Genomic DNA, 57,671 nt, shown 5'->3' on the forward strand with positions numbered 1-57,671 from the left:
TACGTCAGTCGATAAACCAGCCAGTGACTCGGGGTCACCATAGTCTGTTAGCAGATAGACTCGTCCTGCTAGTTGGGTGGCCACAACCAGTATCCATGGGAGCAACAGCGCAATAAAAGCGTGCTTAAATCTGTAAAACCACATAATCCTTTTCCTGTGAGTTTCCAAAGGCAACAACATTTCAAAGTCATCAGAAATACCTTCGGCCCTGTCGCGTTAAGTTCACGTCGACTATCCGAGCACAGGGTATCGGCAGGAGTGGGGGAAACATTAATAATTAAGGAAAAGCAAGGTGTTACGATATTTGTGTTACATAATCTGTTGTAACCAGGGATATGGAAAAACGTATCTGGCCTGTTAATTAATTGTATTGAATTGATCTGTTTTAGGTGAGTGGAGAAACCCGGTGACAAGCAGATTGGTGGGATAGTTAATGGTGAGATAGTTATTGGTGAGATAGTTAATGTGCTCGCGGGTATAAGTGATTTTGTAAACAGGTTAATACTCGGCAACACCATTTAGTATCAGCCCCACGACGACCAATATCATCAGCCCTACCTATAAAGAGGTATTTCATTGACTTTTATGTAAAAAATGATCGATAGGCACTTTTTATTTGAGCTGCTTCATAAAAGTGAATACCCATACAAAAATTGTTTGATCTAAAACAAGCATTCTCACTACTACAAATAATTTGCCGCAAAACCTCCTTAATATCGCCTTACCCCAGTGGGTGATATTGGCCATGGACTGTCTCTTGGCTGAGCATTTCTCATCCTATGTGGGCTTAAAAATAAAAATAACTATCTGGTGCGGGCAGTGATATCGCCCGGGATGGAAAAATACACTGGGGTACATATTGTGAGCAAATTGATAAGAGAGATGTCAGTAGGGATATTGGCTCTTTTGGCAATAGGGGGCGTGTTTTCTCTGTCGGCTGCCCCCACACCGCCGATTGAGGCCCGCAACGATAAATTCGCTGAGCAGCATGTAGATCAGTTCACCTCATGGCTAAAAACCAAAGAGAGTGGGCCGCGTGAAGATGCACTGGCGGATGATCCTAATTTGGTCATTCTCTGGGCGGGCTATCCCTTCGCGAAAGATTATAACAAACCCCGTGGGCACTATTATGCCGTGACCGATGTGCGGGAAACATTGCGCACCGCCGCGCCAAAAACCGCAGAAGATGGCCCACTACCGATGGCCTGTTGGAGTTGTAAGAGTCCGGATGTCGCCCGCTTGATCAATGAGCAGGGTGAAGAGGGCTACTTCAAGGGAACATGGGCCAGAGGCGGCCCAGAAGTGGTCAATCAGCTGGGGTGTGCCGATTGCCATGATACCGCCTCGGCCGATTTTGCCGCCGGCAAACCCGCATTGGTGCTCTCTCGCCCCTATACTGAACGCGCGCTGCAATCCATCAATCAGCCTTTCGCGCACGCCAGCCGTCTGGATCAACAATCCATGGTGTGCAGTCAATGCCACGTTGAGTATCACTTCGCGGGCAAAGATAAAACGGTAAAACTGCCATGGGATCAAGGCACCGATGTGGAGTCAATGGAGAGATATTATGATGAAATTGCGTTCTCTGATTGGGTTCATCCGCTGTCGAAAACCCCAATGCTCAAAGCGCAGCATCCTGAGTATGAAACCTGGCGTGCAGGGATCCATGGCAAGAATAATGTCAGCTGCATCGATTGCCATATGCCGAAAATCCAGAATGCGGCGGGCAAAGTGTACACCGATCATCAGATCCGCAATCCCTTCGATAGCTTTGAAAGCACCTGTGTTAACTGCCATACCCAAGACAAAAAAACCTTGCAAGATATTGTTGCTGAACGCAAAGCCAGCATTCAGGAACTGAAATTGAATGTTGAGAAGCAGCTGGTTCATGCCCATTACGAGGCGAAAGCCGCGTGGGATGCGGGGGCGACTGAGCAAGAGATGAAGCCTATTTTGCAAGATATCCGTCATGCCCAGTGGCGTTGGGATTATGCCATCGCCTCCCACGGCATTCATATGCATGCCCCGGATATTGGCCTGAAAGTGCTGGGCGGCGCGTTGAATAAAGCCGCCGATGCCCGCACTAAGCTGGCGCGTCTGCTGGCGACTAAAGGGATTAGCCACGAAATTGTGCTGCCGGATATCTCGACCAAACTCAATGCGCAAAAAGCACTGGGGATGGATATGGATAAGCTGAACCGGGAGAAGCAGGAGTTTCTGCAACAAGTGGTGCCAGCCTGGGATGATCAAGCCAGAAAAGCGGGCCGTTTGAGCCAGTAAGCGGCGTTCCGGTGGGCGAAACCCGCTCACCGGCTCTCTTCCAGGGACCAACTGACCCCAGTTTGGGGTCATAGCAAAGGTGGAATCACTATGCGCGTTTTACGTTCATTCTGTTCAGCAGCGCTGCTGGCCGTATTGACTCTGTGCACGCTGCCCACTCACGCCACGACACAGACCGCGCCGCCGAAAACAGCTGCCTCGCGTCATGTGGTGGAGCCGCAGCGGGATCCAGATGCAGCTTGTGTCCAATGCCATAAAGAGCAAAAAGATGAGTTGCACGGCAAACATGCGGGTGCAGTTAATCCGAATACCCAATTGGCGGTCACCTGTACCAACTGTCACGGCAAGGCGTCGGTATTGCATCGTAACGGCGTCAAAGATGTGATGCGTTTCAACAGTGAGATGTTGAATGCCGATAAGGCGATGTACAGCGTCACGCAGCAAAATAGTGTCTGTATGAGTTGCCATCAGCCGGAAAAATTACGCGAAGCTTTCTGGCCGCATGATGTGCATATGTTGAAGCTCTCTTGTGTCAGTTGTCATCAGTTGCACCCTAAAACTGATCCGATGCAGGGTCTGGATGATAAAGGGCGGGTCAAAATCTGTGTTGATTGCCACCGCCGCCAGCAGGAGCTGATTGCGAAGGAGAGGCCATGAATAGCCATCGTCGTCACTTTCTTATCAGTATGGGGGCGCTGATCTTTATCACCGGCTCCACCAGAGGTTCGCTGGCATTTAGCGGCACTATCGACGGCGTTCGCTACGGGATGCTACATGATGAGACTCGCTGTATCGGCTGTACCGCCTGTATGGATGCTTGCCGCGCAGTGAATCAGGTTCCGGCTGGGGTTTCGCGGCTCACTATCATTCGCAGCCAGCCCATCGGGGAGTTTCCGGCGGTGAAATATCAGTTTTATCGTCACTCCTGCCAACATTGTGATAAAGCCCCTTGCGTGGATGTTTGCCCGACCGGCGCATCCTATCGCGATAAGGCGACCGGCATTGTCGATGTCAATCCTGACCTCTGTGTCGGTTGCCAGTACTGCATCGCCGCGTGCCCCTACCGGGTGCGCTTTATTCATCCGGTCACAAAAACTGCGGACAAGTGCGATTTTTGCCGCAAGACCAATCTAAAGCAGGGGAAGCAGCCGGCCTGTGTGCTGTCATGCCCCACCAAAGCACTGGTATTTGGCAATCTGGACGACGCCAATAGTGAGCTGGTGAAGCTACTGCATCAGCGCACGGTGTATCGCGCCAAACTACATCTGGGGACACAGCCGAAGCTGTACCGTGTGCCTTTTCAGTATGGGGAGATTACCGGATGAGCCATAAACCGAATACGCCGTTTCACTTTGAGTCGTTAGTGTGGGATTGGCCGATAGCCATCTATCTGTTTTTGATTGGCGTCTCTGCGGGGATGGTGGTGGTGAGTCTGCTGGTTAAGCGGCGAGTGCTAAGGGAGGATGCGGCGCAGAGCGGGCTGCTCAAATCCACGGCAATTATTGCGCCACTGGCGGTTATCTTCGGCTTACTCATCTTAATCCTGCATCTCACGCGGCCATGGACCTTCTGGAAGCTGATGTTTTTCTACAGCACCAGTTCTGTGATGTCACTGGGGGTGATGCTCTTTCAGATCTACATGGTGGTGCTGTTGCTCTGGCTGGCGGTGATATTCCGCCACTGGCTAACCGCCCAGCTACAGCCCTATCCAAAACTGAGCTGGCTGGGCACGATACTCAATAAAATAGCGCCGATTGAGCGCCAGCTTGAGCCATTTATGCTGTTACTGGCCGTGGCTTTGGGGGCCTATACCGGTTTTCTATTGTCCGCGCTGAAGAGCTATCCGCTGCTGAATAACCCCGTGTTACCGGTGCTGTTCCTATTCTCAGGTCTCTCTTCGGGGATCGCGGCAATGGTGCTATGTGCGGTGACATTGTTTAATGAGCCGGTAGATAGCCCAGCACTGGCGTATCTCCATCGGCTGGAAAAACCGGTGGTCTGGCTGGAGCTTTTTCTGCTGCTGGCATTCTTTACCGGGCTATGGTTTGGCGGCGGTCAGAAAGCGGTGGCGGTGACGGTCGCATTAGGCGGCGGCTTCTGGGCCACTATGTTCTGGTTTGGGGTGATTGGTTGCGGCATGGTGCTGCCATTGATCTTAAACCGCTACTGCAGACCTAACCTGCGCCACCGGCTCTCTTTTTTGCTCACAGTATCGGGCCTGAGTCTGTTTGGCGTCTTCGTTTTACGTTTTTTCATTCTTTATGCTGGCCAGATGACGGTGGTGTGATGAGCGAGCGGATATGATTGGTGAATTAGGGCTGTTGTCACTGCTGGCGGCGGCGTCACTGGCGCTATTGCTCGGCTGTGTGCCCTTTATCGCGCTACAGGGGCGGCGGTTGCCACTGCTCTATTGGCTACCGTCGCTCAGTTATGGCGTGACACTCTTTATTTCACTGGCGCTGTTTTTACTGGGCGGCGGTTTTGTGACTGACGATTTCTCGCTGCTCTATGTGGCACAGCACGCGAATACTCAGCTGCCGCTGTTTTACAAAATTGCGGCCATCTGGGGTGGGCATGAAGGCTCTATGCTGTTCCTGCTCTTGGCATTGAGTCTCTGGAGTGCCGCGCTGACCTTTTTTCGTCGCCATTTTCCGTTGCGTTTTTTTGCCCGCGCGCTTGGTGTGATGGGTTGGCTACTGCTGATTTTCACTCTATTTATCCTCTTTTTCTCCAATCCTTTTGAGCACTTATTCCCCACCCTGGCACAGGGGCGTGATTTAAATCCGATGCTGCAAGACTTGGCGCTGATCTTCCATCCTCCGCTGCTGTATCTGGGTTATAGCGGTTTTGCCATCAGTTTCGCTTTCGCCGTCGCGGCGCTGCTGGAGGGGCAAAGTGGTCAATCTATGGCGCGCTATAGCCGCCCGTGGGTATTGGCGGCCTGGAGCTTGCTGACCATCGGGATCTTGCTGGGCGCCTGGTGGGCGTACAGTGAATTGGGGTGGGGCGGCTGGTGGTTTTGGGACCCGGTTGAGAATGCGTCATTGCTGCCCTGGCTCACCGCAACCGCGCTACTGCATGTGCTGGCTATCAGCCAGCGGCGTGGCTTATATCCTCACTGGGGCACTCTGCTGGCGCTGGTCACCTTCCAGCTTTGCTTGCTCGGCACCTTTATCGTGCGCTCCGGCGTGTTGACCTCGGTACACGCTTTTGCCGTGGATACCGCCCGGGGCGAAGCTCTACTGCTGCTGTTTGGTGTCGTCACCTTAGCCTCACTGACGCTGTTTGCACTGCGGGTGAGGGGGGGCAGTCGCGCTGCTGATTTCAACCTGTTCTCGCGGGAAACCTTGCTGCTGGCGGCATTGGTACTGTTGAGTGTCGCGGCGGTGACGGTGTTGATTGGCACTTTATACCCCTTGATTTTCAGCTCGTTAGGCTTGGGATCTCTCTCTGTTGGCGCCCCCTATTTTAATCAGACGCTCACCCCCTTTGTGCTGTTACTGCTGCTGTTGATGGGATTAATGCCCTTTGCTCAGTGGCAGCGAAGCGCCAAAACTGCCCTCTGGCGGCTGGCGCTCCCCGCCTTACTCGCCATCTTTGCTGCATTACTCACGGCCGGGCTGGGCGCATCACCGTGGCAAGCCGGGATGGTGCCGGGTGTTACGCTTGCCCTGTGGGCCTTGCTGGCCCCCCTATTTGCACCAAAAATAGCGTGGCGTTCCTGGCTGCTACATGGCGGTGTTGCCGTCAGCTTACTGGGGATGCTGTTTGCGTCGTATCACTCGGTGGAGCTGGGTAGCCGAATGTCTCCCGGCCAGCAGATCACGTTGGCGGGCTATCAGTTTACCTATCAGCAAACCGAGCTGCGGGTTGGCCCGAACTACACCAGCGAACGGGCGCACATCCTGGTTAGCCAACAGGGGCAACCGATAACCACACTATTACCAGAACGGCGGCGCTATAGCGTGCGTGAGGTATTGATGATTGAACCGGCGATCGCCAGTGGCCCACTGGCCGATTTTTATGCCGTGTTGGGGGATAACCTGGGGGCCGGGGAGTATAGCGTGCGTTTGTATCATAAGCCGCTGGTGAGCTGGATCTGGGGCGGCGCGCTGATGATGGTATTGGGCGGATTGCTGGCACTTAGGCACCGAATTCAGCATTTCAATGACACGGCGGAGGATGAATGAGACAACGTTGGCCCTGGCTGATGGTTCCCTTGCTGGCTTTACTCTTAGGTGTGCTGCTTTACAGTGGCTTAAAGCGCGATCCCCATCGCATTGAATTAGCGGCAAAAGATCTGCCTTTTCCGGCGTTTTCACTCTCTGAATTGCAGCAGCCCACACAACTCATCACGCGGGATCAACTGCTGGGTAAGGTCACGGTGATTAATGTCTGGGCCAGTTGGTGCGCCAGCTGCAAGCAGGAGATGGCGGTGCTCGGGCAGATCGCCAGTAGCATGCCAGGGGTACAGTTCTATGGGCTGAATTACCGCGATGAGCGCCAGTCGGCATTGAATACCCTCCAGCGCTATGGCAACCCTTACCAAAAGAGCCTGTTTGACCCGCAGGGCACCTTAGCACTGGCGATGGGGGTCTATGGCACACCTGAGACCTGGCTAATTGATGCCAATGGGATTATTCGTCAGCGCTATGCAGGAGAAATGACAGCAGCAGTATGGCAGCAGCAATTTATGCCGCTATTGGCGCAATGGGCAAACGCGGAGAGATCATGAAAATCATTTTGCTGATGCTATCACTGCTCATCACCCCTTGGGTGTTAGCCGATCTGGTCGACACTTACACCTTTAGTTCGCCGCAACGTCAGCAACAGGCATTGGCGCTGGCAAAAGAGCTGCGCTGCCCACAGTGTCAAAATCAGAACTTATTGGAGTCGACATCGCCCATTGCGCAACAGTTGCGGTTAGAGGTCTACCGCCAGGTCGAAGCCGGGCATAGCTCGCAGCAGATAAAGACCTCAATGACCGAGCGCTATGGGGATTTTATTCTCTATCAGCCGCCGCTGCGCAGTACCACACTGCTGCTCTGGTTTGGGCCTGGAGTGCTACTGATAAGCTTGTTGGGCGGGTTGATATTCAAAATACGCAGGCGGGCCGTCTCATCGACAAGAGGGGAGCGCTGATGGTGCTGGCAATCGGACTGGCGGCACTGCTGCTGCTGATCCTCATCGCGATATGGGGGCCATGGTTCGCGCAATATGGCCGCATTAGCTGGCGCTGGCCGGTGAGTTTTACACTGCTGGTGCTGGCCCTGACTCTTTTAGGCTATCAACAACTGGGTGGCTATACCCTGGTGCAGCAGGAGGGGCTGCGACAGCAAGAGGCCAGACGATTAAATAATATGCTGGATAAGCAGAGCAGTGACCCCACGTTATATCGCTTACAACAGCGCATCCGCCAATCCCCTGATAATGGTGCTGGCTGGTTTAGTTTGGCTCAACACTATTTATATCGTAATGAGTTTGACGATGCGCTGATCGCGTTGCAGCAGGCGGAGCATCTACAGGGGGCTAATGCCGCACTGGATGCGGCTCGCGCCACCATCTTGTATTACCAGTCGGATAAAAACATGACCGCTGATGTGGCTTATTGGATACAGCAGTCATTGGCGAAAGATCCGTTGCAATACACGGCGCTAATGTTACAAGCATCTGATAAATATAGAAATTCAAATTATGCTGACGCCATCACTATTTGGCAGCGGCTGCTGGATAGCGATAATCCTGAGGTCGATCGTGCGGTGATTATTCAAGCGCTAACATTAGCTCGGATGCTGCAAAAGGCCGCTTAAAACCTGCGCCTGGCCTAAATTGTGGGCAAAAAAAACCCTTACCAATCTCATTTGGTAAGGGATGCCAATTCGGCCAACACCAGGGAAACATTATAACCGTTGATTTATCATACGATTAATTTCGGTTACGGACATGACTTAAGTCAAGTTTATCAAAATTACATAAATAAGTTTAATGTTTATATGCGTAAAAAGAGAATTTATCCATTGTAATAGGTGAGTATCAGCCAGGAGAGTGTGCTATTTGTTTGATTTTTAAACGATATGGCGAGGGTGTGATCTTTAGCACATCATGCAGCAACATTATGTTTGCACTTACAGTACTGGGCATTTTGTCAAATAAGGTTAATAAATCAGCTATTGTCACTGTGTGATGGGGGGGTAGCGCAGGTTAGAGATTACAGCCATCTGAATGTAAAGACATCCAGATGGCGGGGTAAAACGGTACTATTGGACTTAAAAAGTCCCCTGGTATTGGCGAAATTATATTCTTTTCAGACTAACTTTCTTGGCATCTGTGCGCTAAGATATTAGTTCAATTATATTCAAAGCTAATTGTTTAAAGCAAAAACAGTTTAATTAACATGGGGCTATAATAATAGCTAACCTTAGGTCTAGCTTGCAAAACTATCCTTTAGTCTAGGTTTTTTATTTTTATCAGGCGGACTCGCCCCATTTAAGGAATATCTGCAACCCTATTTATACACTGATTTCTATTGAAAACAATGTGATAAAATTGTATTGTTGCGCAATGTATATAGTGAGTTTGGTTTGTTATGATAATTGATTATTTTGATAATGAAAGCATTAATGAAGACATAAAGAACTATATTCAAAGAAGAATAAAAGCTTATGGTGATCTTCGTTACTCTTATCTGGTCATGAATAAGAAAACACCATTGCACCCGGCTATTATTTCTAACTATCCATTGGATTGGATAAAGGAATATAAGAAGAATAGTTATCACCTTATCGATCCTGTTATTTTGACGGCAAAAGATAAAGTTGCCCCCTTTGCTTGGGACGACAATTCAGTTATCAATAAAAAATCAACTGATTCAGCGGTGTTTAATTTAGCGAGAGAGTATAATATTATTAATGGTTATACCTTTGTTCTGCATGATAATAACCATAATATGGCAACACTGAATATTTCCAATGGAAATGATGATAGTATTTATTTTGATGAAAGTATCGAAATAAATAAAGAAAAAATCCAAATGTTGCTGATTTTGACCCATGATAAAATGCTGGGGCTGTATCAAAAAAATAATAATGAAAACAAAGAGCTAGGAAGATCTGTTGCTGAAAGGGAGATATTCTCTCCACGAGAAAACGAGATTCTATATTGGGCTAGTGTCGGTAAAACCTATTCAGAAATCGCTATCATTCTGGGAATAAAAAGAAGTACGGTTAAATTCCACATCGGCAATGTAGTTAGAAAGCTAGGTGTTTTGAATGCCAAGCACGCAATTAGACTTGGCATCGAGTTAAAGTTAATCAAGCCTATTTAATGATATCAGGTACAGCTAATGGCCAGCTTTTCAGGATATCAGGCTCGACTTGATGTTTTCTGGATATTTTATTTATGAGTTTTTGTTGGCTATCAATATCAACACCCAGACTTAGAAGGTAAATAATTTCGTTCTTCTCTGATTCACCTTGATTTAATACAGTAATATTCCATCCAGAACGCTTCAGCAAGATATACATGCCTCGGCTTACAACGGTCAATATACCTTTATATCCACGACTTCTGGCATAATTAACCATCGCCAAAAACAGTATCGTGCTAAGTGAACTGTCATTACCGACCATATCTCGGACTAATGCTTTTTCAACAAAAAAACGGCTAGACTCGATAAAACCATCAATAGGTAAGTCAACATCGCTAAAGTAAGGCGAGAATGGCCCCGCAATCATCGTCGGGTATTTCATTTCAATAAATCGGACACTACATACAATCGTATCCTCTATTGTGCCTAATATATAATTGGTATTCTCATCATCATATTGATCACTTTCTCTGCCATCAATACAGGTTACTTTCCAATCTAACCGATCTTTAAAAGTTATTTTTCTCAGTGTGAAGATCTCGTCTAACTTTCTTTCAGGCATACTGTTAAAGTTTACGTTAAATAGTTTTAACATAATGAAAACCAAAGTTATTTAATTAAACCAGCATCGTACACGATCTTTGTTGGTCAGTGCAAACATTGAACGAGATTAGCTACTGTATGAATAACCAATTAATGTCATATTCACGGTACAATAATTCTACCAATCAGAAGGCTGCATACAATTCATTTTCAGTCAGTATGTTCTATTAGTGCGAAACCTCGGGGCAATTGAGCTGTTTTTAAGCGAAAAGTGACATCAGGCAAGACTTTTCGGCAGGGAATAGTTATAACGAAACATTATTCCATTTTTTTTGTTCGAAAAGGATGTTCGCGTGGACCGCAGTTCTCCGCTTTTTACCAATAAAAAATTTGTTTTCCTCGTGGCGAGCTTCTGTTGCCTCCTTTGGGGGAGTGCATATCCCGCGATAAAAAATGGCTATGTGCTGTTTCATATTGCGCCTGATGATATTCCGAGCAAGATGGTATTTGCCGGTTATCGCTTTTTGTTGGCAGGATTGGTATTGCTGATGGTGGCGATGGCTAGCGGTAAGGCCATCGGCCGCCTCCAAAAGAGACAATATAGGCAGATAGTTATTCTGGGGCTAACACAGACCACACTACAGTATATCTTTTTCTATATTGGCCTGGCCTACACCACCGGGGTAAAAGGCTCCATCATGAATGCGACCGGGACATTTTTCAGTGTGCTGTTGGCGCACTACATTTATCAAAATGACCGGTTAACCTTCAATAAAGTTATTGGCTGCGCATTGGGTTTTGCTGGGGTAATGGTGGTGAACTTTGGTTCAGATTTAATGGATTTCCATTTTTCACTCATCGGTGAGGGATCGGTGGTGCTGGCTGCTTTCATTCTTTCCGCTGCCACTATTTATGGGAAGCGTATTTCGCAGACCATGGATACCACGATAATGACGGGCTATCAGCTGGCTATCGGCGGCTTGGTACTGACGGTCGGGGGCTATCTGTTTGGCGGTAATCTGGCTGACTTTGGCTGGCGCGCTTTGTTATTACTGGGGTATCTGGTGCTGTTGTCGTCAGCAGCGTTTGCGCTGTGGAGCTTATTACTGAAATATAATCGGGTGGGGATGGTAGCCCCATTTAATTTCCTCATCCCGGTATCTGGCGCTGTTCTCTCCGCCATCTTCCTCAATGAGAGTATTTTAGAATGGAAGTACGCCGTTGCACTGCTCTTGGTCTGTGTGGGGATCGTTTTGGTGAATAGAATTAAGCAGAGCAGAGTCTAGCGGCTATTACGATGGAGGTGAGTGCTAACCGGAATTTTATGAAAATAATTTCGGTTAGCATGGCTCAGTAGCTAGCAAAAATAATCAGGCTTTATCGGTAACGATTTTCACCCCAACCCGGATGACGCGATCAGACTCCATTTCGGCAATGGTCCAGGTCAGACCATCCCACTCAATCTGATCGCCGATAACCGGTTCGCCACCAAACAGATAGAGGACGAATTGACCCAACGTTTGTTGCTTGTCGATACCCGGTTCCAGATTGAGGCCATAGATCTGCGAAATATCGTCGAGTTTTGCATCGGCATCCAAAATAAAATCACCAAAGAAACGCTCATCTAACTGGATACTTGGGGACTGACTAAAGAGTTTCCCCAGTGCAGGTAAGTGATGTTCCTGACCAATGACGCACAGGATATCGCCCTCTTTTAGGCGGGTACTGCCGGTGGGGTGCAATAGATCTTTGCCACGGAACAGGGCGGCAATACGGGTTCCATGGGGCATCTCTAAATCGCGCAAGGCGGCACCGATACACCATTTGTCACAACTGAGCTGATAAATAAACTGTTCCCACTGATTATTCTTATCAATATCTAAGCCAATACGTGCCACGGGTGCCAGTGCGGGCGGCACCACCAATTTCGTTTTGCGTGCGGCAAATGAGAGACTGGTGCCTTGTAACAGTAGTGATACCAGCACCACAAAAAAGGCGACATTGAAGAATAAATTCGCATTGGGGATGCCCGCCATCATCGGGAATACCGCCAAAATAACCGGCACGGCACCGCGTAAACCCACCCATGAAATAAAGATCCGCTCGCGCAGATTAAAGCTTGGGAAGGGCAACAAGCCGATGAACACTGAGAGCGGACGGGCAAACAGAATCATCCACAATGAGAGGATCAAGGCTGGAATGGCAATCGGCAACAATTCGCTCGGGTTGAGCAGCAAGCCCAATACCAGAAACATACCAATCTGACTGAGCCATGCCAGCCCATCGAAGGTTTGCAATATGCCCGCGCGGTTGCGGATGGGGCGGTTACCGAGCAGCAGGCCGCAGAGATAGACCGCTAAGATACCGCTTCCGTTCATCGCGGTGGCAAGTGAGAAGACTAAAATCCCACCACTGACCGCCAGTAGTGGATACAGGCCATTCGCCAGCTCGATGCGGTTGATGAGCAGCAACAGTAATCCGCCCCCCCCCAGCCCGATCATAATTCCCAGGCCGAACTGCTGAATCAAGTGCACCAGGAACATCCAGCTCAGGCTGCTCTCGCCCGCTGAAATCATCGCAATCAAGGTGACGGTCAAAAATACCGCCATCGGGTCATTGCTGCCGGATTCAATCTCGAGTGTGGCACTGACACGCTCGTTGAGTCCTTTGCCGCCTAACAGTGAGAAAACCGCCGCCGCATCAGTCGAACCGATAATTGCGCCAATTAATAACCCTTGAATGATATCCAAATCGAATAACCAGGCGGCAGCCAAACCGGTTAGCCCGGCGGTAATTATCACGCCGACAGTGGCGAGAGAGAGAGCCGGCCAGAGGGCGACGCGGAAGGATGATGCACGGGTGCGCATACCGCCATCCAGCAGGATCACGGCTAATGCCAGGTTACTGACCAGATAGGCTGCGGGGTAGTTATCAAAGGCAATACCGCCAATCCCGTCGGTGCCAGCCAACATCCCAATAGCTAAAAAGATAACCAAAATAGGGATACCTAATCGCGATGAGAATGAGCTGAGTAAAATACTGGCTCCCACCAGCACCGCGCCGATCAAAAAGAGGCTATTAATAGTGATGGCGTCCAAAGTGGGAGTTCTCCTGATGTAATACGCAAACGAATGGGTGGCGAGTGAATGTTAATGAAAAATTATTATACACAGATTTTTCGGTTTCGATGGGAAGATATGACCTAATTCAATATGTTAAATCGCATTCCCCTGCGTCCTTGACGCCGCAGCGGTGTTGGCTGCACTCATGCGCCCGAATCACTTACCTGAGTAAGCTCATCGGGACTTATTCGCTTGCCGCCTTGCTGCAACGGCAATGACTTTGGGGATCTCCTGGGTTGACGCCGCAGCGGTGTTGGCGGTCACATAATAGTTTGGGGATCGAAAGATAGGGCGCATACAGAGGGGGGGGGGGGATTAAGGATCGCTCACCTTTAATCGCCCGACGGGGAATCAAGGGTGAGCGTTGGATGATAAAACTAGTCGCGTTTGAGTGTTGCCAGTACCCTTTTCAGCGCCTCAGTGGTCAGCGTTTTTTCTGGCTCAGGCAGACTATCGACAGAAAGTTGTGAAAGCTCATTGACCAAAACACTGCGATCTTTTCCAGTGATTGCACTGTCCAGTGCGCCGCTAAGACGACTCACCAGAGCGAGCAGGGTCGCAAACTCGGCAACTGCTGGCGTATCTGAGGTGGGATTACTCTCAATAGATTCTTGCTTATTCATCACAATTCCTCTTTTTGTTGTCACTGCAAGTGAAACAAATCCTGATAAGGAATCTACAGGATACTTGCTCTGAAAGCAGAGCGCACAGTGAGGCATTAGCCATCCCGCATCTACATGATGGTTGATCAGTGTAGCGGGTTTATCACAGTAGCGATATTCGGATATTAATATCGCTTAGCAATAACCTTATTCGTTTGAATAATAATTTGATTACGCTTTTTGCTGCGGCTTTCTGCCAGAAAACAAGAATTTAAGCACAGGAATGCGGCGATGAACCTCATACAGTGAAAATGAGATCAGGCAAACAAATACCATGCCTAAGAGAAATCCGAAGCCATTATTGTCAATCTGTGGCGTAATAAATGCGCCATAAATCAAGGTCAATGGGTGATGCACCAGATAAATGAAGAGTGATGCGTTCACCAGATAGGTGATGTGAGGGGAGGGGGAATTTAATAGCTTATACCCGAGAGAGTAGATCACATTGGTCATGGTCACCCCCATCAATGCTTTGATGATAAGATCCAATTCAAAGACAAAAAATTCAGCACTATTAGCATGTTGGTTCACAACGTAAGCAGCGAATAGTATTAATGAGGCCAACATCGCAGTGGGTGAAAACCGAAGAAATAGTTGTTTGAGTGGCGCATAGATAAAGCTGTAGGCACCAAGAAGAAAGAAAGGAAGATAAAACAGTGTCTCCATAACGGCGAAATTGAGGATGCTATTAAAGAGTATTTCAGGGTTAAGAAGATATATTACTCTGCGTATTACAGAATAAACTAATACAAATAGAAACACATATAGTGAGACTTTTCCTATGTTATTCATTCTCTTTATCAATATTGGGACTGTCGGTAGGCTATTCTTTATTCTTTTAAACAGATAAAAACAGATAATTGTCAGTAGAGCGAGTGTTAACAGAAACCACAAGTGCGAAACCAGCTCCCAAATAGCAATATTTATTTTTTGATAAATTGTAAATAAATTCCAATCTTGTAATTTGCTGGTGTAATTTTTGAGAAGGAAAAATTGTGGCAGCGTAATTAGCACCATGGCCGCCAGTAAAGGGATAACCACCCGCTCAAGGCGGACCTGTAGCCAGTGCTGGCGCTCATAGCGCTGATATAGCATGAACGAAAAATAGCCGGAAATAATAAAAAACACCTGCATACGAAAGGCGTGAATGAAGTCATTTAGCAGAGTAAATACCAGTGAGGGGTGGCTGCTGTTTACCGCCCAATGATGACTGGAGTATATAAGAGAAAGATGAAAAGGAATGCCGAGTAACATCAAATAGGCGCGAATAGCGTCTAGAAAGTACTCCCGCTGGTTAGTGTTTTTTTTCATACTTATTCGCAAGTTGTTATCGAAAATAGAATAACGTGTCGGTTTTTGACCAGCATATTTTTTATAGTAAGCACATCGCTGATAACGTTATACGTTATTAATGGATCAGTACGGCGAGAAACACTACTATAAGGGTTAATAATTTTCCATCGCGTATTTTAGCATGGCTCGTGGCTTAGCCACTGGTTTGCACAATAAGCTGGCAGTATAACTCCGGACATCACCGCTACCTGAGCTTATCTGCCTGACCTGTTGGATAAATCGTCAATAATTTGGCTGTTATGATTTAGGGGGAGATGTGCGAGTTAATATTTTTTCAAACGTGAATAAAATGTCAAAAGGGTCACGGCCAAACAGTGCCGGATGGTTAGGGCTGACTCTTTTGTTGTCGCTATTGGCCTCTCCGGCAATGGCTTTTTCGCTAGATGATGTGGCAAAACAGGCGCAGGCACTGGCGGGGAGAAGCTTCGAAGCACCGAAAAGTAACCTGCCATCGCAATTTCGCGAAATGAAATTTGCCGACTATCAGCAGATTCAGTTTAACCATGATAAGTCCTATTGGAGCAAACTGGATACGCCATTTAAGTTAGAGTTTTATCATCAGGGCATGTATTTCGACACGCCGGTGCAGATTAATGAAGTCACCGCGACCAGTGTTAAACCTATCAATTACAGCCCCGATTATTTCAACTTCGGTTCGGTGAAGCACGATCCTGATTCAGTTAAAAATCTCGGCTTTGCCGGTTTCAAAGTCCTTTATCCGATTAATAAAGCGGATAAAAAAGATGAAATCGTCAGTATGCTCGGTGCCAGCTATTTTCGCGTGATTGGTAAAGGTCAGGTTTATGGTCTTTCGGCGCGCGGGTTGGCGATTGATACCGCCCTGGCTTCCGGTGAGGAGTTCCCGCGCTTTCGTGAGTTCTGGATTGAGCGACCAAAACCCAATGATAAACATCTGGTTATCTATGCGTTGCTAGACTCCCCGCGTGCCACCGGCGCTTATAAGTTTGTTATCTATCCGGGCCGCGATACCACTATTGATGTGCAGGCCAAAGTTTTCCTGCGCGATAAAGTGGAGAAATTGGGCATTGCACCATTAACCAGTATGTTCCTGTTTGGCCCAAGCCAGCCGTCGGCGGTGTTGAATTATCGTCCGGCATTACATGATTCCAACGGCCTTTCTATTCATGCAGGTAATGGTGAATGGATTTGGCGGCCACTGAATAATCCAAAACATCTGTCGGTCAGCACCTATACGATTGAAAATCCGAAAGGGTTTGGCCTGCTGCAACGTGGCCGCGAATTCTCACAATATGAGGATTTAGATGACCGCTACGATCTGCGTCCAAGTGCCTGGGTTGAACCACGTGGCGATTGGGGCAAAGGTAAAATCGAGCTGGTGGAGATCCCAACGGCCGATGAAACCAACGATAATATCGTGGCGTTCTGGTCACCTGATCTGTTGCCGGATGCGAAAAAATCACTCGATCTCAACTATCGCCTGCACTTCACCCGCGATGAGGATAAGTTACATTCAGCTGATGTGGCCTATGTTAAACAGACTCTGCGCTCAACCGGTGATGTGAAGCAGTCGAATTTGATTCGTCAACCCGACGGCAGTGTGGCGTTCCTGATTGATTTTGTCGGCCCGTCGCTGAAAGCGCTGGATGAGAGTACGCCGTTGGCTTCGCAAGTCAGTATTGATGATAACGGTGAACTGATCGAGAACAGTGTGCGCTACAACCCGGTCACCAAAGGCTGGCGTTTGACACTGCGGCTGAAAGTTAAGGACGCTAAAAAGCCAATAGAGATGCGCGCGGCGCTGGCTAACGGTGATAAAACTCTGACTGAAACCTGGAGCTATCAGCTACCTGCCAATGAATAAGTCAACTCAATCTCCTGTACAGGACTATATCGCGGAGTTGCCCCTGACGGCGCAGCAACAAGAGGCACTGCGTGATGCTCTCCCAACAGATGTGCTACTCGATAGCACGCCTGATGCCATGTTGCGTTTGCATCAACAATTGGCGGCCAGCACCGCTGAAAGTGCCACTTTTAGTGCACAGGAGGGTGCATTGGCGTCAGTCAATGCCCGTCTGCAAGCCGCATGGCCGGACGCCGTAAAGGGCGATAATGTGTTGGGGCAAGACAGTGAAGGGCGCACGGTTATCCATGCCACGCCCCCCATCAAGCGCACCAGCATGGCACCGCAGGCCTGGCGAACCAATCCGGTCGGGCGTTTTTGGGATTCAATGTTGGGCCGCAATCCGGTGTCACGTGAGCAAACAGATGAGCAGGCCGCGGCGGAGAAAAAGTGGCGCAGTGTCGGCTCTCTGCGGCGCTATATATTGCTGATATTGATTGTGCTGCAAACTGCCATTGCTACCAGCTATATGAAGACCATCCTGCCTTATCAAGGCTGGGCGCTACTCGATCCTTTCGAGATCTGGCAGCAGAACTGGCAAGTTTCCGTGTTGCAACTGCTGCCCTATTTACTGCAAACCGGCATCCTGATCCTGTTTGCCATTCTGTTCTGCTGGGTGTCTGCGGGTTTCTGGACCGCGCTGATGGGCTTTTTGCAACTACTGATTGGCAAAGACAAATACAGCATCTCCTCCACCATCAAAGGGGATGAGGCGCTCAATCCGGCCCACCGGACGGCGCTGATTATGCCAATCTGTAATGAGGACGTGGCGCGGGTGTTTGCTGGTTTGCGCGCCACTTACGAGTCCGTCGCGGCGACCGGTCAGCTTGAGCACTTCGATATCTATGTGCTGAGTGACAGCTATGATCCCGATATCTGTGTCGCGGAGCAGAAAGCCTGGCTGGAGCTGTGCCGTGATGTTGAGGGCCATGGCCGCATCTTCTATCGCCGCCGTCGCCGCCGGGTGAAACGCAAAAGCGGCAATATTGATGATTTTTGCCGTCGTTGGGGCAGCCAGTACAGCTATATGGTGATTCTGGATGCCGATAGCGTGATGAGCGGTGAGTGCTTGACCGGGCTGGTGCGGTTGATGGAGGCCAATCCGAATGCCGGCATCATTCAGTCTGCGCCGAAAGCTTCCGGTATGGATACCCTCTACGCGCGCATTCAGCAGTTTGCGACGCGGGTTTATGGCCCCCTGTTCACCGCCGGTTTGCACTACTGGCAGTTGGGCGAATCCCATTACTGGGGCCATAACGCCATTATCAGGGTGAAACCTTTTATCGAGCACTGTGCTCTGGCCCCGCTGCCGGGGGAGGGGTCGTTCGCCGGCTCCATCCTGTCCCATGACTTTGTGGAGGCTGCATTAATGCGCCGCGCCGGCTGGGGGGTGTGGATAGCTTATGATCTGCCGGGCAGTTATGAAGAGTTGCCGCCTAACTTGCTGGATGAGCTAAAACGTGACCGCCGCTGGTGTCACGGTAACCTGATGAACTTCCGCCTGTTCTTGGTGAAGGGGATGCATCCGGTTCACCGCGCGGTGTTCCTCACCGGGGTGATGTCCTATCTCTCTGCGCCGCTGTGGTTTATGTTTTTGGTGCTCTGTACCGCGCTACAAGCGGTGCATACCCTGATGGAGCCGCAGTACTTCCTGCAACCGCGTCAGCTGTTCCCGGTCTGGCCGCAGTGGCGACCAGAGTTAGCCATTGGGCTGTTCTCCACCACCCTGGTGTTGCTGTTCCTGCCGAAGCTACTCAGCATCATTCTGATCTGGGCCAAAGGGGCGAAAGAGTATGGCGGGGCGATTCGGCTGCTGCTGTCGATGCTGGCGGAGATGCTGTTCTCGGTACTGCTGGCCCCAGTGCGGATGCTATTCCACACCGTATTTGTGGTCAGCGCCTTCCTCGGCTGGTCAGTGCAATGGAACTCGCCGCAGCGCGATGATGATGCCACGCCGTGGAGTGAAGCCATGGTGCGCCACGGCCCGCAACTGCTGCTGGGCTTGGTGTGGGCCGGCGGTGTTGCCTGGTTGGATCTGCGCTTCCTGTGGTGGCTATCGCCCATCGTCTTCTCGCTGATCCTCTCTCCGGTGGTTTCGGTGCTCTCCAGTCGCCGGACTCTGGGGCTGGCCAGTAAGCGCGCTAAATTGTTCCTGATCCCGGAGGAGTGCCATCCGCCGCAGGAGCTGCTGGCGACGGAAACCTATCTGAAGCTGAACCATCAACGGGCGCTGAGTCATGGCTTCCTGGCCGCGGTAATGGACCCATCCTATAACGCCCTCGCCAGTGCCATGGCCACCGCCCGTCACCAGCGCCGTGCAATTATCGAGCAGGTTCGCGCCGAGCGTGTGGCACAGGCACTGGTTGCCGGGCCGGATAAATTGGCTAAAAATCAGTGTTTAGTGCTGCTCAGTGATCCGGTATTGATCTCAGATCTGCACCAGAAAATCTGGCAGCAGCCGGAGCAGTATCAAGTCTGGAGCGGCTATTATCGCCAACGGGCGCATAATCAGCAGGCACTCCCCGCCGCGAAGTAACGGCAACAGAGTGATTGTCATGTGGACTAAAAACGGGCATACATTGGTATTGCCCGTTTTTTTGTTCTGCGAAGCTAAAAGAGTGATTACGTGAATCTCATCGTTAAACTGATACAACGCCCCAATATCATCCTCCGCACGCTCTTACTGGGGCTGGGGATTATCCTGCTGTCAGGGTGTGGCAGCATCATTAGCCGCATCGTGCCGGGGCAGGGCCATGGACACCAGTACTATCCCGGCGTGCAGTGGGATATGCGGGAGGGGGCGTGGAAATACATCACGGTGATTGACGTGCCGCTGTCAATGATTGTTGATACATTTATGCTGCCAATTGATGCCCAGCATGGGCCATATGAGTAGTGTCAGGTGCCGAGTTTAGGCACTGATTAGGTGATAAAAAGATGCCAGCAGAATCAATTAAATCGTCCGAAACTCATTCACCAGTGTTGCCGCCAACCTCAGTGATGCGGGTCGCCAGACCCACTGATAATCTTGATGCCATCAGTGAGATGTACTGCCGTGGTTTGGGCTTCAGTGAACTGGGTCGTTTTGCTGACCATCAGGGATTTGATGGTGTGATCCTCGGTCATCCACACCACGCTTATCATTTAGAGTTTACTCACCACCGTGGTGTTCAGGTGGGGCGAGCGCCAACACAAGATAATTTGTTGGTTTTTTATCTGCCGGACGAAGTGCTGTGGGGCCATCAGTGCCAGCAAATGCTCAGCGCCGGGTTTCGCGCGGTGGCGTCTTATAACCCTTATTGGGATGTTAGCGGCAAAACCTTCGAAGATAGCGATGGTTATCGGGTGGTATTGCAGCAACGGGCATGGGGGCAGTAAACCCGCCAATCAGGCGGGTTATTATCAATACAGAACACCATCACTATCAGGCGGCTTGCTGCCCTTGGGTGTTATTCATCATCCGACGAATCGGCACGATAAGCAGAATCAACACCGCGGCACAGATAACCAGGGCAATTGAGCAGCGGGCAAACAGAGTCGGCAGCATATCAAGCTGGTCAGCTTTAACATGACCGCCAATCAGACCCGCCGCCAGGTTACCCAGCGAGCTGGCGCAGAACCACAACCCCATCACCTGACCACGCATTCTGTCTGGTGCCAGTAAGGTCATGGTCGCCAGGCCAATCGGGCTGAGGCACAACTCGCCAAGGGTCAGCAGCAGGATACTCATCACTAGCCACAGCGGGGAAACCCCCTCGCCACCACTGTTAAGCACATGCTGCGCCGCATACATCATCACCGCGAAGCCGGCGGCGGCACATAAAATCCCAATAACGAATTTAGTGATGCTGCTTGGCTGGATCTTTCTCTTCGCCAGTGCCGGCCAGGCCCAACTGAATATCGGGGCTAAAATGATAATAAACAAGGCATTAATGGACTGGAACCAGACGGTTGGGATCTCAAAACCCATCAAATTACGATTGGTATAGTCATTGGCGAACAGGTTAAATGAGGTCGGTTTCTGTTCAAATGCTGACCAGAAGAAGGCGGCTGAAACCAGCAGAATAAAGCACACTAGCAGGCGGGCGCGATCTTTGCGGCTCAACTTGGCGAAGGCGAACAGATAGACGAAATAGAGTGTCACCGAGGCGGCAATAATATAGGCCAGCAAGCTGGCAACCAGCACCGGATTAATGGGGATAATCCCCTGTGAAATCAGGGTAATGATGGCCATAACTAACAGCAGAATAGCCGTAACCCACTTGCCCACCCCCTGGCGCTTATTGGTGGGTCTATTCCAGCTCGAATCTAAGCCGACTTCGGCATCATAGCGTTTCATTGATGGGATGGCGAAGTAACGGAAGATCAGTAATGCTACCAGCATCCCAATCCCGCCAATACCAAAGCCCCAATGCCAGCCGTGGGTCTTCAGCAGCCAGCCAGAGAGCAGCGGCGCAATAAATGACCCCATATTGATGCCCATATAGAACAGTGAGAAACCGCCGTCGCGGCGAGCATCACCGGGCTTATACAGTGTCCCTACCATTACCGAGATACAGGTCTTGAACAGGCCGGTGCCGAGCACGATAAACACTAAACCGATAAAGAACAGGTCATTGCCGAAGAAGGCGGATAGCGCGATCGACAGGTGGCCCAGTGCAATCAGAATCGAGCCATACCAGACTGCGCGTTGCTGGCCAAGCCAGTTATCCGCCAGCCAGCCGCCGGGCAGAGCTGCCAGATACATACTACCGGCAAAGATCCCAACGATAGCCGAGGCTTGCTCGCGCGGCAGCCCCATACCGCCGTCAAAAACCGTGGCGGCCATAAACAGAATTAACAGTGGGCGGATGCCGTAGAACGAAAAGCGCTCCCACATTTCGGAAAGAAACAGTCCGCTCAGCGGATAAGGGTGGCCAAAGAACGTGCGGCCACCTTCAGATTTAACAGAGGTTTGCATAAGGTCTTCCCATAAGAATTTAACGCAGTGATCACGTTATATTTTTGTTTTCACGCTGGGTTATATCGTATTTTTAGATGAAAAGTCGACACTCATAACAATTATCAACCAGTTAAAGCCGAATGTGACTATTTTTTCAGCTTTTTCTTGTGGGATCACAGTGATGGCGTTTGAAGCTGAAAAAAGTGGGAAAAAGAGGGTGTTAGCTTGATAAGTATGCGCTTTTGGGGCATTGACATCAATAAGATGAATGTTAGTTTTTATTAAAATGGAAAGCCAGTTTGAATCGTCGGAATATGCTTATTTATTTTGGTGATAAGTCTGAATTGACGGCTAACCCACTGTTATAAGCAGGGTCAATAACATAAAAAAAGCCACCCCCGAGATGCGCGGAGTGGCTCAATATCACCGCTGAAAGTTTAGCGGTAAGCTTCGTTTTTGGTCACCGAGTAACGACCGCTGCCCAGCAACATAATGGCAACGCCACCTAAGAAGTACATCGCTTCGTTTTCCAGACCCCATGCACCGACCTGAGTCAGGGTAAAGAATTTACCTGTGCCGACCATCAATACCGCCACCAGCAGGTTAACCGCATAAACAAAAGCCGCAGGGCGGGTGAATAGGCCAAGAATGATCAGCAGTGGGGTAATGATTTCGCCAATGTAAACGCCATAAGCCACAAAACCGGGAATGCCTTGCGCCTGTAAAGAGTCAGCGATCCAACTGGTGCCGTGCTGAATTTTTGCCACGCCGTGGAACAGCATTAGAATGCCGAACGTCAGGCGCAATAAGAGCTTACCGCCATCTTGATGATCAGTTAAGCGGGTGAACCAGAGATTGAGAGTTGCCAACATGAGTGTATCCTTATTAAGAAATAACCCTATAATAACTGCGATTAATTACTTTTAATTATCTGTCAGATAGATACTACATTTCTAGTGGATAAAACTGACAGATTATATCAAAAAAACTGATATAAAATAATTCTCATTATCATTTATGTTATTACTTTTCAGAATAAGTCGTGTTACTCATATAGCGAAGGTGCCCCCTCCGGGCGGGTCTTAAACCGCCGATGCAACCACATATATTGGTCAGTGGCTTGAGTAATCTCTTTTTCGATCACTTTATTCATAAAGGCCGCGGCCTCCACTTCACTATCCAGCGGGAAGTTTTCAACGGCAGGCTGCAAAATCAGTTGATAGCCCTTGCCACCCGGTAAGCGCCGTGGCGTGAATGGGATCACCGCCGGTTTGCCCATGCGCACCAACAGATAAGTCCCGGTGGTGGTGGCGGCTTGTTCGACGGCGAATAGCGGCACAAAGACACTGCTGCGCGGGCCATAATCGTGATCCGGCGCGTACCAGATAATTTCGCCCTGTTTTAGGCAGCGGATCATCCCCTTCAGGTCTTTGCGGTCTAGCATGGCCTTATTTGAGCGCATCCGGCCCCAGGTCTGCATCCAATCCATAGCTTTATTATCATGGGGGCGATAGACGCCAATCCCCGGATTGTAGATGCCAAAAATACGCGCGCCCAGCTCCAGAGTCAGAAAATGCAGGCCAATCAGCAACACCCCTTTGCCTTCATCGCGGGCTTGCTGGATATGCTCTAGCCCACTGACACTACACCAGCGCTCAATGCGCCAGTTGGGCCAAAACCATGCCATACCGGTCTCAAATAGCCCCATCCCCACCGATTCAAAATTCTTAACCAGTAGCTGATCGCGCTCCACTTGCGGCATCGACGGGAAGCACAACTCCAGATTGCGCTGTGTAATCTGCTTGCGCCGTTTGAGAAAGCGCATAGAGAAGCGGCCAAGGGAAGTGCCCATGGCATAGATAACCGGGTAGGGGAGCAGCACCAGCAGGTAGAGAGTAGCCAGGCCGAGCCAGGTCAGCCAATAGCGGGGGTGCAGCAGTGAACGATCAAAAGAGGGAACTTGCATATCTATTCTCAGCGTCATTGTAATTCATCGGGACAGTTAACAATTAGTCTTGATGGCGGAGATGTGGTGCATTAGTGAATCTCGATGGGCACTCCATGCCAACCTGTTTAGCTGTCTCATCAGTGGTTTAAGATAGACCATTGTGGCATTTTTAGTGGGCTACGGGAAAAAAGACCGCACCAAAAAGCCATTTTTATGCCGCCTTGTTGAAGATCCCGACAGCTAAATCATCAAATTGAACGTAAAATAAGCAAAATTTCATCCGGCTATTTTATCGGACTCAGCAGGCTGACTAGCTCCGCGAGGCTGTTAACCGCCATCTTCTCCATGACTTTAGCCCGATGCACTTCTACCGTTCTGACCGACACACAAGCTCTGTCGGCGATATCGCGGTTAATCAAACCCTGCATCACCCATTGTGCAATCATCTGCTCCCGTGATGTGAGAGTAGCATAGCGCAGCGCGACCTGTCGGCGGGCAACCCACTGCTCAGATTGCAGCAAACCCTGCTGCAAGGCGGCAATCAATGGTGCAGTCGCCACCGGTTTTTGTAAAAAGTCCACCGCCCCCAGCTTCATCTGCTCAACCGCTTGCGGCACCTCGCCATGGGCGGTGAGGAAGATAGTGGCGAGTGTGCTCTCTATCTGGCGCATCCGGGCATAGACCTCAGTACCATCGAGCAATGGCATACGGATATCCAGCAGCACCACCCCGGAGTGATACAAATCAGCCTGCGCCAGAAAACGCGCACCGTCGTGCCACACCTTCACTCTATAGCCCAGGCTGTCGAGCAGAAAACGGCAGGCGTCGGTGACGGCAATATCGTCATCAACCAGATGAATCAGTGACAAAAGTCAGCTCCTTGCGTGGGTTAAGTGGCAGTGTCAGGGTCACTTGCAACCCCATTTTACCTTTGGCAGTCCGCTGGTTAAGCAGCGTCAGATGGCCGCCCTGACTGCCGATCAATCGCTGGCAAATCACCAACCCCAGCCCCAGTCCATCACTTTTAGTGGAGCGAAAGGGGATAAAGGGCAGGCGAAGTTGTTCAGCGGTCAAGCCGCCAGCATCATCTTGCAATATCAGGGTGACCACGCCAGCTTGCTGATAGGCATGACAGGTTAACTGACGCGCACCAGCCTGCAAGCTATTGGTGATCAGGTTACATAAAACTTGATCGAGTAAGGTGGGCGGCAAATGCAGTGTCAATGTGGTGTCGATATCCAGCTGTAACTGACAGGGCGGCTGATGCTGCTCGGCCCCCAATAACTGCCAGATATGGTTGAGCAACGTATGCAGTGGCTGGCTGATTATTGAATGCTTCGCCGCTGAATTAGGCGCGGGCTGTTTCCCGACCCACAGCCGCAGGTTGGCAATGATATCGGCCCCGCGCTGGGCCTGATGAGCTATCTGCCCGAGGATCGGCAGCAACGGGTGATCCCCTTGTTCCCGCTGTAAGCGGATGGAGCAGCCCTCGGCATAGTGCTGAATGGCACTGAGCGGCTGGTTCAACTCATGGGCAAACCCAGAGGTCATCTCCCCCAGAATACTCAGGCGCTGCGCCTGCTCCAATGCGCTCTCTCGGCTTCTCAGCTGTTGATGTAGCTGCTCCAACTGGCGACTGCGGCGGCGCACCAAAAAAGCCACCCAGATATGATTGGCACCGAGTAACAGCAAAATCAGCCCAATAGTGGCGATCAATAGCCGATGCTGCTGCGCCCAATCGACCATCTGCTGCCAAATCTGCGGTTGTCGCGGGTGTTGATTCACCGAGCGCAGTAAGCTTTCCACCTGACTGGTGGAGGAGGCCGCGCCCCACTGTGGATTTTTGCTGCTATCGGGGCTGAGTAAAGTTCGCGTGACACTGTCCACCAGCTTATCAGGCACGTGGGATAACGCGGCAAATGACCAGTTAGGGTACAACTCGGTGCTGGTCAGGCAGGGGATCGGGGTCTGTTTTGCCAATAGTGGCCGGAAATCCGCCGCCTGTACCAATCCCTCGGCTTGCATATCCTCCAGCAAGCAGGTGGGGACAATGGCGGCGGAGATGGCGCGATCGCGCAGCAGATAGATCAAGGCATCCACCGGAAAGCCCGAAAAATGTAACTGAAAATCCTGCTCGGGCTGAAGCCCGGCATCGCGCAACGCTTTGTAGCCCAAGAGATAACCGCCAAACGCAGCGGGTGAGACTGCGCCGACCCTCAGGCCCCGCAGACTCTGCGGGCTATGGATATCACTGTCAGCGCGCACCAGAATCACACTACCAATCACATTGCGGCTGGTGCTGTCCGGCTGGTGGCTGGAGCGCAGTGACACCAACCACCGCAAGGGGTAGTGACTATCAATCTGCACATATTGCGCCGGATTGGTGAGCAGAAAATCGATTCGGTTTTGCGCCACGGCGGTCTTCATCGTATTCAAATCCAGCGGCAACAACTGAAAATGGTGATCCGGCAACTGCTGATTTAGCCTCTCGGCCAGCGGTTGCCAATGGGCCTGCGCCTGCGCATCGCCACGCAGTGCCAAAACCCCGATGGTCCATTCATCGGCATCAGCGGCTGAAATGCTGCAAAAGAGCATTATCGCCAGCACTCTGAAATACATGCATTGTCCTTTTTATGATCCCGATCGCGGTGGGTAATTGTCCTGGATCAAGTCCCTAAAGGGAATGTGGAAAACCACAATAGGGCTTCTGCTGGCAGATTTCTACACTGCTTGTCACCAAGAAGATTCTTATCAAAAAAGATGAGCAGAAAAATGGATCACGGGAAGAGAGCATTTTTACAGCGGTTGGGGGTGCTAACCGCCGGAGCCGCACTGGTGCCGTTGGCGCAGGCGGGCTGGCAGATGGAGCCGGCGCGCAAACAGGGTGATATCAAACGGCGCTATGCCATGTTGATTGATTTGCGCCGCTGCATCGGCTGCCAAGCTTGCACTGTTAGCTGTGCTATCGAAAACCAACTGCCGCAGGGGCAGTTTCGCACCACGGTCAATCAGTATCAGATAGCACTGTCGGGGGCGGAGAGTGTCACCAACGTCTTGTTGCCACGGCTGTGTAACCACTGCGATAACCCACCCTGTGTGCCGGTTTGCCCGGTGCAGGCCACCTATCAGCGGCAAGATGGCATTGTGGTTATCGACAATACCCGCTGCGTCGGTTGCGCCTATTGTGTGCAGGCTTGCCCCTACGAGGCCCGATTTATCAATCACAGCACCCAAACCGCCGATAAGTGTACTTTTTGTGTGCATCGACTGGACGCCGGGCTACTGCCTGCTTGTGTTGAGTCTTGTGTCGGCGGGGCGCGCATCATTGGCGATCTGCGCGATGGCGATAGCAAATTACGCCAAATGTTGCTGGAACATGCGACGGATATCAAAGTGTTGAAGCCAGAACAGGGCACTCATCCGCAGGTGTTTTACCTTGGCTTAAATGAGCTATTTACCCGCCCATTACAGGGCCAGCCCGCATTGTGGCAGGAGGTACACCCATGATCCGCGAAATTTTAGCCCGCCCGCAGGATATCGCCTGGCTACCTTGGGCGGTGCAGTACTTCTTCTTTATCGGGCTGGCCTGTAGCGCGGTGCTGTTTGCCGGTTGGCAGCGGGTCGTCTCGCGCCAGCACTCTAATCCGCTGGAGTTCGCCGCACTGATATTAGCGGTGACGGCGGTGGTGGTCGCGCCGCTGGCGTTAAATGCCGATCTTCATCAGCCGGCCCGTGTCTGGCACTTTTATGCGCACTTTACGCCGTGGTCATGGATGTCATGGGGCTCACTGTTCTTACCGCTATTTAGCCTGCTGGTAGTGGCCTATTTTATGGTGCTGACCTATAGCCGGTTGTGGGGGCGAGCGCTACCACGGCTACTGGCGGGGTTGGCACTGCTCTGTGCACTTTCTGCCGTCAGCATTTTGCTGTACACCGGCCGCGAGGTGTCGATATTACGCGCTCAGCCAGTGTGGTTTAGTCTGTGGCTGCCGCTGTTTATCTTCCTTAGCGCCTGGCAGGCTGTTCCGTCATGGCTGGCCGCATGGCTATGGCGCAATCGGCAATATCAGCACAAATTAGCGCGCTGGCAGTTGATCAATTTAGTGGCACTGGCGGCGGTAACCTTGCTGTGGGCCAGTGGCGATAGCCTGTCCGGACAGGCGCTGCGCGCGTGGGCCACTAACACCCCAATGTTGGCGGCACTCCCCATGGTGCTGTGGTTGCTGCTACTTGGGCTGGCAGGGGCCAATTTACAAAAAAAATTATCAATCCCGCTGCTGGTGGCACAGGGGGGAATAGCCCTCAGCCTCTGCTGGTCGGTGCGCTGGTTGCTGCTGATGCAAACGCAAACCTTGCCTAAATACAATATCTTAGTCAATCCCTACTCCTTGCCGCTCGGCAGTGAGGGATTGCTGGCGATTATCGGCACATTCGGATTATGGATAGCCGTGATTATTGCGGTGCGCGAAGGTGTCAGTTGGCTGGAACAAAAAGTGTCGGGCGGAAAAACATTTGAAGGGGAAATGCATCATGGCTAAGTTTACACGGCGTCAATGGTTAAAAGGCAGCTTAGCTTTGGGTGGCGTGGCCGCGTTTGCTGCCAGTTACCATGAGGTGGCGCGCAAAACTGTGGCCGGACTGCTGGATGGCAGTGCCGGCAAGCTCACACTCGACCCTATCAGCGCCAATGCTCTACCCCCCGAAGGGCGTGTCGGGGCGCAGTGGCAGGCCAACCCACAACAGGCGGTATCAATGACGCAATGCTTTGGCTGCTGGACACTGTGTGGCCTGCGGGTGCGAGTTGATACCCAGCAAAATAAAATTTTGCGGATCGCCGGTAATCCTTACCATCCCTTATCCCATGACCACCACTTCCCCTATCAATTACCCCTGAGCGAAGCACTGCAACGCCTTGGCGGTGAACAGGGCATGGAGGGGCGCTCGACCGCCTGTGCTCGTGGTGCCACGCTACTGGAGGGGGTCGATAGCCCTTACCGCATCACTGAGCCGATGAAGCGAGTCGGCCCACGGGGCGGTGGCAAATGGCAGCGCATCAGCTTTGAGCAGCTGGTGGCAGAAGTGACCGAGGGCGGTGATCTCTTCGGTGAGGGGCCGGTTGAGGGGCTGCGGGCGATCCGTGATCTGGTCACTCCCATTGATGCCAAACAACCCTCCCTTGGCCCGAAAGCTAATCAACTGCTGGTGACCAATGCCGGTGATGATGGCCGCGATGCCTTTATCCAGCGCTTTGCCAACCAGGCCTTCGGGACTAAAAATCTCGGTAGCCATGGTGCGTACTGCGGGCTGGCTTACCGTGCCGGCTCCGGTGCACTGATGGGGGATTTAGACAAAAATGCCCACGTGAAGCCCGATTGGGATCACCTCCGTTTTGCTCTGTTCCTCGGCACCTCGCCGGCGCAATCGGGTAATCCATTCAAGCGCCAGGGGCGTCAGCTCGCCAATGCGCGCCAGCGTGATGATTTCAACTATGTGGTGGTCGCCCCCGCCTTGCCGCTCACCACCACCTTAGCCAATCAGCATAACCGCTGGGTGCCGGTGTTGCCGGGGAGTGATGCGGCGCTGGCGATGGGGATGATCCGCTGGATTATCGAACAAAATCGCTTCAATCATGGTTACCTGTCACTGCCCGGTGAAAGCGCCATGCAGGCTGCCGCAGAGCGCAGTTGGACTAATGCCAGCCATCTGGTGATTATGACGCCAACTCATCCGCTATGCGGTCAATTCCTGCGTGCGAGTCATTTAAGTGGTGAATCGGTAGCGGAGGGGGAAGAGAGCCAGGTGTTGGTACAAGTGGCACCAGACGCGGCACTGCAACCCGCCACGTCCACCCTACAGGCAGAGTTGTTCGTCACCCGAGAAGTGACCTTGCATGATGGGCTGCGTGTGCAGGTGCAATCGGGCATGAGCTGCCTGCAACAGGCGGCGGCGCGCTTCTCCCTGTCAGAATATAGCCAACAATGCGGTGTGCCAGAGGCCACGATGATTGGTCTGGCGCGTGAATTTACCGCGTATCAGCGGCAGGCGGCGGTGATCTCCCATGGCGGGATGATGGGCGGCAATGGCTTCTATACCACCTGGGCGGTGATGATGCTCAATGCCCTGATTGGCAACCTGAATCTCAAAGGCGGGGTGTCGGTCGGCGGCGGTAAATTTGATGGCTTTGCCGATGGGCCGCGCTATCAACTGGCGACCTTTGATGGCATGGTCAAACCCAAAGGTTTGCCGCTCTCGCGCAGCAAACAGCCCTATGAGCAGTCAGCCGAGTATCAGCAAAAAATTCAGCAGGGCCACTCCGGTTATCCGGCTCGCGGCCCGTGGTATCCCTTTGTTGGCGGGCAGTTGACCGAGCAGTTGGCTCCGGCGCTGGCCGGATACCCATACCCGTTAAAAGCTTGGATCAGCCACATGACCAATCCCCTGTATGGGGTGGCGGGTCTACGCAATCTGATTGAGGAGAAGCTGCGAGACCCGCACCACCTGCCGCTGTTTATCGCCATCGATGCCTTTATGAATGAAACCACCGCACTGGCGGATTATATCGTACCGGATACCCACAATTTTGAGAGTTGGGGCTTCAGTGCGCCGTGGGCGGGGGTGTTGGTCAAGGCCAGCACCGCCCGTTGGCCGGTAGTTGAATCGCGCACTGCCCGCACCGCACAGGGCGAACCGGTGGCGATGGAGAGTTTCCTGATTGCGGTGGCGAAAACATTGCAACTGCCGGGTTTTGGGGCCAATGCGATGCAGGACAGTGCGGGCAAGCATTGGCCGCTAGAAAGGGCAGAGGATTACTACTTACGGGCGGCGGCTAATATTGCCTATGGTGGCGAAAAACCCCTGCCAGCGGCGGCGGATGATGAGCTAAAATTAACCGGCGTCGATCGCTTGTGGCCGGCATTACAGCGCAGCTTGCAGGTGGATGAGCAGCGCCGTGTCGCCTATCTGTTGGCGCGCGGTGGCCGTTTTGCCCCCTATGAGAAAAGTTGGAGCGGTGATGCCACCGGGCCGCAGTGGAAAAAGCCACTGCAAATCTGGAATGAGAATGTGGCGAAACATCACCATGCCATTACCGGCGAGCGCTACAGTGGTTGTCCGACCTGGTATCCACCACGTTTAGCTGATGGTTCGGATCTGTTCCAACACTATCCGGCGGCGGAGTGGCCGCTGCGCTTGATGTCATTTAAGTCACATCTGATGAGTAGCTCGACGGCGATGATTGAGCGGCTGCGGGCGGTCAAACCCACAAATCTGGTTGCCATTAATCCAGGAGATGCCAGCCGCTATGGCATACAGCAGGGTGATATCGTGCAACTGATGACACCAGGAGGGCAGATGGAGGTGCAAGTCAGCCTACTGGATGGCGTTATGCCTGGTGTGGTGGCTATTGAGCATGGTTATGGGCATCGCGAAATGGGGGCCAGAACCCACTTCCTTGATGGCGAAATGATGGCGTCAGACCCGCGCATTGGTCAGGGAAGCAATCTAAATGAGTTAGGTTTTACCGATCCGACGCGGGAGATCCCCAACACCTGGTTGGACTGGGTGAGTGGTGCTGTTGTCCGGCAGGGCTTACCGGCGAAACTGGCGTTGATCAGCTAAAAAACGTCATTTTTAACCTACCGATTAACGGCTGACTATTTTTTGCATAAATCCCTCACCACTGGAGAGGGATTTATCATTTCTGGGTTATGATAATTTTGATGTATAAATCAGCATAATCAGTATTTAGCGGAGAAGCGACAATGTCAGCAGCAAAATTCAGTGCGGGTCTATTGGCTGTTGGCGGCCTTTTGGGCTATGTCGGCGCCTATTGGCAGACAAAATCGTTGCTGATCGCGGCGGGCATCTCCCTGCTGGCCGGTATCATGGTCTCTGGTTTTACTGATCGCGCGAGTTTTACGGGTGAGGATCATCGCGGCAAATAGCGGGTGCCGCCGCTGATTTCAACGCCGCCCGCTGACCAATAAATGGGGCGACGCTATGTACCATCATGCCAACCATCACCAACCCGATACCCACATACCATTGGCGTCAAGTGCACCACCACCAGTCGCGCTAATGATGTGCCACCCCGCTGTTTCAGGTATTATATGCGCCGCACGGGGCAACCGGTGCCGGAAATATCAGTTCTATTGCGCGATGAATTACCTTGGTTAGTTGTCTAATGACTTACGTAACCCATTGAGCAGTAATTAAATATCTATCAGTAACCTCTTTGAAAGACAGGAACGTACACCATGCCAGTGTTACATAACCGAATTTCTAATGAGGAACTTAAAGCGCGCATGTTGGCTGAAACCGAACCGCGCACCACAGTTTCTTTTTATAAATATTTCACCTTAGAAGATGCCAAAGCCTTCCGCGATAGCCTCTATAGCCAATTTGTTAAACTCGGGGTATTTGGCCGGGTTTATGTGGCGAAAGAGGGGATTAATGCCCAAATTAGTGTGCCTGCTAACCGCTATGACGACTTTAAAGTCGCGCTGTTCGCCGCACACCCCGCACTGGATCAAGTGCGGCTGAATGTGGCCCATGAAGATGACGGTAAGTCATTTTGGGTGTTGCGCCTGAAAGTTCGTGAGCGCATTGTGGCCGATGGTATTGATGATGATAGCTTTGATCCCAGCAATGTGGGGCACTATCTGCAAGCGGATCAGGTCAATCAAATGATTGATGACCCGGATACTTTGTTTGTCGATATGCGTAACCACTATGAATACGAAGTGGGCCATTTCGAAAACGCGATAGAAGTGCCCTCCGATACCTTCCGTGAGCAACTGCCAATGGCGGTTGATATGCTGCAACATAACAAAGAGAAGAATATTGTTATGTATTGCACTGGTGGGATTCGCTGTGAGAAAGCCAGCGCCTATATGTTGCACAACGGTTTTAAAAACGTTTATCACGTTGAAGGCGGGATCATCGAATATGCCCGCAAAGCGAAAGAGCAAGGTTTACCGCTGAAATTTATCGGCAAAAACTTTGTTTTTGATGAGCGAATGGGGGAGCGGATCTCTGACGATGTGATCGCGCATTGCCATCAGTGCGGTGCCGCTTGCGATGCGCATACCAATTGCAAAAATGATGGTTGCCACTTGCTGTTTATTCAGTGTCCGGTTTGTGCGACTAAATTTGAAGGCTGCTGTAGCCCGATTTGCCAGGAAGAGCTGAAATTGCCGCAGGAAGAGCAGCGCTCCCGCAGGGCTGGGCGCGAAAACGGTGTCAAGATTTTTAATAAATCGAAAGGGCTGTTGCAAACAACCATGCATATTCCAATGCCAGAAAAGGGTACGGATAATAAAGAGTGATACTCAATTAATCCGAGTATTAACCTGCTGGTTATACTATTAAATAGAGACGTTGTCGGTTATTTTATTCGACAGCGTCTTTTTTTTGCCATTTTGAGCGGTGGCGGTTCTAATACAAGGATTGATAATGACAACACCTGTGGTAAGTCACCAAGGGTTACGGCTAGTTGCAATGCTGGCAATGCTGGTGGTAATTATGGCCGGAATAAAGGCTGCATCACCCATCGTTGTGCCATTCTTACTGGCTATTTTTCTCGCTATTGTACTGAATCCGCTGGTTAAATTACTCGAGAAAATAAGAATTCCCCGCACACTGGCTATTGTCCTATTAGTCACCCTCATTATTTTACTGATGGCACTACTCTTTAGCCGCCTGGGTTCCTCATTAAATGAGTTCGCCCGATCATTACCGCAATATCGCGGTATGATGCTGGAAAAAATGCGCGAGCTGCAAGAGTTCGCCATGCGCTTTAATATCGAATTCTCGGTGGATGACATCATGAAACATGTCGATCCTAGCACTGCGGTGAACTTTGTTACTCGGCTGCTTAGCCATCTTTCTGGTGCCATGGCCAGCACGTTCTTGTTGCTGATGACCGTGGTGTTTATGTTATTTGAAGTGGAACGTCTGCCTTATAAAATGCAGCTGATGTTTGATAATCCAGAGCAGGGGAATGCTATCCTCAAACGTGCGCTAAATGGTGTAACCCACTATCTGGTCATCAAAACAGTTATTAGTATCGCGACGGGGATTGTTATTTGGCTATTCCTGGCGGCGATGGGCGTCAGATTTGCTTTCCTATGGGGGCTGCTAGCTTTTGTCCTGAATTACATACCTAATATCGGTTCAGTATTGGCTGCTATTCCGCCGATTATTCAGGCGCTGCTGTTTAACGGCTTTGCCGATGCTTTTGCGGTAACCGGCGGCTATATTCTAATTAATCTGATTGGCGGTAATATTATTGATCCACGTATGATGGGCCGTGGCTTGGGGTTATCAACGCTGGTGGTATTCTTATCATTGATTTTCTGGGGTTGGCTATTAGGGCCAATTGGTATGCTGCTCTCTGTCCCTTTAACCATCATTGCCAAAATTGCACTTGAACTCACCCCTGCGGGCTATAAATTTGCAGTTTTACTGAGTGATGGTAAACCGAGCAAAGCGGAGTAACACCAGATTAGTGGTTATCGGCTTGGGGCCTCGGGTGGATTGATACCCGTAGGCCCACTAGATACAGTAGCGTAGACGTATTAATTAAACTAATAGAAAAAGAAATAAATATCTAACGCCAACAAAATCAACCATAGGCAGATATAGAGCAATAGGTGCTCTCGGACATTATTGATAACCATCGAGAGCAATTTATTTAACATGCTGACTGCCTGCGGTTAAAATCGTTGCTCATTATAGGGATTTTTAATTTAGCAAACAATAAGCTAGCAGATTAAATTCCGGTATCTGGAATCTGGCAAGAGGATGAGGAGGTTAGATAGCCAGAGTAATAAAATAGTCAGTTGTGGGCGTCTCTTCTCATTAAAATTATCAGATCAAATGTAACCGTTTCTCTAACTGCAATCTATCGTTAGCTATATTAATCCGGCTACATTTTATATCAAAATTACTTATATATCGGCTTAATTAATAATAAATTTAGTATAAATATTTAAAAACATTATAGATAAAGCACAGCTCTAGCCGATTTCTGACTTTGATTTTTTCGGTAATATGCCGCTTATGTGAATAAACGGTGCTATCACTGATATTCAATTTTCTGGCAATACGGTAATTGGGCATCTCCATCATCCAGTAGCACATCACTTTATGCTCTTGTGGGCTAAACAGTGATGATGGGCAAGGTGAGTGCGGTTTACGCATCTCATTTGAGATATTAGAAAGCTTTTTCAGCAGCTCCGGCAAATACCTTTTTGCCAAAATTGAGACTGAATCAGTCAAGGGAATTGGCGTTTCACTGAATGGATAGGAGGCATCCAAATAAATATAGATTTTAGCTTGGCCACAACAACTTAAAAATTGTTCGAGTAATGGGCAATAGCCGCCGAAACGGCAATATTTGGTAAGATTAACAATTATTATATCTGGAGCAAAATCATTAACAGTCAATGTCGCCTGCTCAACAGTAGGCGAATCCATTAAATTAAGTGATACAGAGCTATTAAAATAAGTATTTACCCCTGATCGGGTATAAAAACATTCATCAATAATTAATATTTTCATGAGACATACATCCTTGTCTAACTGCAACCATACCTGGCTGCATACAAGGATAAGGTAGTCCTCAGATGCCTTAAACGTCAATTCGGGATTATCGACTTATTTCGACGGAATGCACGAATAAATATTACCATTACCATTAATAGGGTGACTGTTTATACCAAAAAATAGGTATAAATAATATAAATAAAACTCGGGCGAGCTATTTTTTATTAAAATAGTCGCCGGTAAGAATATGTGGGTTAAGAGTCAGTTCTCAGGCTCGGAGTGAGTGAAACGAGACAAAGAAAAAGCAGATATATCAATGGGGGAAGCTCTGTTTTGTGCGAAGAGCGCCGCAACTTCTCCCAATGCTGTCGCAAATTTAAACCCATGGCCACTTAAACCCGTTACCACCATAATATTCTGGTTATCAGGCAGGGTATCAATGATGAAGTCTTCATCGGGGCTCATATCATAGCTACATGCGGCGCCACGCAGGCAGACGCCAACACCGGGTAAGAAATTCCGTAAAAATCCAAAAACTTCCGTGCCATCTTCTGCATAGCTGCCAAAAGGTTTGCGCTGAGCCGCTGACTCAATAGGCTGCCCGCCATTATGCTTGCCGAGTTTAAGCTCCTCATTTTGTGAGGGAAAACCGTAATAATGGATGTTATCCGGTGTTTCTACGGTAAATGCCGGGAAATGATTCCCTTCGCTGTAGCGGCCATCGGCATGATGCCAGGAGAAAACTTTGCGTATTGCTGTCACGGGCAATGTAGGTAACAACTCTTTGACCCATGTGCCGGCGGTAACGACGACTTTTTTGGCACTATAAGTACCATCAATGGTGACGACATCTACCCCCTCCTCCAGAGGAACAATCGCCGTGACCGGGCAATTGAATAAGATACCGCAGCCAGCCTCAGTGACCGCCTTAATTAATGTTTTGATAGCTAATTCTGAACGCAAAAAACCAGCCTGTGGTTCAAACACACCAATATAATTGTCCGGTACAGTAAATACCGGCCATTTTTCACGAACCTGCGCTACTGTTAACGTCTCTACCGGCAAATGATATTGTTGCGCGCTGTGTTGTGCATTTTGCAGGAAAGTTGAGTCATCTGGCCCCAAATTAAGCACACCACTGGCCTGAAATAACCTCTCACCGGTTTCGGTTGACAGTTGATCCCAAAGCGCTTGAGCACGTAATACTAAGGGCACATATTTCTCGCCTTCACCATATGCATGGCGAATGATTCGGGTGTCGCCGTGGTGGCTGCCAGCCTGATGGGGAGGCATCGCACTATCAATCATTAGCACGTTTAAGCCGGCTTGTGAGGCATAGTAGCCCGCGGCAGAGCCAACAGAACCACTACCAATGACAATCAAATCGTAATCCATATTTTGCACCTTGGAGAATATCGTTACGGGCTTAATTCAACACGTTTTGGATTAGCTGCGCGTATTTATCGTGGTTTTTGCCAAAACGATTTCAATTCAGAAACAATAAAAACTAAAACGATAGTAATAGCATGGGAGTGAGGGGAGAAAAAGGGGTGTTAGCCCTATGGCGGTGGGAGTGGTTAATAAACAGGCACCAAGTGATATTCACTGGTGCCTGTTTTTGAGAGCATTGAACAATTAACTGGTGGACAAAAATTAATGCTTACGGTGATCCAGATCTTGATATTCTGATGACTCAATTTTTGCAATGCCTGCTTCTAAAATATTTATTAATTGGCGTGCAACATCGGTTGTTAACCAGAGTGTTCTATCAACCAGTGCATCTTCTGGCGGTTGATTCATGGAAGACAGGTAATGAAGACGTATCATCATCGCGTTGTATACATCTACCGTGCTGATATCCCAACCTACAAGCGGGTGAGTCTGAATAACTTCATCATTTCTGTGCATAAAGACCCCTTATCTAGTAGTTACTGACTGGAGTGACTAATGAGGATCAATGCGGCTCATTATCAAGTGAGCTTTTTCAGTATACGCAACGGCTAATAAATGTGGTGATTATCCACGGATCTTTACAAATTATTTATTTTCTGATGATTAATTAATCGCAGGCGAGTGACGAAAGTGCTGGGAGAAAGGGGGGATATATCCATTGATATAAAAAAGCCGAGGAGCGACCCCCGGCAAAAACAGCATTGTAGTGGGTTATTTTGCGTCAAACCAATCGTCAGCGCTTTCCCATATTTCTTGTAATATCTCAGAGATCAGGTCCTTATCTGTTTTAGCTCCGCCCAAAACAGAAAGGTTATTTGCTCCAGCGTAACGCACTTGCACTGTGGTGCTGGTGTCCGGGAATTTCGAATCCAGTCGTTTACTTAATTCATTGGTTAGCGCTTCGATAGCACCGGCGGGTAACTGGTTTTTTTTATCAATACTGACTTCAACACGCATATCTGGCCCTCCGAATATTTATACTGGTTATTTATACAGTGTAAATATTCAGGTTGCAACTGGCTGAGATAAAAATTTTTGAGGGTAGGGAGTGAGGCTCCCTACCTCTGATCATTATTAACCTTTAACTGACCAGTTAATGCTTTGACCGGCTAGATAAGGGACGATCGACTCACTTCCCAGCGGGATCTCTTCCGGTTGTTGGCAGGGCGTTCGAACCAACTCAACAAAATCGTCGTTAACCGGCAGGCCATAGAAGCGTGGACCATTTAAGGAACAGAATGCTTCCAAATGTTGTAGTGCGTTCATCTCTTCGAAAACAGTCGCATAAGCAGGCAGTGCTGAGGGGGCATTGAACACACCAGCACAGCCACAGGATGACTCTTTACGCTGTTTGGCATGTGGAGCTGAGTCGGTTCCAAGGAAGAAACGGTCTGAGCCACTGGCGACAGCCTGGCGCAATGCTGCCTGGTGCGTGCTGCGTTTCAGTATTGGCAGACAGAACAGATGGGGGCGAATGCCACCGACCAGCATATGATTGCGGTTAAACATCAGATGTTGTGGGGTGATGGTCGCACCAAGAAAACGATTGCCTGCCAGCACGTAGTCGGCGGCATCTTTGGTGGTGATATGCTCAAAGACAATCTTCAGCTCGGGGAAGTTGCGGCGGATCGGTTCCATGATTTGATCAATAAAACGCGCTTCACGATCGAAGATATCGACTGCGGCATCGGTGATTTCGCCGTGGATAAGCAGTGGCATACCCATTTTTTGCATTTGCTCAAACAATGGATAAATCGCTGGGATATCGGATACACCATGATTTGAGTTGGTAGTGGCATTGGCTGGATAGAGTTTTGCCGCCGTAAATACGCCTTGCTCAAAACCGGCGGTCAACTCATTGATATCAAGTGAATCAGTCAGATAACAAGTCATCAACGGCGTGAATTTATGCCCAACCGGCACGGCCGCCAGAATACGGTCCCGATACGCAATCGCACTGGCAACAGTGGTAATAGGCGGGGCCAGATTCGGCATAACAATAGCTCTGGCAAACACCTCGGAGGTATAAGGCAGCACGGTACTGAGCATTTCGTCATCACGTAAGTGAATATGCCAGTCATCTGGGCGGCGAATTTTCAGGGTTTGGGGTTGTGCAGTCATTCAACAAGCTCCGCAGTGGTGATGAGATTTCGGGTTTTTATACTGTTTCCGGCGGGGTGTAAGGATAAGCGGAAAGTGCGCAGGATGCATCTGATTGTTAGGCTTAAGTTGAAAACATTGTAAGTGGTGAGTTGAAAATAACCTAAAAAGGGCATCTTATAGAGGGGCTATAGGTGAAATTGCTAGCTAAGATGAGTGATTAATTAGCCGTAAATAGATGAATTAAATGTACTGTATGGGAGAATTACGATGGAAGTTCGTGTGATTGCCAGTTTAGTGGCCAAGCCTGAATTTGTTAATGAAGTCAGAGAGGCGGTTCATCAGATTATAGAACCAAGTCGTGAGGAGAAGGGGAATCTGCAATATGATCTCCATGCTGAGAACGACCAAAATGGTTCTTTTGTGTTTTTCGAGCGCTGGGCATCTGCTGAAGCATTGGAGAAACATAATAAAGCGCAACATTTCATCGATTTTGTTAAATCGATAGAGGGCAAGCTGGAAAGTATTGAAATCAAGACACTGAAACAGATAGCTTAAACTTTATAAAATAAAACCCGCCGAAGCGGGTTTTATTTTGCATGTTGCTTTTAGCAATAGTGCATTTATTCGACTGATTGTGGTTTGGTCGCCGGGGCTGTTGCCTGAGTGGCGGCTGCATGCCCGCCAGCAGAACCTTTGCCTGCAAAATCAAAGGCTGGGCGTTCCCAATGACCTTTGGTTTGCGACTCCGGCGCATATTCAGGTGCCGGTGCTTTGGTCATCGGTGCAGAGGCGTAGTGTTTGAATAACACGCCTTCCGGATGCGCTACAGCTGGCTGTTGCTGTGTCACAGCTGGCGTTGCATCGACGACAGGTTCAGCTACATGCACCTCTTCAGTGGCAGCCTCTTCCGCGACAGTATTAGCTTCAGTCAGGTTCGGCTCTTCAACTGACTCTTCAACAACCGCTGACTCTTCAACAACAATCGACTCTTCAACAGCAGCTGTCTCAGCGGCAACTGGCGCCTCAACAATAATCTCTTCAGCTTGGGTCTCTTCAACCTGAAGCTCTTCAACCACAGCTTCTGGCTCAATGGTGTTTTCGCTGGCAGTTTCTGGCGTGATAGCTTCTTCAACGACAGGGGCTGCTTCAATTGCTGTAATGGTTTCAGTTGCTGCTACCATTTCTTCTGCTACTACTTCGGCAATTGGCTCCGCGATAATTTCAGGCACAACAACAGGGGCACGGCCTGGAACGGCGGCAGCTGAAGATGAAGAACCACCGGGCTTATGTTGCGGCGCAGGTGTCGGAGCAACAGCTTCAGTCACCGCTGCGATAACCACTGGCGCTGCAATGATTGCCGCTGGAACATTCACCGGAGCTTCGACTACGGAAGTTTCAACTACCGTAGCTTCTACTGCAGCAACGTCGACTGGCAATTGTTCTTCAACCGGATTTTCAACAAACGCGGCTTGTTCAAATGGCTGAGCGACCGGATAACGAACCCAAACCTTACCTGACGCCATTTCCGGTGAGGCGAAAGCACCCGCCAGAGGCATAGCAGATTGAGTCGGGTAGCGCTCATCACGATAGCGACGACGGCGTTGACCGCTCACGCGCAGGTGACGAGGTGAACGGCGAGAACGACGTGGCATGCCATTTTCATTGTTGCCATTACGATCATTAGTCGCTTCATCATCTGCCTGAGCAGTTGCTTGCGGCAGTAACTTCACCTCTTCCTGCACGACTGGCGTAGCAAAAGTCGTGACTGATTCGCTGACAGGGCCAACCGGTGAGTTGCTTTCCTGAGCATTCAGTTCATCGTTGGCTGATTGAATGCGGACTTTCTGATTCAATTGGCGACGTTGACGACGTTGCATCACCTGTTGACGTTCTTCTTGCTCAGGTTGTGCTTCTTCGACACTGACGACGGGAACATCAACGTTAGCTTTAACATCCTGCGGTGCTTGACGTTTGTCATCCTGCCGGCGGCGCTGGCGATCACCACGACGTTGCGGCTGCTCTTCGCGCTGCTCTTTATCGGCTTCAACAATATCAGTTGATGCTGCTACAACAGTTTGTTGAGTTGGACGCTTATTATTGCGGCGTTGATCATCACGACCCTCGCGATTGACATTGTCGCGGCCATTATTGTCACGACTATTGTTGTCACGACTATTGCTGTCGCGAGCACTGTTATCGCGGTTAGCATTATCACGGCCATTATTGTCACGGCTAGCGTTATCACGACCTTCGCGTGGTGTGCGGTCACCGCGATCTTTACGGCCACTGTTTTGGCGGCGTGGATTGCGACGATCATTACGACGAGTTTCGCTAGCTTCGGTTTTTTCAACTTCAACCGGCTTAACTTCGGCTTCTGCTGATGTAGCGAAGATGCCTTTCAGACCTGTGAACAGGCGGCTAAAGAAGCCTGGCTGTTCAGTGGTGGTAGTAGCAGCAACCTGTGGCGCAGCAGTGGGTTTAGCACTGGCGGCAGCAGGTGTTGATTCCGGTGGCACTTCCGTCGGTAAAGAGAAGGTCGCCAGCGCCGGTTGTTCTGGGCGCTTACGTTCAATAGTGGCCTCTTCCTGCGGTTGCGCCATTTCTGCTTCATGCAGTTGTGGCAACAGGTAGCTAAGGGAAGGAACTTCCTCACCTTTACGGACCCGAAGGACGGAGTAGTGCGGTGTTTGCATCTGATCGTTTGGCACGATCACCGCACGCACGCCGCCTTGACGTTTCTCAATGGCGTTCACTGATTCACGTTTTTCATTTAGCAGATACGAAGCTATCTGTACTGGCACAATGGCGTGAACTTCATGGGTGTTCTCTTTCAGCGCTTCTTCTTCAATCAAACGCAAAATAGAGAGTGACAGGGATTCGTTATCACGCACGGTACCGGTGCCGCTACAGCGTGGGCAGACATGGTGGCTTGACTCACCCAGCGATGGGCTGAGACGCTGACGGGACATTTCCAGCAAACCAAAGCGGGAGATGCGACCAATCTGGATGCGAGCGCGGTCCTGACGGACGGCATCGCGTAAGCGGTTTTCCACTTCACGTTGATGACGCACAGGGGTCATATCGATAAAGTCGATAACAATCAGGCCACCCAAGTCACGCAAACGTAACTGACGAGCAATTTCATCCGCAGCTTCAAGGTTGGTGTTGAAGGCCGTCTCCTCGATATCACCACCACGGGTAGCCCGTGCGGAGTTGATATCAATCGCGGTCAGGGCTTCGGTAGTATCGATAACGATGGAACCACCGGATGGCAGACGCACTTCGCGCTGGAATGCAGATTCAATCTGCGACTCAATCTGGTAGTGGCTGAATAGTGGGATTTCGCCACTATAGAGCTTGATTTTGCTGCTGAAATCCGGGCGACCTAACGCGGCGATATGCTCTTTCGCCAACTCGAGAACTTTCGGGTTGTCGATCAGAATTTCACCGATGTCTGGGCGCAGGTAGTCACGGAAAGCACGGACAATCACGTTACTTTCCTGATGGATCAGGAACGGCGCAGGGCGACCTTCCGCCGCTTTTTTAATCGCATCCCAGTGCTTCAGGCGGAATGACAAGTCCCATTGCAGCGCGTCGGCAGATTTGCCAACACCGGCAGTACGGACAATCAGACCCATGCCATCAGGCAATTGCAGAGAGGATAGGGCCTCTTTCAGTTCTGTGCGGTCATCACCTTCGATGCGGCGAGAGATACCACCGGCCCGTGGGTTGTTCGGCATTAGAACTAAATAGCTGCCAGCCAGGCTGATGAAAGTCGTTAGTGCGGCACCTTTATTGCCACGTTCTTCTTTATCAACCTGAACAATAACTTCTTGGCCTTCGCGCAGCACATCTTTGATGTTCGGGCGGCCATGGGAAGAGTAATTACTAGGGAAATATTCGCGAGAAATTTCTTTTAGTGGCAGGAAACCATGTCGTTCAGCGCCGTAATCAACAAAAGCGGCTTCCAGACTGGGTTCGATTCGGGTGATTTTACCTTTGTAAATATTCGCTTTTTTCTGTTCATGGCCTGGACTTTCAATATCCAAATCATACAGCCGCTGTCCATCTACAAGGGCAACACGCAACTCTTCTTGCTGAGTTGCGTTAATCAACATTCTTTTCATCTTTACTTACTCATTATTTTTACATTGGCGTTAGAACTGCGGGCAAATTAACCTCATGGTCGGGTAAACCGATGACCCCGAGTCTTCTAGCAAAGCCGTCAACCTCACGGTTGTCGCCTGCATAGGGGCGCATTATTTCGGTAAGCCTGTGTTTCGTTCTGAAAAACAGCGCTTTTATATAAAGGGCAGCTTCTGAATATAAGACAACAGAGCTTTACCCACTTGCCGACCAAGCTGCAACCCGCAGCCCGCTAATTGCTTGATTTCACATTACGTCTTACGCCATTGCTGCGTTTTTGTGTGATCAGGCAAATCTTTTTATTCCACAAGTCTCTTGGTCTAACGAGAATCAACGCAGAATTACTATCATTATTCCATTGCTGACACTGATATAGCAAGATGACTTTACCTGTCTACATAAAGATTATTTTACTGTTTACACAGTGTTGGCGGCTATCGTTGTCTTATTAAACAATAAATGTACGCAAACGTTATCTTTAAATAGTCAGAATGACAGTTAAGCACAGAAAAAGGGGTGGCGCTAATTCCTCGGTGTATTTAGAATCGCGCCCCATGAAAACGAATAATCCAGTAGTACAATTAATAACCATATCTGCCGATGAAGCGGGCCAGCGGATCGACAACTTTTTGCTCACCAAATTGAAAGGTGTGCCCAAAAGTATGATCTACCGTATCGTACGCAAAGGTGAGGTTCGGGTTAATAAAGGGCGCATTAAGCCAGAATATAAACTGGCCGACGGTGATGTAGTGCGCGTGCCACCGGTGCGTGTTGCGGAGCGTGAAGAGATTCAGGTATCAGCTAAACTTGATAAAGTCGCGGCGCTGGCCGATTGCATCTTATTTGAGGACGACTACCTCTTGGTGCTGAATAAGCCTTCAGGCACGGCGGTGCATGGCGGCAGTGGTTTGAGTTTCGGCGTGATAGAGGCATTACGTGCTCTGCGCCCCGAAGCCCGCTTCCTGGAGTTGGTTCACCGCCTTGACCGCGACACCTCGGGTGTCTTGCTGGTCGCCAAAAAACGCTCGGCGTTGCGCTCTTTGCATGAGCAGTTGCGCTTGAAAGGGATGCAGAAAGATTATCTGGCGCTAGTTCGTGGTCAGTGGCAATCCCACTGCAAAGCAGTGCAGGCACCGTTGCTGAAAAATATTATGCAAAGTGGCGAGCGGGTGGTGAAAGTCAGCAGCGAAGGTAAACCTTCAGAAACGCGCTTTAAAGTAGAAGAGCGCTTTGAGCACGCGACTCTGGTTAAAGCCAGCCCAATCACTGGCCGTACCCACCAGATTCGCGTACATGCGCTACATGCAGGCCATCCAATCGCATTTGATGACCGCTATGGTGACCGTGAGTTTGATCAACAATTGCAAGGGACTGGGCTGCATCGTCTATTCCTACATGCTGCGGCATTACGTTTTGAGCATCCGAATACCGGTGAAACAATGCGCATTGAAGCACCGCTGGATAACCAGTTACGTCATTGCTTGCTGATACTGCGTAAGAAAACGGCCGTTTAAAGCCGCTTACAGTAATGGATTTACCCCTTGCTCAATTAACATTTGGGTGAGGGCAATGAGTGGCAGGCCGATGAGGCTGTTTGGATCACGGCCTGACAAACGCTCAAATAATGTAATACCCAACCCTTCACTTTTAAAACTACCCGCACAATTCCACGGTTGTTCTCGTGTCAAATAGCCATTTATCTCCGCTTCACTTAAGGTGCGGAAATAGACGTCAAAGGTTTCGCAAAGACAATTAATGGTGCTGGTTGCCGTATTTAGCAGCGCTAAACCGGTATAAAAAGTGACACATTGCCCGCTGGCTTGCTGTAATTGTTTCACTGCATTGGCATGATTGTGGGGTTTTCCGACGATCTCTCCGTTAATCACACAAACTTGATCTGAGCCGATAATCCTATGTTGTGGATAACGCACCGCCAGCGCTTGTGCCTTTGCGAGCGCTAGCCGTTGCACCAATGCGTCAGCGGCTTCCCCTGGCTGTGGTGTCTCATCGACCTTTGGCGCGGCGGTAATAAAGGGTAATTGCAGCTTTTCGAGTAAGGTGCGGCGATAAGATGAGGTTGAAGCAAGAACCAGTTGCGGCATAATATTTTCCATAAACCGTAGCGTAATTTAATCAGGCATTTTAAACTGTCTGCCGCTTCGGAAGCGAATATTGGTGAAAGGTGCAGTAAAACGGCCTTTTTCTTTGACTCTATGTCGTTACAAAGTTAATATGCGCGCCCTATGCAAAAGGTAAAATTACCCCTGACCATTGATGCGGTTCGTACCGCTCAGAAACGTTTAGATTACGCAGGTATCTATTCGCCTGAGCAGGTTACACGAGTAGCCGACTCAGTGGTAAGTGTGGACAGCGATGTCGTGGCCTCATTATCGTTTAATATTGATAATCAGCGTCTGGCGGTTATTACAGGTCATGCGGACGTCGATGTAACATTGATGTGTCAGCGCTGCAATAACACGTTTGCACACCATGTTCATACAACGTATTGTTTTAGCCCGATCGTCAATGATGAGCAGGCTGAAGCATTACCGGAAGCGTACGAGCCGATTGAAGTCGACGAATTTGGCGAAGTTGATCTGCTGGCAATGATTGAAGACGAAATTATTCTTTCACTGCCTGTCGTTCCGGTACATGATTCTGAACACTGTGAAGTGTCCGAGGCGGACATGGTATTTGGTAAACTGCCTGCAGAGGTGGAGAAACCCAATCCATTTGCCGTATTAGCCAGTTTAAAGAAAAGTAATTAAGGAGTAAGGTCAATGGCCGTACAACAGAACAAACCAACTCGTTCCAAACGTGGCATGCGCCGTTCACACGATGCGCTGACCACTGCCACTCTGTCTGTGGACAAAACTTCCGGTGAAACTCACCTGCGTCACCACATCACAGCTGACGGTTTCTACCGTGGCCGCAAGGTTATCGGCTGAGTAGTACTTGCTAATCTTTAGCAAGGCGATACCTTGACTTGTCTAACCCTGGCGTTAGATGCAATGGGTGGGGACTTCGGTCCCTGCGTCACAGTGCCTGCTTCATTGCAGGCACTGGCCTCTAACCCACAGCTAAAACTCTTGCTGGTCGGGGCTCCCGACACCCTCACTCCGTTACTTGTTAATGCCGCTCCTTTGTTGCTGGAGAGGTTGCAGGTCATCCCTGCTGAGCATGTTATTGCCAGCGATGCTAAACTCTCACAAGCTATTCGTGCCAGCCGTGGTACTTCTATGCGCATAGCATTGGAATTAGTCAAAAACGGTGAGGCCCAGGCTTGTGTTAGCGCAGGGAACACTGGGGTATTGATGGGGTTGGCGAAGATGATGATCAAGCCACTGGATGGCATAGCGCGTCCGGCGTTGATGAGTGTCATTCCAAATCAACAGCGCAGTAAGACAGTGGTATTAGATTTAGGCGCTAACGTTGAGTGTGATAGTACGATGTTGGTGCAATTTGCTGTCATGGGATCGGTGATGGCAGAAGAAGTTGTTGGAATTACGAACCCGCGTGTTGCTTTGCTTAATATTGGCGAAGAGGAAAGCAAAGGGCTAGATAATATCCGCGAAGCCGCCGCAGTATTAAAAAATACACCGGCAATCAATTATATTGGTTATCTGGAAGGCAATGATTTGCTGACGGGCAAGACTGATGTAATGGTTTGTGACGGCTTCGTGGGTAACGTCACTCTAAAGACCATGGAAGGTGTGATAAGAATGTTCTTGTCACTGCTCAAATCATCGGGCGAAGGCAGTAAGCAATCCTGGTGGCTTAAACTCATTGGGCGCTGGCTGCAAAAACGTGTGGCAAAGCGGTTCGGTCATTTGAACCCCGACCAGTATAATGGTGCATGTCTGTTAGGATTACGGGGCATCGTAATCAAGAGTCACGGTGCGGCGAATCAACGAGCATTCGCAGTCGCCATCGAACAGGCTGTACAGGCGGTGCAGCGGCAAGTCCCTCAACGGATTGCCGCGCGCCTTGAAGCGGTACTACCCAAGAGTGACTGATCGTACATGTATACTAAGATTCTCGGTACGGGGAGTTATCTGCCCGTACAAGTGCGCAGTAATGCTGATTTAGAAAAAATGGTGGATACATCGGACGAGTGGATTGTCACCCGGACAGGTATTCGTGAACGACGTATTGCTGGGCTGGATGAAACCGTGGCGACCATGGGTTTCCAGGCGGCAGAAAAAGCCTTGGAAATGGCCGGCATTGATAAAGACGAAATTGGTCTGATCATCGTTGCAACTACCTCATCAAGCCATGCTTTCCCAAGCTCGGCCTGTCAGGTACAGCAAATGTTGGGCATCAAAGATGCCGCCTCTTTTGATTTGGCTGCGGCCTGTGCGGGCTTTACCTATGCACTCAGTGTTGCTGATCAGTACGTTAAAAGCGGCGCGGTCAAACATGCCATCGTGATCGGTTCAGATGTACTATCTCGCGCGCTGAACCCTGAAGACCGAGGCACAATTATTCTGTTTGGTGATGGCGCAGGCGCTGTCGTGCTGGGCAGATCCGAGCAGCCGGGTATCATTTCGACTCATCTGCATGCTGATGGCCGTTATGGCGAATTGCTCGCACTGCCGTATCAGGATCGCCAACAGCAAGACCAACCCGCCTATGTCACGATGGCCGGGAATGAAGTCTTTAAAGTTGCGGTGACCGAGCTTGCCCACATTGTGGACGAGACATTGCAGGCCAATAATCTGGATCGCTCAGCGCTGGATTGGTTGGTGCCACATCAGGCTAACCTGCGTATTATCAGCGCAACGGCTAAAAAATTAGGCATGGGGATGGATAAAGTGGTGATCACGCTTGATCGTCATGGCAACACCTCGGCGGCATCAGTACCTGCGGCGTTTGACGAAGCAGTACGCGATGGGCGTATTCAACGTGGGCAGCTCGTGCTGCTGGAAGCGTTTGGCGGTGGCTTTACCTGGGGCTCTGCGCTGGTTCGTTTTTGATCTAATAGCGACTCTTTTGATTTAACAGGAATGCAGAATGTCGAAATTTGCTTGTGTTTTTCCAGGTCAGGGCTCTCAATCCCTTGGCATGCTGGCCGATTTGGCCGCACAATTTCCGATAGTTGAAGCAACCTTCAGTGAAGCATCATCGGTACTGGGTTACGACCTGTGGCAGTTGGTGCAACAAGGCCCAGCAGAAGAGCTGAATAAAACGTGGCAAACACAGCCTGCATTGCTGACGGCCTCGGTGGCTATCTGGCGTGTTTGGCAGCATCAAGGTGGTCAATTGCCTGCGATGATGGCTGGCCATAGTCTGGGTGAATATTCAGCGCTGGTTTGTGCTGGGGTACTGGATTTCAAACAGGCGGTGAGTCTGGTTGAACTGCGCGGTAAACTGATGCAAGAAGCCGTACCCGAAGGTACTGGCGCGATGTACGCAATTATTGGGCTGGATAATGAATCCATTGCCAAAGCCTGCGAAGAGTCCGCGCAAGGGCAGGTTGTCTCACCGGTCAACTTTAACTCACCGGGTCAGGTGGTTATTGCGGGTAACAAAGAGGCGGTAGAGCGTGCCGGTGCTGCGTGTAAGGCTGCTGGCGCCAAACGTGCCCTACCTTTGCCGGTCAGCGTGCCTTCTCATTGTGCGTTGATGAAACCTGCGGCGGATAAGCTGGCAGCAGCACTGGAAAATATTGAGTTCCAGGCACCGATATTCCCTATCGTGAATAACGTAGACGTGAAAACTGAAGTGTCGCCAGAAGCTATTCGTAGTGCGTTGGTGCGCCAGTTATATAATCCGGTACGTTGGACTGAGAGTGTTGAATTTATGGCAGCAGAAGGTGTTGAGCTGCTGTTAGAAGTTGGGCCGGGTAAGGTCTTGACTGGCTTAACCAAGCGTATCGTTGATACTTTAGCCGCAGCGCCGGTAAACGATGTTGCCACGCTAACGAGTGCGCTTGAAAATCAAGAAAGAGGATAACATGAGCTTCGAAGGAAAAATTGCGCTGGTAACCGGCGCTAGCCGCGGTATCGGCCGGGCGATTGCAGAGCTATTGGCTGAACGTGGTGCCCGTGTTATTGGTACAGCGACCAGTGAGAAGGGTGCACAAGCGATTAGCGCCTACTTGGGCGATAGTGGCAAAGGTTTAATGCTAAATGTCGTGGATCCAGCATCAATCGAGTCAGTTTTGGCAACGATTCGTGCGGAATTTGGCGAAGTCGACATTTTAGTGAATAATGCAGGTATTACGCGTGATAACCTGCTGATGCGTATGAAGGACGAAGAGTGGCAAGATATTATTGACACCGATCTGACTTCCGTATTCCGTCTGTCAAAAGCGGTAATGCGCGCTATGATGAAAAAGCGGTTTGGGCGTATCATCACCATCGGGTCTGTAGTTGGGACAATGGGCAATGCGGGGCAGGTTAACTACGCGGCAGCTAAAGCGGGTCTGATCGGTTTTAGCAAGTCTTTGGCGCGTGAGGTTGCTTCACGTGGCATTACTGTCAACGTTGTGGCACCTGGCTTTATTGAGACGGACATGACGACGGCGTTGACAGATGATCAACGCGCAGGCATTTTAGCCCAGGTACCAGCTAACCGGCTTGGGCAAGCTAAAGAAATCGCCAGCGCTGTTGCATTTTTAGCCTCTGACGAGGCCAGCTACATCTCTGGTGAAACATTACATGTCAATGGCGGCATGTATATGATTTAAAAATCACGAAAGTATTTGCGTTATTTGGGGTGGAAACCGCAAAATAGCGTAAAATCGTGGTTTGACCAGCCGAGATTTAGTTGCATCTTTTTCAACATTTTATACACTACGAAAACCATCGCGAAAGCGAGTTTTGATAGGAAATTTAAGAGTATGAGCACTATCGAAGAACGCGTTAAGAAAATCATCGTTGAACAACTGGGTGTTAAAGAAGACGAAGTGAAGAACAGTGCTTCTTTCGTTGAAGATCTTGGCGCGGATTCTCTGGACACCGTTGAGCTGGTAATGGCTCTGGAAGAAGAATTTGATACTGAGATTCCAGACGAAGAAGCAGAAAAAATCACTACTGTTCAGGCAGCTATTGATTTTATCAACGCTAATCAGCAGTAAGCGAACATGCTTTTAGTTTAGATAGTTAGGCGGTCATTCGACCGCCTAAGTTTTTTTTGTCCTAAGCGTTATTTTCCCTCCTTGGAGGACAACCGTGTCTAAGCGTCGAGTTGTTGTGACTGGACTGGGCATGTTGTCTCCTGTCGGTAATACAGTCGAATCCACATGGAAAGCTGTTCTTGCCGGGCAGAGTGGCATCAGCCTGATCGACCATTTCGATACTAGTGCCTATGCAACGCGATTTGCTGGCTTAGTAAAAGATTTTAATTGTGAAGATTACATTTCGCGTAAAGATGCACGCAAAATGGATGCTTTCATACAGTACGGTGTTGCCGCTGGCATGCAAGCCATGCAAGACTCCGGACTTGAAGTGACAGAAGCGAATGCGCCTCGTATCGGTGCCGCGATTGGCTCGGGGATTGGTGGCTTGGGTCTGATTGAAGAGAACCACGCCTCATTGGTGAATGGTGGGCCACGTAAAATTAGCCCGTTCTTCGTGCCCTCAACCATTGTTAACATGATTGCCGGCCACTTGACCATTATGTATGGTCTGCGTGGGCCAAGCATCTCTATTGCGACGGCATGTACTTCTGGTGTGCACAACATCGGTCACGCGGCACGTATCATTGCTTACAATGATGCTGATGTCATGGTGGCGGGTGGGGCTGAAAAAGCCAGTACGCCATTAGGTGTCGGTGGTTTTGGTGCTGCTCGCGCATTGTCTACTCGCAACGATAACCCACAGGCAGCAAGTCGCCCATGGGATAAAGAGCGTGACGGTTTTGTGCTGGGTGATGGCGCAGGCATGATGGTGCTGGAAGAGTACGAACACGCGAAGAGACGTGGTGCAAAAATCTACGCTGAAGTTGTTGGGTTTGGTATGAGCAGCGATGCCTACCATATGACCTCTCCACCGGAAGACGGCTCTGGAGCAGCATTGGCCATGGTGAATGCCTTACGTGATGCGGGTGTAACCCCCTCTCAAATTGGTTATATCAATGCCCACGGCACATCAACTCCTGCTGGTGATAAAGCCGAAACGCAGGCAGTTAAGTCTGTATTTGGTGAAGATGCCCGTAAAGTGATGGTCAGTTCCACCAAATCTATGACTGGGCACTTACTTGGTGCGGCAGGTGCAGTTGAATCTATCTTCACTGTGCTGGCTCTGCGTGATCAGGCCATCCCCGCGACCATTAACCTGGATAACCCAGATGAAGGTTGTGACCTGGACTTTGTTCCCCATGATGCCCGTCAGATAAAAGATATGGAGTACACTCTGTGTAACTCCTTCGGCTTCGGCGGCACAAATGGCTCTTTGGTTTTCCGCAAGGTATAACCTTGGCTGTTAAGCTTCTGCTGCTTAAAAGACCCGGTTTTCCGGGTCTTTTATTAGCTAAACCACCCACCCTCATAACATCCCTCAATAATAATTGTCTCAGATCTGAAAACATCCATTGGCTTAAAACTGATACTGTCAGATGACAAACAATCGCATCCCACTTAAAGAGAATCTGAATGTTCTGGATTAATGGCGTAGAGCAAAATTTAATTTCAGCTTCTGACCGTTCGGTGCAGTTTGGTGATGGCTGTTTTACCACTGCAAGGGTCTCTCACGGGCGGGTGGTGTGGCTTGATAAGCACATACTGCGCTTGCAGCTGGCGACTGAGCGCTTATTGATGCCCGCAGTAAATTGGAATGCATTGACCCAAGAAATGGTCGAAGCGGGAAACCATACCGAGGAGGGGGTACTGAAGGTGATTATTAGCCGGGGTAGTGGTGGGCGCGGCTACAGTGGCACGGCTTGTCAGCATCCGACGCGGATTATTTCCCTCAGTGATTATCCGGCCCACTACCATAGCTGGCGTGAACGTGGTGTCTCACTGGCACTTAGCCCTGTACCTTTGGCGCGTAACCCCTTGCTGGCTGGCCTGAAGCATCTCAATAGACTGGAACAAGTACTGATTCGTGCGCATCTTGAGCACACAACAGCCGATGAGGCACTGGTGCTTGACACTGAAGGTATGCTGGTGGAATGCTGTGCGGCTAACATATTTTGGCGTAAAAATGGGGTGATATTTACTCCCGATCTGAGCCAATCCGGTGTTGATGGCATCATGCGTCAACAGATTATGGCCTGTCTTGAGGCGCATGGTCGGCGGGTCGAGATTGTGGCACAACCGCCGGGTGTCCTGGCTGATGCGGATGAAGTGGTTATTTGTAATGCGCTGATGCCGCTACTGCCGGTAAATCGCGCCGATAACTGGGTTTATCATTCGCGGCAACTGTTTGATTTCCTGAGTCAACATTGCTGTGATGCATGAGTGACTCAATATAGCTTTCATGAATACTTTTAATGTGAAGATGGCCGTCCGATGAAAATAAAAAGCACCAGAGCGATAATCCTGTTGGCGGTGATCTGTTTGGGATTACTGCTGCTGGGTTATCAAAAAGTACAGCGTTTTGCCAACCAGCCATTGGCGATTACGCAAGAGACCATTTTTAAGCTGCCGGCGGGTACCGGGCGGGTGGCATTGGAGAATTTGCTGCAACGTGATCACCTGATTAAAAATACCCGCTTATTTCCTTGGCTACTGCGTATCGAACCTGAACTGGCTAAATTCAAAGCGGGGACTTACCGCTTTACCCCCGGAATGACGGTGCGCGAGACGTTGCAACTGCTGGCCAGCGGCAAAGAGGCACAATTTACCGTGCGCTTTGTTGAAGGCAAACGGCTGCGTGACTGGATGGATGAGCTGCAACAATCAAAATATGTGAAGCAGGTGCTGGAGGGCAAGAGTGATGCAGAGATCGCGACCTTGCTGGGGCTGAAAGAGAGTGAGCATCCTGAAGGCTGGCTCTATCCAGATACCTACTCCTACACTGCTGGCACCACGGATCTTACATTGCTTAAACGCGCCCACGTGAAGATGAAGAGCACGGTTGATGAAATCTGGCAAGGGCGCGATAAATCATTGCCTTATAAGACGCCGGGCGAACTGGTCACGATGGCGTCTATCATCGAAAAAGAGACTGCGGTAAATGAAGAGCGGACCAAAGTGGCATCGGTATTTATCAACCGCCTGCGCATGGGGATGCGGCTGCAAACCGACCCGACGGTCATCTATGGTATGGGGGAGAATTATAACGGCAACATTAGTCGTAAAGACTTAGAAACCCCGACGCCTTATAATACCTACGTTATTTCCGGTCTGCCGCCGACCCCCATTGCGATGCCGGGGTTGGCATCCTTGACTGCTGCTGCCCATCCGGCCAACACTGCCTACCTCTATTTTGTGGCAGATGGTAAGGGCGGGCATACATTTACCACCAATTTAGCCAGTCATAACCAAGCGGTGCGGGTTTATCGCCAATCGCTAAAGGATAAAAATGAACAGTAAATTTATCGTTATTGAGGGGCTTGAAGGGGCAGGGAAAACCACCGCCAGAGAGACTGTGGTTGCCACGCTACGTGCCCAGGGGATTAACGATATTGTCTTTACCCGCGAGCCGGGAGGGACGCCGCTGGCAGAGAAGCTGCGTGATTTGATTAAGCAAGGCATCGATGGCGAAGTTTTGACAGATAAAGCAGAAGTGTTGATGCTGTATGCCGCGCGCGTGCAACTGGTTGAAAACGTGATCAAACCTGCACTAGCCCGTGGCAGTTGGGTGGTGGGTGATCGCCATGATTTATCGTCGCAGGCCTATCAGGGCGGGGGGCGGGGCATTGATAGCCAGCTGATGACCTCATTGCGTGCTACGGTTCTGGGCGATTTTCGCCCTGATCTGACGCTATATCTGGATTTACCGCCGACAGTTGGTCTCGCCCGCGCCCGTGCTCGTGGCGAGTTGGATCGTATTGAACAAGAGTCACTGGCCTTTTTCGAGCGCACCCGTGCGCGCTATCTTGCCCTGGCTGCTGCTGACTCAAGCATCAAAACCATTGATGCTTCACAGCCGCTAGAACAGGTGAGCGAATCTATCAGCCAGGTGCTGAGCCAATGGCTGGCTGGCCAGGAAACCTTGTAATGAAATGGTATCCTTGGTTAACGGGGCCTTATCGTCAGTTGATAGGGCAGCACATCGCCGGGCGTGGGCACCATGCGTTACTGCTGCACGCGTTGCCCGGTAATGGCGAAGAGGCGCTGATTTATGGCCTCAGCCGTTGGTTGATGTGTCAGCAACGCCAGGGTGAGAAAAGCTGCGGCGAATGCCACAGCTGCCGTTTGATGTTGGCGGGTAATCACCCTGACTGGTATGTGCTGGCAGCGGAAAAAGGTAAAAGTAGCATCGGGGTTGAACTGGTGCGCCAGCAGATCGAGAAGCTTTACTCTCATGCGCAGCAAGGTGGGGCCAAAGTGGTGTGGTTACCTCACGCCGAACAGCTGACAGATGCAGCTGCCAATGCCTTGCTGAAAACACTGGAAGAGCCGCCAGAGAAAACCTATTTTCTACTCGATTGCCACCAACCGGCGAGCTTGCTAGCCACCTTACGTAGCCGCTGTTTTTACTGGTATCTGGCGTGCCCGGAGACGGCACTCAGTCTGCAATGGCTGCAACGCCAGCTTCAAGCTGAACCTGTTGCGGCACTGGCGGCGCTTAAATTGAGTGAAGGCGCACCGCTGGCGGCAGAGCGTCTGCTGCAACCGGAGCGCTGGACTATCCGAATCACCCTATGTGACGCGCTCAGTAGCGCATTAAGTCATTCGGATCTACTGTCGCTATTACCGCAATTGAACCATGACGATGCGGCTGAGCGCTTACAGTGGATCGCTTCGCTGCTACTGGACGCCTTGAAGTGGCAGCAGGGCGCGAGTGAGTTTGTGGTGAACCGGGATCAATTACCCCTGCTGCAACAGCTGGCACAGGCGGCTACCACGCCGGCATTACTACAATCGGCTCAGCAGCTAGCCCATTGTCGTCATCAATTATTAACTGTGGTCGGTGTCAACCGTGAATTGTTACTCACCGAGCAATTGCTCAACTGGGAAACCGCACTCTCCAGTGGCACCTATTCCACTCTATCTTCGTTGTAAATGGGTTTAATATTATGTTGTTAGTCGATTCACACTGCCATCTTGATAGCCTTGATTACCAGACGTTGCACCGCAGCGTTGATGATGTATTAGCCAAAGCGAATGCGCGGGATGTGGGCTTTGTGCTGGCGGTTGCCACCACTTTACCGGGTTTTTCAGCCATGACAGCACTGATTGGCGAACGCAAAGATGTGGCATTCTCATGTGGTGTTCATCCACTTAATCTTGACGGTGGCTATGATTTTCAGCAGTTGAGAGAGCTGGCTGCGGCAGACAATGTGGTCGCCATGGGTGAGACGGGGCTGGATTACTTTTATCAGCAAGATAATATCCCGCTGCAACAAGCCTCCTTTCGTGAGCATATTCGTATCGGCCGTGAATTGAACAAACCGGTTATCGTGCATACCCGTGATGCGCGCGAAGATACCCTCGCCATTTTACGTGACGAGCAAGCTCAAGATTGTGGTGGCGTTTTACATTGCTTTACAGAAGACAAAGCGACCGCCGCCACTCTGTTGGACTTGGGTTTTTATATCTCTTTCTCGGGGATCCTCACCTTCCGCAATGCAGAACAGCTGCGTGACGTTGCCCGCTATGTGCCGCTGGATAGGTTGTTGGTAGAGACGGATTCACCTTATCTGGCACCGGTTCCTCATCGTGGTAAAGAGAACCAACCCGCCTATGTCCGTGATGTCGCGGAGTATATGGCGGTATTGAAAGGCGTGAGTATTGAATCTCTGGCCGAAGCCACCACAGACAACTTCTGTCGACTGTTTCATCTGGAACCATCGCGACTCGCCAGTGAAACGCGCTAACTTCCTTAATAATACTTTTTTTTAAGCTCGTAATTAATCGCCGAAACGAGTAATGTTCTCACCCGATTTATTGGGTGAGGGCAGGTATTATTGACGTTTTTTTACAAAAAATGTACGGTTTTAAGCAAAATCAGCGCTTTCTTGAAAGAAACGTGACTGCCATCAAACATTAAGCAGGCTATTTATTTTACTCTTCGTAAAAATTAAAGGGGTGCTTTAGACACTCTTATTCGCAAAGGCTTACTCCCCCCTTTGTAACGCCAATAAACGCGAGAAAAAGCAGAAAAAAGCACTATTACTCAGGAGCTCACTCACTATGTTTAAAAACGCATTTGCAAACCTGCAAAAGGTAGGTAAATCGCTAATGCTACCGGTATCCGTCTTACCCATCGCAGGTATTCTGCTGGGTGTCGGTTCCGCGAATTTTAGCTGGCTACCAACGGTAGTCTCTCACGTAATGGCAGAAGCGGGCGGTTCCGTTTTTGCTAACATGGCATTAATCTTTGCTATTGGCGTTGCACTTGGCTTTACCAATAACGACGGTGTATCCGCGTTGGCGGCAGTTGTTGCTTACGGCATCATGGTGAAAACCATGGCTGTGGTAGCACCACTGGTCTTGCATCTGCCAGCAGAAGAGATTGCTGCTAAGCATTTAGCTGATACCGGGGTATTGGGCGGGATCATTGCAGGTGCGATAGCCGCCTACATGTTTAACCGCTTCTACCGTATTCAGTTACCTGAATATCTGGGCTTCTTTGCGGGTAAACGTTTCGTTCCGATTATCTCTGGTTTCACCGCGATCTTCGTGGGCGTGATTTTGTCTTTCGTATGGCCACCAATCGGTACGGCTATCCAGACATTCTCTCAGTGGGCTGCTTATCAGAACTCCGTTGTCGCGTTTGGTATCTACGGCGTGGTTGAACGTGCGTTAGTACCATTCGGTCTGCACCATATCTGGAACGTACCATTCCAAATGCAAATTGGTGAATACACCAATGCTGCGGGTCAGGTATTCCACGGTGACATTCCACGTTATATGGCGGGTGACCCAACTGCGGGTAAACTCTCTGGTGGTTTCCTGTTCAAAATGTACGGTTTGCCAGCGGCAGCGATTGCGATTTGGCACTCAGCTAAACCGGAAAACCGGGCAAAAGTGGGCGGGATTATGATCTCCGCAGCACTGACCTCATTCCTGACTGGTATCACCGAGCCAATCGAATTCTCCTTCATGTTCGTGGCGCCAATTTTGTATGTTATCCATGCAATTCTGGCCGGTCTGGCGTTCCCAATCTGTATCCTGCTTGGGATGCGTGACGGTACTAGCTTCTCCCACGGCTTGATTGACTTCATCGTACTGAGCGGCAACAGCAGCCGTATCTGGCTGTTCCCTCTGGT

The 57,671-nt window shown here is 50.1% G+C and carries 54 protein-coding genes (2 of these 54 cut by a window edge); 36 read left to right on the plus strand and 18 right to left on the minus strand.

Annotated elements, in window-relative coordinates; genetic code table 11:
• A protein-coding gene (locus FFE93_RS08375; protein WP_138775026.1) for an LTA synthase family protein crosses the window boundary here: on the minus strand, nucleotides 1-144 show its 5' portion. Its footprint begins 1,872 nt before the window's first position; 144 of the gene's 2,016 nt are visible here — the first part of the coding sequence; it begins with the start codon at nucleotides 142-144; the stop codon falls past the left edge of the window.
• A 738-nt stretch (nucleotides 145-882) separates the two neighbouring features.
• Between FFE93_RS08375 and nrfA the strand changes: the two genes are divergently transcribed.
• The 9 genes from nrfA to FFE93_RS08425 all read left to right on the plus strand — a co-directional run bounded on the left by nrfA (nucleotide 883) and on the right by FFE93_RS08425 (nucleotide 9,604).
• Nucleotides 883-2,280 (plus strand): ammonia-forming nitrite reductase cytochrome c552 subunit, encoded by a 1,398-nt coding sequence (gene nrfA, locus FFE93_RS08385; RefSeq protein ID WP_049602390.1) that lies wholly within the window; start codon nucleotides 883-885, stop codon nucleotides 2,278-2,280.
• Between the two features lie 90 nt (nucleotides 2,281-2,370).
• Nucleotides 2,371-2,937, plus strand: coding sequence for a cytochrome c nitrite reductase pentaheme subunit (gene nrfB / locus FFE93_RS08390; RefSeq protein WP_138775027.1), 567 nt, complete (start codon nucleotides 2,371-2,373; stop codon nucleotides 2,935-2,937).
• Nucleotides 2,934-3,605: a cytochrome c nitrite reductase Fe-S protein gene (nrfC, locus tag FFE93_RS08395; RefSeq protein WP_032898990.1), complete on the plus strand. Its 672-nt coding sequence runs from the start codon at nucleotides 2,934-2,936 to the stop codon at nucleotides 3,603-3,605. The genes nrfB and nrfC overlap by 4 nt, the downstream gene beginning before the upstream one ends.
• Nucleotides 3,602-4,567: a cytochrome c nitrite reductase subunit NrfD gene (gene nrfD, locus FFE93_RS08400; protein WP_138775028.1), complete on the plus strand. Its 966-nt coding sequence runs from the start codon at nucleotides 3,602-3,604 to the stop codon at nucleotides 4,565-4,567. The genes nrfC and nrfD overlap by 4 nt, the downstream gene beginning before the upstream one ends.
• 13 nt (nucleotides 4,568-4,580) lie before the next feature.
• On the plus strand, nucleotides 4,581-6,470 hold the full coding sequence (locus FFE93_RS08405) for a heme lyase CcmF/NrfE family subunit (RefSeq protein WP_005279233.1): 1,890 nt from the start codon (nucleotides 4,581-4,583) through the stop codon (nucleotides 6,468-6,470).
• A complete protein-coding gene (locus FFE93_RS08410; protein WP_032898992.1) occupies nucleotides 6,467-7,015 on the plus strand; it encodes a DsbE family thiol:disulfide interchange protein in 549 nt (182 codons plus the stop codon). Before FFE93_RS08405 ends, FFE93_RS08410 begins: the two co-directional genes overlap by 4 nt.
• Entirely contained in the window at nucleotides 7,012-7,422 is a 411-nt protein-coding gene (gene nrfF / locus FFE93_RS08415; RefSeq protein ID WP_138775029.1) for a heme lyase NrfEFG subunit NrfF, read from the plus strand. The genes FFE93_RS08410 and nrfF overlap by 4 nt, the downstream gene beginning before the upstream one ends.
• The gene (locus FFE93_RS08420) at nucleotides 7,422-8,090 is read left to right on the plus strand and encodes a cytochrome C heme lyase (protein WP_049602394.1); all 669 of its coding nucleotides are present in this window, start codon (nucleotides 7,422-7,424) and stop codon (nucleotides 8,088-8,090) included. Before nrfF ends, FFE93_RS08420 begins: the two co-directional genes overlap by 1 nt.
• A 776-nt stretch (nucleotides 8,091-8,866) precedes the next feature.
• Nucleotides 8,867-9,604: a helix-turn-helix transcriptional regulator gene (locus tag FFE93_RS08425; protein WP_138775030.1), complete on the plus strand. Its 738-nt coding sequence runs from the start codon at nucleotides 8,867-8,869 to the stop codon at nucleotides 9,602-9,604.
• Here the strand turns inward: FFE93_RS08425 and FFE93_RS08430 are convergent.
• Complete coding sequence (locus FFE93_RS08430; protein WP_032898994.1) at nucleotides 9,597-10,241, minus strand: acyl-homoserine-lactone synthase; 645 nt, start codon at nucleotides 10,239-10,241, stop codon at nucleotides 9,597-9,599. The two genes, FFE93_RS08425 and FFE93_RS08430, sit on opposite strands and share 8 nt — an antisense overlap.
• Before the next feature lie 301 nt (nucleotides 10,242-10,542).
• On the opposite strand from FFE93_RS08430, the gene FFE93_RS08435 reads away from it, so the two are divergent.
• Nucleotides 10,543-11,475, plus strand: coding sequence for a DMT family transporter (locus FFE93_RS08435; protein WP_032898995.1), 933 nt, complete (start codon nucleotides 10,543-10,545; stop codon nucleotides 11,473-11,475).
• Between the two features lie 84 nt (nucleotides 11,476-11,559).
• Here the strand turns inward: FFE93_RS08435 and FFE93_RS08440 are convergent, their stop codons facing one another.
• The 3 genes from FFE93_RS08440 to mdoC form a co-directional block, all read right to left on the minus strand.
• Complete coding sequence (locus FFE93_RS08440) at nucleotides 11,560-13,287, minus strand: potassium/proton antiporter (protein ID WP_005279243.1); 1,728 nt, start codon at nucleotides 13,285-13,287, stop codon at nucleotides 11,560-11,562.
• 401 nt (nucleotides 13,288-13,688) lie between these two features.
• On the minus strand, nucleotides 13,689-13,934 hold the full coding sequence (locus tag FFE93_RS08445) for a hypothetical protein (protein ID WP_005272965.1): 246 nt from the start codon (nucleotides 13,932-13,934) through the stop codon (nucleotides 13,689-13,691).
• A 210-nt stretch (nucleotides 13,935-14,144) separates the two neighbouring features.
• Entirely contained in the window at nucleotides 14,145-15,284 is a 1,140-nt protein-coding gene (gene mdoC, locus FFE93_RS08450) for a glucans biosynthesis protein MdoC (RefSeq protein ID WP_054871956.1), read from the minus strand.
• A 331-nt stretch (nucleotides 15,285-15,615) separates the two neighbouring features.
• Between mdoC and FFE93_RS08455 the strand changes: the two genes are divergently transcribed.
• From FFE93_RS08455 to FFE93_RS08470, 4 genes are all read left to right on the plus strand, one after another.
• A complete protein-coding gene (locus FFE93_RS08455; protein WP_049602507.1) occupies nucleotides 15,616-17,169 on the plus strand; it encodes a glucan biosynthesis protein G in 1,554 nt (517 codons plus the stop codon).
• Entirely contained in the window at nucleotides 17,162-19,744 is a 2,583-nt protein-coding gene (gene mdoH, locus FFE93_RS08460; RefSeq protein ID WP_138775031.1) for a glucans biosynthesis glucosyltransferase MdoH, read from the plus strand. Before FFE93_RS08455 ends, mdoH begins: the two co-directional genes overlap by 8 nt.
• 90 nt (nucleotides 19,745-19,834) lie before the next feature.
• Entirely contained in the window at nucleotides 19,835-20,104 is a 270-nt protein-coding gene (locus FFE93_RS08465; protein WP_005272976.1) for a YceK/YidQ family lipoprotein, read from the plus strand.
• A gap of 41 nt (nucleotides 20,105-20,145) precedes the next feature.
• Nucleotides 20,146-20,586 carry a VOC family protein gene (locus FFE93_RS08470; RefSeq protein WP_057646869.1) on the plus strand — a complete coding sequence of 147 codons (441 nt, stop codon included), beginning with the start codon at nucleotides 20,146-20,148 and terminating at the stop codon, nucleotides 20,584-20,586.
• A 46-nt stretch (nucleotides 20,587-20,632) separates the two neighbouring features.
• On the opposite strand, the gene FFE93_RS08475 is transcribed toward FFE93_RS08470, so the two are convergent.
• The 5 genes from FFE93_RS08475 to ttrS all read right to left on the minus strand — a co-directional run bounded on the left by FFE93_RS08475 (nucleotide 20,633) and on the right by ttrS (nucleotide 26,717).
• A complete protein-coding gene (locus FFE93_RS08475) occupies nucleotides 20,633-22,168 on the minus strand; it encodes a peptide MFS transporter (RefSeq protein WP_005272981.1) in 1,536 nt (511 codons plus the stop codon).
• 419 nt (nucleotides 22,169-22,587) lie between these two features.
• Nucleotides 22,588-23,022 (minus strand): DoxX family protein, encoded by a 435-nt coding sequence (locus FFE93_RS08480; protein ID WP_005272985.1) that lies wholly within the window; start codon nucleotides 23,020-23,022, stop codon nucleotides 22,588-22,590.
• A 173-nt stretch (nucleotides 23,023-23,195) separates the two neighbouring features.
• Nucleotides 23,196-24,116, minus strand: a complete 921-nt coding sequence (locus FFE93_RS08485) for a Kdo(2)-lipid IV(A) acyltransferase (protein WP_005272987.1) — start codon at nucleotides 24,114-24,116, stop codon at nucleotides 23,196-23,198.
• Between the two features lie 266 nt (nucleotides 24,117-24,382).
• Nucleotides 24,383-24,967: a tetrathionate respiration response regulator TtrR gene (ttrR, locus tag FFE93_RS08490; RefSeq protein ID WP_138775032.1), complete on the minus strand. Its 585-nt coding sequence runs from the start codon at nucleotides 24,965-24,967 to the stop codon at nucleotides 24,383-24,385.
• Nucleotides 24,945-26,717 (minus strand): tetrathionate respiration histidine kinase TtrS, encoded by a 1,773-nt coding sequence (gene ttrS / locus FFE93_RS08495; RefSeq protein ID WP_138775033.1) that lies wholly within the window; start codon nucleotides 26,715-26,717, stop codon nucleotides 24,945-24,947. Before ttrS ends, ttrR begins: the two co-directional genes overlap by 23 nt.
• Before the next feature lie 153 nt (nucleotides 26,718-26,870).
• On the opposite strand from ttrS, the gene ttrB reads away from it, so the two are divergent.
• The 6 genes from ttrB to FFE93_RS08525 all read left to right on the plus strand — a co-directional run bounded on the left by ttrB (nucleotide 26,871) and on the right by FFE93_RS08525 (nucleotide 34,595).
• Entirely contained in the window at nucleotides 26,871-27,605 is a 735-nt protein-coding gene (gene ttrB / locus FFE93_RS08500; protein WP_049602411.1) for a tetrathionate reductase subunit TtrB, read from the plus strand.
• Entirely contained in the window at nucleotides 27,602-28,636 is a 1,035-nt protein-coding gene (gene ttrC, locus FFE93_RS08505; RefSeq protein ID WP_054871958.1) for a tetrathionate reductase subunit TtrC, read from the plus strand. The genes ttrB and ttrC overlap by 4 nt, the downstream gene beginning before the upstream one ends.
• On the plus strand, nucleotides 28,629-31,715 hold the full coding sequence (ttrA, locus tag FFE93_RS08510; RefSeq protein ID WP_138775034.1) for a tetrathionate reductase subunit TtrA: 3,087 nt from the start codon (nucleotides 28,629-28,631) through the stop codon (nucleotides 31,713-31,715). Before ttrC ends, ttrA begins: the two co-directional genes overlap by 8 nt.
• A 143-nt stretch (nucleotides 31,716-31,858) precedes the next feature.
• A complete protein-coding gene (locus tag FFE93_RS08515) occupies nucleotides 31,859-32,041 on the plus strand; it encodes a hypothetical protein (protein WP_005273006.1) in 183 nt (60 codons plus the stop codon).
• Nucleotides 32,042-32,353: 312 nt separating this feature from the next.
• Nucleotides 32,354-33,424, plus strand: a complete 1,071-nt coding sequence (locus FFE93_RS08520; RefSeq protein WP_005273008.1) for a rhodanese-related sulfurtransferase — start codon at nucleotides 32,354-32,356, stop codon at nucleotides 33,422-33,424.
• A gap of 127 nt (nucleotides 33,425-33,551) precedes the next feature.
• Nucleotides 33,552-34,595, plus strand: coding sequence for an AI-2E family transporter (locus FFE93_RS08525; protein WP_032897349.1), 1,044 nt, complete (start codon nucleotides 33,552-33,554; stop codon nucleotides 34,593-34,595).
• A gap of 89 nt (nucleotides 34,596-34,684) precedes the next feature.
• On the opposite strand, the gene FFE93_RS08530 is transcribed toward FFE93_RS08525, so the two are convergent.
• The 6 genes from FFE93_RS08530 to pyrC all read right to left on the minus strand — a co-directional run bounded on the left by FFE93_RS08530 (nucleotide 34,685) and on the right by pyrC (nucleotide 39,218).
• Nucleotides 34,685-34,798, minus strand: coding sequence for a DUF2770 family protein (locus FFE93_RS08530; protein WP_005183270.1), 114 nt, complete (start codon nucleotides 34,796-34,798; stop codon nucleotides 34,685-34,687).
• A 277-nt stretch (nucleotides 34,799-35,075) separates the two neighbouring features.
• Nucleotides 35,076-35,660 carry a helix-turn-helix transcriptional regulator gene (locus FFE93_RS08535; RefSeq protein ID WP_005273012.1) on the minus strand — a complete coding sequence of 195 codons (585 nt, stop codon included), beginning with the start codon at nucleotides 35,658-35,660 and terminating at the stop codon, nucleotides 35,076-35,078.
• Between the two features lie 246 nt (nucleotides 35,661-35,906).
• Nucleotides 35,907-37,040: an N-methyl-L-tryptophan oxidase gene (gene solA / locus FFE93_RS08540; RefSeq protein WP_057646850.1), complete on the minus strand. Its 1,134-nt coding sequence runs from the start codon at nucleotides 37,038-37,040 to the stop codon at nucleotides 35,907-35,909.
• A 258-nt stretch (nucleotides 37,041-37,298) separates the two neighbouring features.
• Entirely contained in the window at nucleotides 37,299-37,553 is a 255-nt protein-coding gene (gene bssS / locus FFE93_RS08545) for a biofilm formation regulator BssS (RefSeq protein WP_032897356.1), read from the minus strand.
• A gap of 255 nt (nucleotides 37,554-37,808) precedes the next feature.
• Nucleotides 37,809-38,054, minus strand: a complete 246-nt coding sequence (gene dinI, locus FFE93_RS08550; protein WP_005273019.1) for a DNA damage-inducible protein I — start codon at nucleotides 38,052-38,054, stop codon at nucleotides 37,809-37,811.
• A 117-nt stretch (nucleotides 38,055-38,171) separates the two neighbouring features.
• Entirely contained in the window at nucleotides 38,172-39,218 is a 1,047-nt protein-coding gene (pyrC, locus tag FFE93_RS08555) for a dihydroorotase (RefSeq protein ID WP_138775035.1), read from the minus strand.
• A gap of 249 nt (nucleotides 39,219-39,467) precedes the next feature.
• Here pyrC and FFE93_RS08560 point away from each other — a divergent pair, with 249 nt between their 5' ends.
• The gene (locus tag FFE93_RS08560) at nucleotides 39,468-39,755 is read left to right on the plus strand and encodes a putative quinol monooxygenase (protein ID WP_005273024.1); all 288 of its coding nucleotides are present in this window, start codon (nucleotides 39,468-39,470) and stop codon (nucleotides 39,753-39,755) included.
• A 65-nt stretch (nucleotides 39,756-39,820) separates the two neighbouring features.
• Here FFE93_RS08560 and rne read toward each other — a convergent pair whose 3' ends face one another.
• Complete coding sequence (gene rne / locus FFE93_RS08565; RefSeq protein ID WP_138775036.1) at nucleotides 39,821-43,327, minus strand: ribonuclease E; 3,507 nt, start codon at nucleotides 43,325-43,327, stop codon at nucleotides 39,821-39,823.
• Nucleotides 43,328-43,900: 573 nt separating this feature from the next.
• Between rne and rluC the strand changes: the two genes are divergently transcribed.
• Entirely contained in the window at nucleotides 43,901-44,860 is a 960-nt protein-coding gene (rluC, locus tag FFE93_RS08570) for a 23S rRNA pseudouridine(955/2504/2580) synthase RluC (protein ID WP_138775037.1), read from the plus strand.
• A gap of 6 nt (nucleotides 44,861-44,866) precedes the next feature.
• Here rluC and FFE93_RS08575 read toward each other — a convergent pair whose 3' ends face one another.
• Nucleotides 44,867-45,448 carry a Maf family protein gene (locus tag FFE93_RS08575; protein WP_138775038.1) on the minus strand — a complete coding sequence of 194 codons (582 nt, stop codon included), beginning with the start codon at nucleotides 45,446-45,448 and terminating at the stop codon, nucleotides 44,867-44,869.
• 141 nt (nucleotides 45,449-45,589) lie between these two features.
• On the opposite strand from FFE93_RS08575, the gene yceD reads away from it, so the two are divergent.
• The 14 genes from yceD to ptsG form a co-directional block, all read left to right on the plus strand.
• The gene (gene yceD, locus FFE93_RS08580) at nucleotides 45,590-46,114 is read left to right on the plus strand and encodes a 23S rRNA accumulation protein YceD (protein ID WP_005273034.1); all 525 of its coding nucleotides are present in this window, start codon (nucleotides 45,590-45,592) and stop codon (nucleotides 46,112-46,114) included.
• A gap of 12 nt (nucleotides 46,115-46,126) precedes the next feature.
• Entirely contained in the window at nucleotides 46,127-46,294 is a 168-nt protein-coding gene (rpmF, locus tag FFE93_RS08585; protein ID WP_002210931.1) for a 50S ribosomal protein L32, read from the plus strand.
• A gap of 33 nt (nucleotides 46,295-46,327) precedes the next feature.
• Nucleotides 46,328-47,362: a phosphate acyltransferase PlsX gene (gene plsX / locus FFE93_RS08590; RefSeq protein WP_138775039.1), complete on the plus strand. Its 1,035-nt coding sequence runs from the start codon at nucleotides 46,328-46,330 to the stop codon at nucleotides 47,360-47,362.
• Between the two features lie 6 nt (nucleotides 47,363-47,368).
• The gene (locus tag FFE93_RS08595) at nucleotides 47,369-48,322 is read left to right on the plus strand and encodes a beta-ketoacyl-ACP synthase III (protein WP_032897369.1); all 954 of its coding nucleotides are present in this window, start codon (nucleotides 47,369-47,371) and stop codon (nucleotides 48,320-48,322) included.
• Between the two features lie 37 nt (nucleotides 48,323-48,359).
• Nucleotides 48,360-49,301, plus strand: coding sequence for an ACP S-malonyltransferase (fabD, locus tag FFE93_RS08600; protein WP_032897372.1), 942 nt, complete (start codon nucleotides 48,360-48,362; stop codon nucleotides 49,299-49,301).
• Nucleotide 49,302: 1 nt separating this feature from the next.
• Nucleotides 49,303-50,037 carry a 3-oxoacyl-ACP reductase FabG gene (gene fabG, locus FFE93_RS08605; protein ID WP_005273041.1) on the plus strand — a complete coding sequence of 245 codons (735 nt, stop codon included), beginning with the start codon at nucleotides 49,303-49,305 and terminating at the stop codon, nucleotides 50,035-50,037.
• A 153-nt stretch (nucleotides 50,038-50,190) separates the two neighbouring features.
• Entirely contained in the window at nucleotides 50,191-50,427 is a 237-nt protein-coding gene (acpP, locus tag FFE93_RS08610) for an acyl carrier protein (protein ID WP_002220787.1), read from the plus strand.
• A gap of 94 nt (nucleotides 50,428-50,521) precedes the next feature.
• Entirely contained in the window at nucleotides 50,522-51,763 is a 1,242-nt protein-coding gene (gene fabF / locus FFE93_RS08615) for a beta-ketoacyl-ACP synthase II (protein WP_032897375.1), read from the plus strand.
• Between the two features lie 179 nt (nucleotides 51,764-51,942).
• Nucleotides 51,943-52,749: an aminodeoxychorismate lyase gene (gene pabC, locus FFE93_RS08620; protein WP_049602435.1), complete on the plus strand. Its 807-nt coding sequence runs from the start codon at nucleotides 51,943-51,945 to the stop codon at nucleotides 52,747-52,749.
• Between the two features lie 51 nt (nucleotides 52,750-52,800).
• The gene (gene mltG / locus FFE93_RS08625; protein ID WP_138775040.1) at nucleotides 52,801-53,826 is read left to right on the plus strand and encodes an endolytic transglycosylase MltG; all 1,026 of its coding nucleotides are present in this window, start codon (nucleotides 52,801-52,803) and stop codon (nucleotides 53,824-53,826) included.
• Nucleotides 53,816-54,454 (plus strand): dTMP kinase, encoded by a 639-nt coding sequence (gene tmk, locus FFE93_RS08630; protein ID WP_032897379.1) that lies wholly within the window; start codon nucleotides 53,816-53,818, stop codon nucleotides 54,452-54,454. Before mltG ends, tmk begins: the two co-directional genes overlap by 11 nt.
• The gene (holB, locus tag FFE93_RS08635; protein ID WP_005273050.1) at nucleotides 54,454-55,461 is read left to right on the plus strand and encodes a DNA polymerase III subunit delta'; all 1,008 of its coding nucleotides are present in this window, start codon (nucleotides 54,454-54,456) and stop codon (nucleotides 55,459-55,461) included. The genes tmk and holB overlap by 1 nt, the downstream gene beginning before the upstream one ends.
• Before the next feature lie 14 nt (nucleotides 55,462-55,475).
• A complete protein-coding gene (locus FFE93_RS08640; protein ID WP_138775041.1) occupies nucleotides 55,476-56,276 on the plus strand; it encodes a metal-dependent hydrolase in 801 nt (266 codons plus the stop codon).
• 316 nt (nucleotides 56,277-56,592) lie between these two features.
• Nucleotides 56,593-57,671, plus strand: partial view of a PTS glucose transporter subunit IIBC gene (ptsG, locus tag FFE93_RS08645; protein ID WP_005273056.1) — the 5' portion only. 355 nt of this gene lie beyond the right edge of the window; 1,079 of the gene's 1,434 nt are visible here — the first part of the coding sequence; the start codon lies at nucleotides 56,593-56,595; its stop codon lies beyond the right edge, outside the window.

Source organism: Yersinia sp. KBS0713 (genome assembly GCF_005937895.2).
GTDB classification, from domain to species: domain Bacteria; phylum Pseudomonadota; class Gammaproteobacteria; order Enterobacterales; family Enterobacteriaceae; genus Yersinia; species Yersinia bercovieri.

Bases quoted from the DNA above. Each gene is read 5' to 3' on its own strand.
- nrfA (WP_049602390.1), top strand. From the start codon at position 883: ATGTCAGTAGGGATATTGGCTCTTTTGGCAATAGGGGGCGTGTTTTCT.
- nrfB (WP_138775027.1), top strand. From the start codon at position 2,371: ATGCGCGTTTTACGTTCATTCTGTTCAGCAGCGCTGCTGGCCGTATTG.
- nrfC (WP_032898990.1), top strand. From the start codon at position 2,934: ATGAATAGCCATCGTCGTCACTTTCTTATCAGTATGGGGGCGCTGATC.
- nrfD (WP_138775028.1), top strand. From the start codon at position 3,602: ATGAGCCATAAACCGAATACGCCGTTTCACTTTGAGTCGTTAGTGTGG.
- FFE93_RS08405 (WP_005279233.1), top strand. From the start codon at position 4,581: ATGATTGGTGAATTAGGGCTGTTGTCACTGCTGGCGGCGGCGTCACTG.
- FFE93_RS08410 (WP_032898992.1), top strand. From the start codon at position 6,467: ATGAGACAACGTTGGCCCTGGCTGATGGTTCCCTTGCTGGCTTTACTC.
- nrfF (WP_138775029.1), top strand. From the start codon at position 7,012: ATGAAAATCATTTTGCTGATGCTATCACTGCTCATCACCCCTTGGGTG.
- FFE93_RS08420 (WP_049602394.1), top strand. From the start codon at position 7,422: ATGGTGCTGGCAATCGGACTGGCGGCACTGCTGCTGCTGATCCTCATC.
- FFE93_RS08425 (WP_138775030.1), top strand. From the start codon at position 8,867: ATGATAATTGATTATTTTGATAATGAAAGCATTAATGAAGACATAAAG.
- FFE93_RS08430 (WP_032898994.1), bottom strand. From the start codon at position 10,241: ATGTTAAAACTATTTAACGTAAACTTTAACAGTATGCCTGAAAGAAAG.
- FFE93_RS08445 (WP_005272965.1), bottom strand. From the start codon at position 13,934: ATGAATAAGCAAGAATCTATTGAGAGTAATCCCACCTCAGATACGCCA.
- mdoC (WP_054871956.1), bottom strand. From the start codon at position 15,284: ATGAAAAAAAACACTAACCAGCGGGAGTACTTTCTAGACGCTATTCGC.
- FFE93_RS08455 (WP_049602507.1), top strand. From the start codon at position 15,616: ATGTCAAAAGGGTCACGGCCAAACAGTGCCGGATGGTTAGGGCTGACT.
- mdoH (WP_138775031.1), top strand. From the start codon at position 17,162: ATGAATAAGTCAACTCAATCTCCTGTACAGGACTATATCGCGGAGTTG.
- FFE93_RS08470 (WP_057646869.1), top strand. From the start codon at position 20,146: ATGCCAGCAGAATCAATTAAATCGTCCGAAACTCATTCACCAGTGTTG.
- FFE93_RS08475 (WP_005272981.1), bottom strand. From the start codon at position 22,168: ATGCAAACCTCTGTTAAATCTGAAGGTGGCCGCACGTTCTTTGGCCAC.
- FFE93_RS08480 (WP_005272985.1), bottom strand. From the start codon at position 23,022: ATGTTGGCAACTCTCAATCTCTGGTTCACCCGCTTAACTGATCATCAA.
- FFE93_RS08485 (WP_005272987.1), bottom strand. From the start codon at position 24,116: ATGCAAGTTCCCTCTTTTGATCGTTCACTGCTGCACCCCCGCTATTGG.
- ttrS (WP_138775033.1), bottom strand. From the start codon at position 26,717: ATGTATTTCAGAGTGCTGGCGATAATGCTCTTTTGCAGCATTTCAGCC.
- ttrB (WP_049602411.1), top strand. From the start codon at position 26,871: ATGGATCACGGGAAGAGAGCATTTTTACAGCGGTTGGGGGTGCTAACC.
- ttrC (WP_054871958.1), top strand. From the start codon at position 27,602: ATGATCCGCGAAATTTTAGCCCGCCCGCAGGATATCGCCTGGCTACCT.
- ttrA (WP_138775034.1), top strand. From the start codon at position 28,629: ATGGCTAAGTTTACACGGCGTCAATGGTTAAAAGGCAGCTTAGCTTTG.
- FFE93_RS08515 (WP_005273006.1), top strand. From the start codon at position 31,859: ATGTCAGCAGCAAAATTCAGTGCGGGTCTATTGGCTGTTGGCGGCCTT.
- FFE93_RS08520 (WP_005273008.1), top strand. From the start codon at position 32,354: ATGCCAGTGTTACATAACCGAATTTCTAATGAGGAACTTAAAGCGCGC.
- FFE93_RS08525 (WP_032897349.1), top strand. From the start codon at position 33,552: ATGACAACACCTGTGGTAAGTCACCAAGGGTTACGGCTAGTTGCAATG.
- FFE93_RS08530 (WP_005183270.1), bottom strand. From the start codon at position 34,798: ATGTTAAATAAATTGCTCTCGATGGTTATCAATAATGTCCGAGAGCAC.
- FFE93_RS08535 (WP_005273012.1), bottom strand. From the start codon at position 35,660: ATGAAAATATTAATTATTGATGAATGTTTTTATACCCGATCAGGGGTA.
- solA (WP_057646850.1), bottom strand. From the start codon at position 37,040: ATGGATTACGATTTGATTGTCATTGGTAGTGGTTCTGTTGGCTCTGCC.
- bssS (WP_032897356.1), bottom strand. From the start codon at position 37,553: ATGCACAGAAATGATGAAGTTATTCAGACTCACCCGCTTGTAGGTTGG.
- dinI (WP_005273019.1), bottom strand. From the start codon at position 38,054: ATGCGTGTTGAAGTCAGTATTGATAAAAAAAACCAGTTACCCGCCGGT.
- pyrC (WP_138775035.1), bottom strand. From the start codon at position 39,218: ATGACTGCACAACCCCAAACCCTGAAAATTCGCCGCCCAGATGACTGG.
- FFE93_RS08560 (WP_005273024.1), top strand. From the start codon at position 39,468: ATGGAAGTTCGTGTGATTGCCAGTTTAGTGGCCAAGCCTGAATTTGTT.
- rne (WP_138775036.1), bottom strand. From the start codon at position 43,327: ATGAAAAGAATGTTGATTAACGCAACTCAGCAAGAAGAGTTGCGTGTT.
- rluC (WP_138775037.1), top strand. From the start codon at position 43,901: ATGAAAACGAATAATCCAGTAGTACAATTAATAACCATATCTGCCGAT.
- FFE93_RS08575 (WP_138775038.1), bottom strand. From the start codon at position 45,448: ATGCCGCAACTGGTTCTTGCTTCAACCTCATCTTATCGCCGCACCTTA.
- yceD (WP_005273034.1), top strand. From the start codon at position 45,590: ATGCAAAAGGTAAAATTACCCCTGACCATTGATGCGGTTCGTACCGCT.
- rpmF (WP_002210931.1), top strand. From the start codon at position 46,127: ATGGCCGTACAACAGAACAAACCAACTCGTTCCAAACGTGGCATGCGC.
- FFE93_RS08595 (WP_032897369.1), top strand. From the start codon at position 47,369: ATGTATACTAAGATTCTCGGTACGGGGAGTTATCTGCCCGTACAAGTG.
- fabD (WP_032897372.1), top strand. From the start codon at position 48,360: ATGTCGAAATTTGCTTGTGTTTTTCCAGGTCAGGGCTCTCAATCCCTT.
- fabG (WP_005273041.1), top strand. From the start codon at position 49,303: ATGAGCTTCGAAGGAAAAATTGCGCTGGTAACCGGCGCTAGCCGCGGT.
- acpP (WP_002220787.1), top strand. From the start codon at position 50,191: ATGAGCACTATCGAAGAACGCGTTAAGAAAATCATCGTTGAACAACTG.
- pabC (WP_049602435.1), top strand. From the start codon at position 51,943: ATGTTCTGGATTAATGGCGTAGAGCAAAATTTAATTTCAGCTTCTGAC.
- mltG (WP_138775040.1), top strand. From the start codon at position 52,801: ATGAAAATAAAAAGCACCAGAGCGATAATCCTGTTGGCGGTGATCTGT.
- tmk (WP_032897379.1), top strand. From the start codon at position 53,816: ATGAACAGTAAATTTATCGTTATTGAGGGGCTTGAAGGGGCAGGGAAA.
- holB (WP_005273050.1), top strand. From the start codon at position 54,454: ATGAAATGGTATCCTTGGTTAACGGGGCCTTATCGTCAGTTGATAGGG.
- FFE93_RS08640 (WP_138775041.1), top strand. From the start codon at position 55,476: ATGTTGTTAGTCGATTCACACTGCCATCTTGATAGCCTTGATTACCAG.